The organism is Pseudomonas sp. B6002 (assembly GCF_013385985.1).
Lineage (GTDB): Bacteria > Pseudomonadota > Gammaproteobacteria > Pseudomonadales > Pseudomonadaceae > Aquipseudomonas.
In genome coordinates, this window is record NZ_JACAOY010000010.1 from 297,151 (window position 1) to 353,749 (window position 56,599).

The window sequence follows — 56,599 nt, forward strand, 5'->3', positions numbered from 1 at the left end:
CGCCGGCAACCGTGCGCCTTTGCGCTCCTTGAGGCAGTACAGATACTCCGGAATCTGCGGCGCATTCTCGATGGTCAGCACCCGCAACTGCGGGTCATGGGGCACTTCCTGGCGCGCAATGATGCTGATGCCGATATTGCGCAACACCGCCTCGCGGATCGACTCGCGGCTGCCGATCTCCAGCAGCGGCCCATAACTCACACCGGCGCCCTGCAACATTTCCTCGGTCAACCGCCGCGTGGTGGAGCCGCCTTCGCGCATCAACAAGGTGTGACCGGCCAACGCATTGAGCGGCACATGGTCGAGCTTGGCCAGTGGGTGGTTGCGATGCACCGCCAGCACCAGCGGGTCGGTGCCGAGCACGCGGCGGATCAGACGCGGGTCTTCGAGTAACTGTGACGAGGCGGCGACGTCGACGCGGTAATCATCCAGCGCTTCGAGGACCTGTTGGGAGTTGCCGATTTCCACCGACACCTCCACGTGGGGCAGGCGTTCGCGGAAGGCTTTGACCAGGTCGAGGATGTAATACGGCGCCGTCGCGGCAATCCGCAATGCGCCCTGGACCTGGCCGGTGTTGCGCAGGAAAAACTCGATATCCGCTTCCTGCTGCAACAGCGTCTTGACCATCGGCAGCAAGCGCGCGCCGTCGTCACTGACGGTGAGGCGACGCCCGCCGCGATAGAACAGCTCAACGCCGTAATGGCTTTCCAGGTTGCGGATCTGGGTGGTGACCGTGGGTTGGCTCAAGCCGAGTTTTTTCGCCGCCTGGGTGATGCTGCCCAGGCGGGCGACCATGAAAAAAGCCTTCAGCTCGGCACTCAGCACACCACCCTCTCATCGTTTATTTGCGCAACAGGCGCAGGCCATTGAACACCACCAGCAGGCTGACGCCCATGTCGGCGAACACCGCCATCCACATGGTCGCCATGCCTAGGAAGGTGACGGCCAAGAAGATCGCCTTGATCACCAGCGCCAGGGCAATGTTTTGCTTGAGGATACTCGACGTTTGCCGCGAGAGCCGAATGAAAGCCGGAATCTTGCGCAAATCATCGTCCATCAACGCCACGTCGGCGGTTTCGATGGCCGTGTCGGTGCCGGCTGCGGCCATGGCGAAGCCAATCTCGGCGCGGGCCAAGGCCGGGGCGTCGTTGATGCCGTCGCCGACCATGCCCACGCGGTGGCCTTGGCCGTAGAGGGTTTCGATAGCGTGCAGTTTGTCGGTGGGCAACAGGTCGCCCTGGGCCTGATCGATGCCGACCTGGGCGCCAATTGCCTGGGCAGTGTGGGTATTGTCGCCGGTGAGCATCAGGGTCTTGATGCCCAACGCATGCAGCTGCTGGATGGCTTCTCGGCTACTGTCTTTCACGGTGTCAGCCACGGCAAACAGCGCCAGCGGGCCGGACTTGTCGAGCAGCAACACCACGGACTTGCCTTGTTTCTCCAGAGCGAAGAGTTTTTCTTCCAGCGCCGGCGAGCACAGGCCGAGGTCTTCCACCAGGCGGTGGTTGCCCAGGTGATAGGTCTGGCCATTGATATCGCCGCGCACACCCCGCCCGGCCAGGGCTTCGAAGTTATCCACAACGTGCGTCGGCAGGTTTTTATCCACAGCCGCGTTGGCGATGGCCAGGGACACCGGATGGTCGGAACGCCCGGCCAAACTGGCGGCCAGGGCCGGCGCGCTGTCCTCGACGTTGGGGAACAGTGGCAAGTAGTCGGTTTGCACCGGCTTGCCGTGGGTGATGGTGCCGGTCTTGTCGAGGGCCAGGTAGTCGAGCTTGTAACCGCCCTCCAGGTACACGCCGCCCTTGATCAAGATGCCTTTGCGCGCCGCTGCCGCCAGGCCGCTGACGATGGTCACCGGGGTGGAAATCACCAGTGCACAAGGGCACGCGACCACCAGCAGCACGAGGGCGCGGTAGATCCAGTCAAACCAGGCGCCAGCCATGAACAGCGGCGGGATCACTGCCACGCCCAGGGCAAACAGGAACACGGCCGGGGTGTAGACCTTGGAGAAGCTGTCGACAAAGCGCTGGGTCGGCGCCCGTGCGCCTTGGGCCTGCTCCACGGCGTGGATGATACGCGCCAGGGTGGAGTTGTTGGCCGCAGCCGTCACCTTGTATTCCAGGGAGCCGGCCTGGTTGATGGTGCCGGCGAAGACTTTATCGCCCACGGTCTTTTCAATCGGCAGGCTTTCACCGGTGATCGGCGCCTGGTCGATGGTGGACTGGCCGGCGGTGACTTCACCGTCCAGGCCGATGCGTTCGCCGGGTTTTACCCTCACGATTGCGCCAATCTCAATACTTTTGACCTCCTGTTCAGCCCACGAACCGTCCGCCTGGCGAACCGTGGCCTGTTCGGGCGTCATCTGCATCAAGCCGCTGATGGCGTTGCGTGCACGGTCCAGGGACTTGGCTTCGATCAGCTCGGCCACGGTAAACAGGAACATCACCATGGCGGCTTCCGGCCACTGGCCAATCAGCACGGCGCCGGTGACGGCAATGCTCATCAAGGCATTGATGTTCAGGTTGAGGTTTTTCAGGGCGATCCAGCCCTTTTTGTAGGTGGTAAGGCCGCCGCTGAGGATCGACACCAGCGCCACCACAGCAATCACCCATGTCGGTGCGGCACTGGTGAAGTGAAGCACTTCGGCGCCCAACGCGCCGACGCCAGACACCGCCAACGGCCACCAGTGTTTCTTGGCAGGCGGCTCGGCGGCGGGAGTGCCTTCTTCGATGGGGTCGGCTTGCATGCCGAGGGATTTGATCGCGTCGATGATCGGCGCAGTATTCGGCAGGTCATGGGTGACGCCGAGAATGCGGTTGATCAGGTTGAATTCCAGCTGCTGCACGCCGGCGAGCTTGCCCAGTTTGTTCTGGATCAGCGTTTGTTCGGTGGGGCAGTCCATGGCTTCGATGCGGAAGGTGCTCAGGCGCGAGCCGGCGGTGGGGGCTTCGCTCAGTTGCACCACCGCAGGGGCTGGCGTACCGGAACAGCAGGAACCGCCGTGGCCGTGGTTGTGCACAGGCGTGAGTTTCTTCGGGGCATGATCGTGATCATGGTCATGACCGTGGTCGTGCTTGTGTGGGGTGTGCAGGGAATCGCTCATTCTGTCGCGTCCGTAAAGGTGCCTGTTGCCAAGTAAAGACCCTGTAGCCACTATAGGGTCAAGCACCCATTTGGAGATTGCTGCGATGAAGATCGGCGAACTGGCCAAACTGACCGACTGTCAGGTGGAAACCATCCGGTATTACGAGAAAGAAGGCCTGCTGCCACCCCCGGCCCGCACGGACGCCAACTACCGCGTGTACACCCAGGCACACACCGAGCGGCTGATCTTTATCCGCAATTGCCGCAGCCTCGACATGACCCTGGAAGAAATCCGCAGCCTGCTGGGCCTGCGCGACAGCCCCCAGGACCAGTGCGAAAGCGTGAATGCGTTGATCGACGAACATATCCACCACGTGAAAGCGCGGATTGACGGGCTGTTGGCGTTGCAGGAGCAGTTGCTGGACCTGCGCCAGCGCTGCGGCGGTGGGGAGCAGTGCGGGATTTTGCAGCGGCTGGAAGTCAGCGGAAGCGTGCAGGCCAGTGAGGCTGAGCCTTCACATGTGGGCAGAAGCCACGGGCATTGAGCCCAAGAGCCAAATTTAAAAGCATCAATCTTATTCATACGGCGCCCGAAAAACTGATGCAAGTCATACTTTAAACTGCATTCAAAGTACTCACTTAGCCCCCTCCTTTTATGATTACTGTTTTTATATACAGTGCCGATTTTATTTAAGGTCACCGGCCTCTGTTTAGGAAAAATCTAATATTTCGTAGAAAGCTGCAGCTGATGGTTGCAATTTGCCATCAAAGAGTGGTTAATTTGCCATCAGTGAATTCATATATGTATATCTAGACAACAGCAATTGTTATTCATGGAATAGAATATGGACGCCGCATTAAAAACAAGAGTTGCTAATCAAATATTCAAGTTTGAAACAAACTTCACAACAAAAAAAACAGATGACTCCTCCTTTACTTTAGACTACGAAGGTGGCAGATATCGCCAATCAGAATTAGTCGGATTAATCAGAGATACTGTTCCATTTTTTGCGCTGACCTCAAAAGAAATTTCTTCAATAGATAGATCTGACTGGAACAAACAAAGCTTCACGCGAATTTCAGACGCGAATATTAACTCAAAAGGAGATTATGGAGAGTTATTATTATATTTAGTTCTTTCCGTATTTTATGATGTTCCAAAATTTGTAACAAAGGCTAGACTCAGATCAACCACGAGAGAACAAATAAAGGGTTTCGACTGTGCCCATTTTTCTGTGGAAAATTCGAAAGTAACACTTTGGCTTGGGGAAGCCAAGTTTCACAAAAGTGTTTCGGGGGCCGTGAACTCCGCTCTAAAATCCTTAAACGAACATCTAAATGATGCCGAAAAAATCAAATCAGAATTAAAGCTTTTAGGCGGTGAAATAGAGATCAATAAAAAACTTGAGCCAGAAAAATATGATCTCTTAAAACAATATGTCGCAGGAGGGAAATCACTAGACAAGGTCAATATCGCGGTACCAGTCTTGATAACCTATGATAGTTCCTGCATTAAAAAGCATTGTAATACTGGGATCGGCGACATTGAAGACGATACTCTTAGAAATGAACTTGAGTCGGAACTAGAATCACATTTCAAAAAAATCTATAAAAAATCCTGGCCAGCGCATAAAAATATAAAAATAGTTTTCTTTGCAATCCCACTAGAGTCAGTATCCAATCTAAAAAGCATGATCGGGCAAGTAGAAGCCGCGATGAAGTTTTAAAGGAGCACTATTATGATTTCATCAATCAAGTCAATGCTTGCTGACATCAAGTCTAAGGAAGACATTAGTACAAGCACCATCGAGCAAATGCTCATCAACACTTATCGCCTACTCGATTCTGAAGATGAAGAAAATTACAATCTTTGCCTTTCAAGTATATGCCATGTGGCAAACATTAATCATAGTGACCTTATGGTCCAGCAGTTACTTCACGACTGCATTATCAAATCAAGAATTTTTCTCTATGATGGGCTTCTTCAATCAATAAGACCCGAATATGCTCCTTACATCTCCGCCCAAGACAGCATATTGCAAAATTTTTACACTAGTCGCAAAACCAACACCACCTTGACAAAACCTCAAAAAGAAGTTTTTGACTTATTTCAAAAACATCGTCGACTAATAGTAAGCGCTCCCACATCCTTCGGCAAAACGCGAATAATTCGAGAAATAATATCGTCAAATGACTACAAAAAAATCGCGCTAATAATGCCTACTGTGTCCCTGCTATCAGAGCAATATCAAGACATTAAAAAAAGCATCCCCGGGTATACAATAGTCAAATCCTCTAAAGTTAAAATTGATGAAGATGAAAACTATATACTGGTGCTTACGCCTGAACGAATGAGTGCGTTTATGGATGAAAATCCAAAATTCCAAATTGACTTTTTTGTCATGGATGAAATTTACAAAACTGACTACAAGCTAGATGATGACCGATACAAAGTATTTTCAGACATTCTCTATCGCCTCGCCAAACAAAACACGCACTTTTATCTAATTGGTCCTTATATATCAGATTTCAGTGAAAAATTTCGAGAAAAGTTTAATGCAAAATTTAAGCGATTTGAGTTGGAAATCGTACAAAAAGACTATTACAAGTTAGATAAAATAAAAAACAAAGGTACTCATTTCATTGAAAATAGCCCTTTGAAAATTATTGGCAACCCATATAAAAATCTGTACAGAATAATTTCTCAGAAAAATATCGACGGAAAGTTTTTAATATACCGCTATCAAAAACAATATGTTGAAGATACAGCAAAAAAACTTGCCAACACTTGGCAAGTCAAACCTCACAATGAGGAATTGGTCGATTATTTATCTCAGTCTGTCTCAGCTGATTGGGACCTCATAGACTGTATAAGAAAGGGCGTAGCGTTCCATCATGGAGCAATGCCCAGACATATTCAGGATTTAATCGTAGATGAGTTCAACGACAATTCCCCAACAGGAATAAACTATTTATTTTGCACAACCTCCTTAACCGAAGGCATAAATTCAGCGGCAAAAAATGTTGTTATATATGATAAAAAGATAGGAAAGGGAGATACATTAGGCACACTAGACAGGAAAAACATAGAAGGTAGAGCCGGAAGATTTATGCAACACTTTATTGGGCGAGTTTTTTACCTTGAAACTGACGATAAAAAAGATAAAGAATCTATAGTTGAAATTGAATATTTAGATAAACCAAGACCTGCCATCGAATCACTTCTGCAGTTAGATAAAAATGATATCCCAGAAGACCGAAACAATCTTCATAACGACTTTCTAAGCAAAATCGGCAAGCTAGAAATCCCTGAGTCTTTAATCAAGGCAAACAGATTTGTATCTGTAGATGGTCAAATTGCGCTAATTCAACACTTGCGTCATTTTAGTGCTGAATATTTCTTCGAAGATCATTATCCAGACAAACCAATTCAAACAAAAATTCTTTCATCAATTTATGACTTTTTATTCACGGAAAACGACAAAGGTCGTAACTTTGACAATGAAGCTGGCAAGTCAATCCTTATCCAACTCACAAACTATTATGCTTTTTTAAAGCCTTCATTCAAACAACTCTTAGAGTCGGACACTATAATCAGGCAACGGAAAGAACAAAGCTCACGAATTCGTTACGTTTTCGACTTGACCACAAAATACTTTGAATTCGTATGGCCTAAGTATATTAAGGCATTTGAAAATATTTACAATTTTGTTGCCGTTGAGAAATCAGCAGATATTATCCGACTAGACATGTTAATAGCACAGCTTGAATACGGAACCACCAAACCTCATGAGATTATTCTTAGAGATTCTGGCCTTCCGAATGAAATTATTGGAAAAATCTCGAAGTTCTTCAAAGATTGCAAAACATTTGAAGATATACAGAAAATCACCTCATCACACAGAATAGAAATAAATAGAAAAATTCACTCAATAGAATCAAAAGTTCTTGATAAGTACATTTGAAGTAAAGTTTCGAACTGCATCTCCACCTAGAGAGAGAGGTCAGTTCGGCCTCTCTTTTCTATTGTATGTCACACTGCCATTGACGCTGTCAGCGGCGCACGGCGCTCATATCCTGCTAGCGAGAAATCGCTAGGTTCGGTCAACTTTAACCACTTTGACTGATATATCCCTGTCTTCGCAAACTCCGGCACACGGTCACTGATGACGAGCTTCGGCACAGCAAGCTGCTCGCGCTTGAACTGTTCATTGACCACATCCACCACGTCAAGGCGCGGATCGATGGGCTGTTGGCGTTACAGGAACAACTGCTGGACCTGCGCCAGCGGTGCGGCGGTGGGGAGCAGTGCGGGATTTTGCAGCGGCTGGAAGTCAGCGGAAGCGTGCAGGCCAGTGAGGCTGAGCCTTCACATGTGGGCAGAAGCCATGGCCATTAGCCTTGGGTGAAAACCCAATCAAACTGTGGGAGCTGGCTTGCCTGCGATAGCGGTACATCAGACACCTATCAGGTGCTGACACTCCGCGATCGCAGCGGTGCGACGACTCGACAAGCCAGCTCCCACAGTTTTGATCGAGGCGGGCTTCAGATCGCGACGTCGGCCTTGATGCTCGGGTCGGCGTCATAACCCACAATCTCGAAATCTTCGAACTTGTAATCGTAGATCGACGCAGGCTTACGCTTGATCACCAGCTCCGGCAGCTTCTTCGGCGTACGCGCCAGTTGGGTGCGGATCTGTTCCATGTGGTTGCTGTAGGCGTGGGTGTCGCCGGTGGTGACGATGATCTCGTGGGGGATCAGGTCGCACTGCTGGGCCAGCATGTGGGTAAGCAATGCCAGGGCGGCGGTGTTGTATGGCAGGCCGAGGAAGACGTCGGAGCTGCGGATATACAACTGCATCGACAGGTGGCCGTCGTGCACAAACGCCTGGTACAGCAGGTGGCACGGCGGCAGGGCTTGCTTGCCGTCGAGTGCGTTTTGCTGCGGGCTCTTGGTTTCGTCGGGCAGGTATTCGACGTTCCAGCCGTGGAACAGGATGCGTCGGCTGTTGGGGTTGTTCTTCAACGTATCGACCATGTAGTCGATCTGGTTGATCGTGCCGCCGTCCTTGGTCGGCCAGGCGGTCCACTGCTCGCCGTACACCGGGCCGAGGTCGCCGTCTTCGGTGGCCCATTCGTCCCAGATACGCACGCCGTTTTCGTTGAGCCACTTGATGTTGGTGTTGCCACTCAACATCCAGATCAATTCGTTGGCGATGCTTTTGAAGTGAAGCTTCTTGGTGGTCAGCAGCGGGAAGCCGTCGGCCAAGTTATGCCGATACTGACGGGCAAACACGGCCTTGGTGCCGGTGCCAGTGCGATCGCCCTTGGTCAATCCATTGGTCACGACGTCGTTCAGTAGTTCGAGATATTGCTTCATGTGTGTACCTGTATCAAAGAAGCCGGGGCTCGCAAGCCCCGGCATTCGAATTTAAAGCGCGGCGTTCTTCAACGGCTGCGGGCGATTGTACGCCCACCACAGCAGGCCCAGGCCGCCCAGGATCATCGGCAGGCTGAGGATCTGACCCATGGTCACCCAACCCCACGCCAGGTAGCCCAGCTGTGCATCCGGCACGCGGACGAACTCGACGATGAAGCGGAAGATGCCGTAGAACAGCGCGAACATGCCGGACACGGCCATGGTCGGGCGCGGCTTGCGCGAGAAGATATAGAGGATAAGGAACAGCGCCACGCCTTCCAACGCGAATTGGTAAAGCTGCGACGGGTGGCGCGGCAGCTGCGCCGGGTCGCTGAACGGCGGGAACACCATGGCCCACGGCACGTCGCTTGGCTTGCCCCACAACTCGGCGTTGATGAAGTTACCGATACGCCCGGCGCCCAGGCCGATCGGCACGAACGGCGCGACGAAGTCCATCAACTGGAAGAATGACTTGCCGTTGCGACGGCCGAACCACCAGGCGGCGATCATCACGCCGATAAACCCACCATGGAACGCCATGCCGCCCTTCCACACCTCGAAGATCAGCGTCGGGTTGGCAATGTAGGCCGACAAATCGTAAAACAGCACATACCCCAGGCGTCCGCCGACGATCACCCCCATCGACATCCAGAACACCATGTCGGAGAGTTTCTCCTTGGTCCAGGTCGGGTCGAAGCGGTTCAGGCGCCGGGAGGCCAGCACCCAGGCACCACCGATGCCGATCAGGTACATCAACCCGTACCAGTGGATTTTCAGCGGACCGATGGCCAAGGCCACCGGGTCGATCTGCGGGTAAGGCAGCATTGCGACTCCTCGTTAAATCATTAGTCATGACGCACCGGACCATGCCGGTGTGCGATTAAGCCTGCGTTACAGCCGCTATTTCAAATTAAGAAGTTCACACGCACCGAATCGCTTGGCATGTTAACGGATGGAAGGCACGCGACCCAACTGGATACGATGGATCGCCTCTGCCCGAGTGGGTAGAGTGGCAAGAAACACAAAAGGGATCGCCTGATGTGCCTGATTGTTTTCGCCTGGCGGCCGGGCCACGCCCAGCCGCTGATCGTCGCGGCCAACCGTGATGAATTCTACGCCCGCCCCAGCCTGCCCCTGGCCCAGTGGCCGGATGCGCCCGAAGTCTACGCCGGCCGCGACCAGGAAGCGGGTGGCACCTGGCTGGGGGTGAGCGCCGATGGGCGTTTTGCCGCCCTCACCAACATCCGCAACCCGCACCAGCCGCCGGCACGCAAGTCCCGGGGGGAGCTGGTGGCGCGCTTTCTCAGCGGTTCTTTACCCATTGATGAGTATTTGGCCGACGTTAACGGACGTTCGATTGAATATGCCGGGTTCAACCTGCTGGTGGGCACGCGGGAAGAGCTGTGGCATTACAACGCCAATGACACCGAGCCCACGCGGTTGAAGGCCGGGGTTTATGGGCTGTCGAATGCCGGGCTGGATACGCCGTGGCCCAAGTTGCTCAAGGCCAAGGCGGCGTTGAATGCCGTGCTGGATGATCCGCAGCCGGAGGCCTTGCTGGGGATTCTGAGTGATCCACAGACCGCCCCCTTTGCCGAGCTGCCGGATACCGGGGTGGGGTTGGCGACGGAAAGTCTGTTGTCGAGCGTGTTTATTGCCAGCCCCAGTTATGGGACGCGGGCCAGTACGGCGTTGATTGTGAATGCCGACGGGACGCGGCGGATGGTGGAGCACAGTTTCGGGCCGCATGGCGGGCGGCTTGGCGAGGTAGAACTGCATATTTGACGGCGCTTGGACCGGCCTCATCGCAGGCAAGCCAGCTCCCACAGTTGGAATGCATTTCAACTGTGGGAGCTGGCTTGCCTGCGATGGCCGCGCCTCGGTCTAGAGGGTTTTCGCAGAGGCCGGGTTGATCATGCGCGTCAGCCCCAGGTTCTTCAGCGCCAACTGCAGCGAGCTGTGGATAACTTGCGGGTTGTCGATGGTCATCAACTCCGCCAGCAACTCCTTGGCCATGCCCAGTTCAACCTGGCGCAGCATCCACTTCACCTTCGGCAAGTTGGTGGCGTTCATCGACAGGCTGTCAAAGCCCATCGCCATCAACAGCACCGCGGCCGCCGGGTCACCGGCCATTTCACCGCAGATACTCACTGGCTTGCCTTCGGCATGGGCGTCGCGCACCACATGTTGCAGGGCTTGCAGCACCGCCGGGTGCAGGTAGTCGTAGAGGTCGGCCACCCGTGGGTTGTTGCGGTCCACGGCCAGCAGGTATTGGGTCAGGTCGTTGGAGCCTACCGAGAGGAAGTCCACCTGCCGCGCCAGCTCTTTAGCCTGGTACACCGCTGCCGGGATTTCGATCATCACGCCAATCGGCGGCATCGGTACGTCGGCGCCTTCGTCGCGCACTTCGCCCCAGGCGCGGTGGATCAGGTGCAGCGCCTCTTCCAGCTCATGGGTGCCGGAGATCATCGGCAGCAGGATGCGCAGGTTGTTCAGGCCTTCGCTGGCCTTGAGCATGGCGCGGGTCTGCACGAGGAAAATTTCAGGGTGGTCGAGGGTGACGCGAATGCCGCGCCAGCCGAGGAAGGGGTTGTCTTCCTTGATCGGGAAATACGACAGTGACTTGTCGCCGCCGATGTCCAGGCTGCGCATGGTCACCGGCAACGGGTGGAAGGCGGACAGTTGCTCGCGATAGATCGCCAGCTGCTCCTTCTCACTCGGGAAACGCTGGTTGATCATGAACGGCACTTCGGTGCGGTACAGGCCCACCCCTTCGGCGCCGCGCTGTTGCGCGCGGGCCACATCGGCCAGCAGGCCGGTGTTGACCAGCAGCGGCACACGGTGGCCGTCGAGGGTCACGCACGGCAGTTCGCGCAAGGAATCCAGGCCCAGGGCCAGTTGTTTCTCTTCCTCAACCACTTCGCCGTATTGCTTGCGCAGCACGTCGCTGGGGTTGGTGTAGACCTCGCCGCGATGGCCGTCGACGATCATGTCGATGCCGTCGACCTTGGCATACGGCAGGTCCACCAGGCCCATCACCGTCGGAATGCCCATCGCACGCGCCAGGATGGCAACGTGGGAGTTGCCCGAACCGAGTACCGAGACCAGGCCTACCAGCTTGCCTTCCGGTACTTCGCCGAGTTGGGTGGCCGTCAGTTCTTCACTGACCAGAATGGTGTTGTCAGGGAACACCATGTTGGTGCTCCGGTCTTCCTGCAGGTAGGCCAGCAGGCGGCGACCAAGATCGCGCACGTCCGAAGCCCGCTCGCGCAGGTAGTCGTCGTCCATCATTTCAAAGCGGTTGACGTGATCGGTGACCACCTGGCGCAGCGCGCCCTGGGCCCACTGGCCGGTCTTGATCACGGTCTTGACTTCATTACCCAGGGACGCGTCGTCGAGCATCATCTGGTACACGTCGAACAGCGCGCGCTCTTCGGGGCGCAGCTGGGTGGCCAGCTTGTTCGACAGGTTGCGCATGTCGGCGCGCACGCCTTCCAGGGCCGTCTTGAACAGTTTGATTTCGGCGTCGATGTCCGTGACGGTCTTGTCCGGCACCACGTCCAGGTCTGCCGGCGGCAACATGACCACCGCCGTACCGACCGCAGCGCCCGGCGAGCCCGGTACGCCAACAAACTTGGCTTCCTGGATGCCCTTGCCTTCACGGCCCAGGCCGCGAATCGAGCCGGTGGCTTCGGCGTGGGCAATTACCCCGGCCAATTGCGCGCTCATGGTCACGAGGAAAGCTTCTTCACCTTCATCGAACTGGCGGCGTTCTTTTTGCTGGATGACCAACACGCCAACGACGCGGCGGTGGTGAATGATCGGTGCGCCGAGGAACGAGGCGTAACGCTCTTCGCCGGTTTCGGCAAAGTAGCGGTAACGCGGGTGATCGGCCGCGTTTTCAAGGTTCAGGGGTTCTTCACGCGTCCCCACCAGGCCCACCAGACCTTCATTGGGCGCCATGCTGACCTTGCCGATGGAGCGCTTGTTCAAGCCCTCGGTGGCCATCAGCACAAAACGGTTGGTCTCGGGGTCCAGCAGGTAAACCGAGCAGACCTGGCTGCCCATGGCTTCCTTGACGCGCAACACAATAATCCCCAACGCCGCCTTGAGATCCTTGGCGGAGTTAACTTCCTGGACGATCTTGCGCAGCGTATTGAGCATGGCTCGGGGTCGAACTCCGTCGTCAGTCGCGCGCTAAAAGGCGCGGGGCAAGCTCTTTGAGAGCGCGACGATAAACTTCGCGCTTGAATGTCACCACCTGGCCCAACGGGTACCAATAGCTGACCCAGCGCCAGCCATCGAACTCCGGTTTACCGGTCAAATCCATCCGCACCCGCTGCTCGTTGGAGATCAGGCGCAGGAGAAACCATTTCTGCTTCTGGCCGATGCACAGCGGTTGGCTGTGGGTACGCACCAGGCGTTGCGGCAAACGATAGCGCAACCAGCCACGGGTGCAGGCCAGAATTTGCACATCTTCGCGCTCCAGGCCGACTTCTTCATTCAACTCACGGTACAAGGCGTCTTCAGGGGTTTCGTCGGGGTTGATTCCGCCTTGAGGAAACTGCCAGGCATCTTGGTTGATTCGGCGAGCCCATAGCACCTGTCCGGCATCATTCGTAAGAATAATCCCGACATTAGGACGGAAACCATCGGGGTCGATCACGGCAACAACCTCGCAAACGCATGTCGCCGCATTGTTCCACAAAGGTTGATCAAGCGGCAACGAGGCTTCTTACCTTATGTGCACTCTTGTGAAAAGACCGTATTCTGGACGCCTTTTTACAGACTTTTCAGCGAGTAACTGCAATGCGCCTGGCTTTATTCGACTTGGACAACACCCTCCTCGGCGGTGACAGCGATCACGCCTGGGGCGATTACCTCTGTGAACGCGGGATTCTCGACCCGGTGGCCTACAAGGCCCGCAACGACGAGTTCTATCAGGATTACCTGGCCGGCAAGCTGGACAATGCCGCCTACCTGAACTTCAGCCTGGAAATCCTCGGCCGCACCGAAATGGACCAGCTTGATGAGTGGCACAACGACTTCATGCGCGACTGCATCGATGCGCTGATGCTGCCCCTGGCCGCAGAACTGCTGGCCAAGCACCGCGCCGCCGGCGACAAGCTGGTGATCATCACCGCCACCAACCGTTTCGTCACCGCGCCGATCGCCGCACGCCTGGGCGTGGAAACCCTGATCGCCACCGAGTGCGAGATGGAAAACGGCCGCTACACCGGGCGCAGCACCGACGTGCCGTGCTTCCGCGAAGGCAAGGTGACACGCCTGAACCGTTGGCTGGAAGAGACCGGGTACAGCCTGGAAGACAGCTACTTCTATAGCGATTCGATGAATGACCTGCCGTTGCTGGAGCAAGTGGCCCATGCAGTGGCGGTGGATCCGGACCCGAATCTGCGGGCAGAAGCCGAGAAGCGTGGCTGGCCGGTGATTACCCTGCGTAGCTGAGGGCCCCATCGCCGGCAAGCCGGCTCCTACAGAAGATCGCATAACCCTGTAGGAGCCGGCTTGCCGGCGATGAAGCCACCTCGGTCCCACGCCCTACATCGGCTTGGCCACCATCAGATAGAAAATCCCCACAAACGCCAAAAACGCCGGCCATCCCAGGCCAAACCACCAGCGCATGTAGGTCGCCGCCTTGATCGGCATCGCCGTGCCATCACGCAGCGCCTGCTCCGCCATTTTGTGTACGCGAATCTGCAGCCACACCACCGGCAGCCAGCAGATACCGGCCAGTACATACAGGCCGAACGTCCACTGCAACCAGCTCTGCTGCACCGACCAGCCCGCCAGATGCATCAGGCCGATCCCGCTCAATGGCTGGAACACCGCCGTGGTGGCGGTAAAGGCCCAGTCGGCGAAGATCAGGTGCTTGAAGGTCACGGCGATCACCTCGACCTTGCCGGTGCGCCAGGCACGCAACGCGTAGTAGGCCGAGCCCGCACCCAAGCCGAACAGGATGGTGGAGGACAGGATGTGCAGGGTTTTCAGCAGCAGGTAGGCGCTCATCGACGGGGTTCAGTCCAAAACAGCCATAAAGTGGCCACCATCAACACCAGGTTCTTGGCGACGGCGGCGTAGGGGTCAAACCAGTAGTGAGGCAGGATCAGGCTGATGAACAGGGTGTATCCCGCCATCAGCGCCAACTGCAAGATCAAGGTCTGGCGCCGCCAGCGCTTGATCATCAGCCCCAGGCCCAGCAGGGCATCGCACAATGAGCCACCGATCACGGCCAATGCCGCCCAGACGCCCTGTACACCGGCCTCGGCCATGATGCGCAGGCCCCAGTCGTAACCCGGACCGAGGCACACCGCTGCGGTGCCCAACCAGATCAGCACCATCACCGCCAGCATCAGCGGGCGGATCGTGCGCTGGCTGCTCACGGCCGCCGTGGGCCAGTCCTGCAGGCGCGCTGGCAGCGGCGCGGCGGTGTAGCCGCAGACCGAGGCCAGCACGTCGGGGTCGGCCACGTTGTCTCGTTGCGCCAGGGCAATGCTTTGCCGATTCAACGCACGCCAGCCCAATCGATCCCCCAGCCAGCCGCCCAGCCCCAACAGAGGTACCTGCACGTATCGGCCGGGCCCCCAGCCCTGGGCGGCGCGCAGATGGTCAATGACGTTAGACAGGCGCATCGGCTGCGGCCCCACCAACGGCAACACCAAGGATTCGGTGGGCCAGCGGCGCATCAAGGTCAGCACCGCTCCGACCACATCATCTATATGCACGGGTTGCAGTTGGGCCTTGAGGTCCAGCAAGGGAATCAACGGCCAAGGCGACAGCCCGACCAGCCAGGCGCTGCTGGTTCCGCCCTCGCCTATTACCAATGAAGGCCGCAGCACTACGGAGTTCAGGTTGAGGCCAAGTAGATAATCGTCAGCGGCGCCTTTGCTGGCCAGAAACGGCAGGTCCGATTGAGCGGAGGCTCCCAAGGCCGAAACCTGCAGCACCCGGACACCCCGCTGAGCCGCCAGATCAAACAGCGCACGAGCGCCCTGATCCTGTACACGGCTTAATTGGGCCGCATCCACGCTCAGCAAGCCCGCCGCATTGATCAATAAATCGACAGCATCAGGAAATATGAAGTGCTCGGGATCGGCCGCCAACAGACTCAGGTCCAGCGACCGCCACTCCACCCCAGGCGCGCTCGGCTGCTTAGGTTCGCGACAGGTGGCAATCACGCGGTGCCCGGCTTGCTGCAAGGCACGCAACAGATGGCGGCCCACAAACCCTGTGGCACCGACCAGAAGAACGTTCATGAAGATCCTTTTCGATTAAACCGGCTTGGCACCCATCAGCCCGGCAATCGCCACAAACCCCACCAGGCTGACCACCGCCAGCACCAAGGTGAAGTTCAGGCTACCGCCCTCGCCCTTGCGCAGGCGGTTGAGCCGCGCCACCAGCCAGAACCAGGCCAGCGCGGCCACGGTATAAAGGATGCTGGAGCCCAGGATCCAGGTCTGCCCCAACGGCCAGCCGATCAGGTGCACCAGCCACCAGCCGGTAAACGGCATGCTGACCACGCACACCCCCATCAACAGCCACACGAACGCCCAAGGGCGCTGCACGGTCGCCGCCGGGCCAGCGCTGCGTTTGCGCCAGGCCAGCAGCGCCAGGCCGAGGCCACTGAGCAGCAGCAACGCCGTGGCCGCGATGTGAAAAACTTTCAGGGTGGTCAGGGTTTCCATGTGTCGTCTTCCTTATAGGCCGCCCCAATCAGCGTAGTCGCTCAACCGAGGAACAGTGTGTAGGCCGGGTTATCGCTTTCATCCCAGTACGGGTAGCCGATGGCCTCCAGGGCTGCCGGTACCAGGTGACGCTCGTCCGCCGGCACTTGCAGGCCGGCGACCACACGGCCGTCGGCTGCGCCGTGGTTGCGATAGTGGAACATCGAGATGTTCCAGCGCCCGCCCAATTTGTTAAGAAAGTTGAACAAGGCGCCCGGACGCTCGGGAAACTCGAAGCGCAACACCACTTCATCGCTGACCTTGGCCGCGTGCCCGCCGACCATATGGCGGATGTGCAACTTGGCCAGTTCGTTTTCGGTCAGGTCCAGCACCGGGAAGCCCTGGCTGGTCAGGCTGGCGATCAGCGCGCTGCGCGGGTCGTTTTCCGGGTGGGTCTGCACACCAACAAAGATGTGCGCCTCGCTGCCGGAGTGGTAGCGGTAGTTGAATTCGGTGATCTGGCGCTTGCCCACGGCTTCGCAGAACGCCTTGAAGCTGCCCGGTTTCTCGGGAATGGTCACGGCGATGATGGCTTCACGGCCCTCACCCAGCTCGGCACGCTCGGCCACGTGGCGCAGGCGGTCGAAGTTGACGTTGGCACCCGAGTCGATGGCCACCAGGGTCTGCCCAGTCACGCCACGGGTCTCGACGTACTTCTTGATCCCGGCCACGCCCAGCGCGCCCGCAGGCTCGGTGATGGAGCGGGTGTCGTCGTAGATGTCCTTGATCGCCGCACAGATTTCATCAGTGCTCACGGTGATCACTTCATCCACATAGTCCTTGCAGATGTCGAAGGTGTGCTGGCCGATCTGCGCCACCGCCACGCCGTCGGCGAAAATACCGACGGTCGGCAATACCACGCGCTCACCCGCTGCCAGCGCGGCTTGCAGGCAGTTGGAGTCGTCGGGCTCGACGCCGATGATCTTGATGTCCGGGCGCAGGTATTTCACGTACGCCGCAATACCGGCGATCAGCCCGCCGCCGCCCACCGGTACGAAGATCGCGTCCAGCGGCCCCGGGTGCTGGCGCAGGATCTCCATTGCCACGGTGCCCTGCCCGGCAATGGTGTGCGGATCATCGTAGGGGTGAATGTAGACGTAGCCTTTTTCGTCGACCAGTTTCAGCGAGTAGGCCAGGGCTTCTGGAAAAGAATCGCCGTGCAGCACCACTTTGCCGCCACGGGAACGCACGCCTTCGACCTTGATTTCAGGGGTGGTCTTGGGCATCACGATGGTGGCTTTGACCCCCAGCACCTTGGCCGCCAGGGCCAGGCCCTGGGCATGGTTGCCCGCCGAGGCCGTGACCACACCGCGCGCACGCTCTTCGCTGCTCAGTTGGGTCAGCTTGTTGTAGGCGCCGCGAATCTTGAACGAGAACACCGGCTGCAAGTCTTCGCGCTTGAGCCAGACCGTGTTGCCCAGCCGCTCGGAGAGCTGGCGGGCGGTCTGCAACGGGGTTTCTACGGCAACGTCGTAGACGCGCGAGGTGAGGATCTTTTTGACGTACTGTTCAAGCATCGGCGGGCTTCTACTTTCACGGTTTGGCAGGGCCAAGGAGTCTAACCCGGCTTTTGGCCGGGCGACCACACGAATCCCGAGGTTTTGTTGGGTTATACTCGCCGCCCTCGATAACTCCCCGCCCGTTCCGGAGCCCGCATGACCCAGGATCAACTCAAACAGGCAGTGGCCCAGGCCGCCGTCGATTTAATCCTTCCTAAACTCGACGACAAGAGCATCGTCGGTGTCGGCACCGGCTCCACCGCCAACTGCTTCATCGATGCACTGGCCCAGCACAAGGGCGCCTTCGACGGCGCCGTGGCCAGCTCCGAAGCCACCGCCGCACGCCTCAAGGGCCACGGCATTCCGGTGTATGAGCTCAACACCGTGAGCGACCTGGAGTTCTACGTCGACGGCGCCGATGAAAGCGACGCGCACCTGAACCTGATCAAAGGCGGCGGCGCAGCCCTGACCCGCGAGAAGATCGTCGCAGCCGTGGCCAAGACCTTCATCTGCATCGCCGACGCCAGCAAGCTGGTGCCGGTACTCGGCGCGTTCCCGCTGCCGGTAGAAGTGATCCCAATGGCCCGCAGCCATGTGGCCCGCGAGCTGGTGAAACTGGGCGGCGACCCGGTGTACCGCGAAGGCGTGTTGACCGATAACGGCAACATCATCCTCGACGTGTTCAATATGCAGATCACCAACCCGGTGGAGCTGGAGACCCAGATCAACGCGATCGTGGGCGTGGTGACCAATGGTTTGTTCGCGGCGCGTCCTGCTGACGTGTTGCTGCTGGGGACTTCCGAAGGCGTGAAAACCCTCAAGGCCTAAGCAAATACGCTGTGCTTTATGTGGGAGCTGGCTTGCCTGCGATAGCATCACCCCGGTGCTACTGAAAGACCGAGGTGCTTGCATCGCAGGCAAGCCAGCTCCCACAGTTGGCCGGCGGCGTTTCAGGGGCTGGGTTTCTTGAAGACGTAGAACAGGTTCGGCTCACTGGTCAGGTACAGGTTTCCATCGTCGTCCATCGCGATGCCTTCCGCCTGCGGCACGCGCTTTTTGAGGCCGTGGCGCCCGGCGAGCAAAGACAGGCTGCTCAACGGGCGACCGTCAATATCCAACTCCAGCACCAGGAACGACTCATCCGACAGCGCAAGCAAGTGGCCGCTGCGCTCGTCGTATTGCAGGCTCGACAGGTCCCGTACAAACAGCCCCGCGTCCCGCTTGGGGTTGTTGATCACGTGGACCGAGTAGGTTTTTTCCGGTTTGAAATGGGGAAAACCGTGCACCTCGTAGATCAGCATCGGGTCACGCTCCTTGGCCACGAACAGACGCTTGCCCAGTGAGTCATACGCCAGGCCTTCAAAGCCTTTGTTGCCACCAATATGCACACCCAGGGTCATCTGCTCCGCATCGGCGGCATCGAGAAACTGCGTGTCGTTGTCCACATGCACCTTGATCAGCCGTTGCTGGCGCTCATCGCTGATCACATAGATGTTGTCGCTGATGAACTCCACTGCCTCGGCATCGCCAAAGCCCACCAACGGAATACGCCGCAGGATCTTGCCTTCCAGGGACAGCTCGATCAGCTCGGGCTTTTTGTTGGTGACGGTAAACAGGCTTTTGCGGACCGGGTCGTAGGTGAGGGCCGACACATCGTCGTCGAGGCCGTCGATCACGCTGGCCTCTACCGCGACACGATAATCCGCCAGGCCGATGGAACGCTCATCCATAGGCTGGCGCCACGCCTGCCAGTTGAACCACGCACGCTCGAACAAGCGAAAGTGCTGTGCAGCGGCCCCGGCGCTGACCAAGGCGATCAGCGCAAGTATGAATAGAAGGAATTTGGGGCGGGAAAATCGACGCATCGGACAGGCTCAAAATCAAAAGTGGCGAATAAATATCACGCCCGTCTGAATTTAAACTTAAACGCTGCCGAGTGCCTGGTGAATGCCGCTAATAGAGACTTATCCGACGTAATTGGCGGGTTATTTCTGCTTTTCGAAGCGATAGAACAGGTTGGGTTCACTGACCATATAGAGGGTGCCATTTTCATCCATGGTCACGCCTTCGGCGCGGGGTATGGTGTTCTTCAGGCCGTTGAAACCGCCAAGCAAGGTCATAAAGCTGACTTGCTCGCCCTTTTCATCCAGCTCCAGCAGCAGGTGGGAGTCGGCCGATAGCACCAGTAAATGGCCGGTGCGCGGGTCGACAGCCAGCGCGGAGAGGTTGCGCATGTCCAGCTCAGTGCTGGCGACTTTTTGCTTATCGCCGGTCAGCGTGCTGCCATCGCTTTTCCAGGTGAACAGCGCGGGTGGGCGTTCTTCGCCGAGCACGATGTGTTGGTTTCGCTTGTCCCAGGTGACACCTTCAAAGGCTTTGTTCTGGTCCTTGGAAGGGCCGAGGTCGTAGCTTTTGAAGTCAGCGATGTTCAGTTGTTGGGTGCTGGCGTCGACCTTGACCACCGTCAGGGTGTGCATGCGCTCATCGACAATGGCCATCTGGCCGTTTTCCATCACCGTGACGCCTTCCGGGTTGTTCCAGCCATTGAGCGGCATCTTGCGCAACACATCGCCTTGCAGGCTCAGCTCAACGAGGAAAGGGTTCTTGCCCATGACGGAAAACAGGGTTTTGGTCTGCGGGTTATAGGACACATCCGAGGCCTCATCCTTCTCCATGCCGGGCAGCAACTTGCCATCGATGACCGCGTGGTAATCCGGCAGCCACACGCTTTCCTGGCGTTCTGCCTGGGTTTCGAAGCGCTCCATCACCCACAACGCGCCGCGATCATCCCAATGCATCGCCCACGACACGCCATAGACGATCGCCCCCACCAGGAACAGCCAGGAATACCATCGCAGGGCAAAACGGGAACGGGGCTTGGGTGTGGCGGAAGGCAAAGGCACGGCCATTGAGCGCTTTTCCAGAAAGTCAGCTTTAGGTGATAGCACAGGATCAACGGGCCCGCGTGCTGAAGGCTGAGGATTATCCGGATGGCGTGTGAAAAAAATGCAAAGAACGATGCTTTGGGATGAACACAAACCCCTGTGGGAGCTGGCTTGCCTGCGATGCGGACGACTTGGTGTGTCAGTTACACCGAGGCGATGCTATCGCCGGCAAGCCGGCTCCTACAAAGGGGGAAGGGTTCAGCGAACGTGGCTTTCGAAGCGGCTGACGCCTGGCAGCTCCAGCACCAGCTCGTCGCCGACATTCAGCGGGCCCACGCCCACCGGGGTACCGGTGAGGATCACGTCGCCGGCCTGCAGCGAGAAGCAACCGGCCATGTACTGGATCATCGGGATGATCGGGTTGAGCATGATCGCGCTGTTGCCGTCCTGGCGAACTTCACCGTTGATGGTCAGGCGAATGCCGATATCGGTCACGTCCGGGAAAGTGCTGCCCACCACGAACGGTGCAATCACCGCCGCGCCGTCAAACGACTTGGCGATTTCCCACGGCAGGCCCTTGGCTTTCAGCTCGGCCTGCTTGTCGCGCAGGGTCAGGTCCAGGGCCGGGGCGAAGCCGGAGATGGCGTCCAGCACTTCTTCACGGCTCGGCTTGGTCGACAAGGGCTTGCCGATCAGTACCGCGATTTCCGCCTCGTAGTGCACCGAACCGCGTTCGGTTGGAATGGCAAAGCCACCTTCCAGCGCGACCACACAGCTGCCAGGTTTGATGAACAGCAGCGGCTCGGTCGGTACCGGGTTGTCCAGCTCCTTGGCGTGTTCGGCGTAGTTACGCCCGATGCACACCACTTTGCCCAGGGGAAAGTGGATGTTGGTGCCGTCGACATACTTGTGCTGGTAGCTCATGGAACGACTCCTTCAGGGCGATTAAACAGCGAAGATCTTGCCAGGGTTCATGATCCCGTTCGGGTCGAACACGGCTTTCACGGCTTTCATGTACTCGATTTCCACCGGCGAACGGCTGTAGGTCAGGTAATCGCGCTTGGTCATGCCCACACCGTGTTCGGCGGAGATCGAACCGTTGTACTTCTCGACGGTTTCAAACACCCACTTGTTCACAGTGGCGCACTTGGCGAAGAACTCGTCCTTGCTCAGGTTTTCCGGCTTGAGGATGTTCAGGTGCAGGTTGCCGTCGCCGATGTGGCCGAACCAGACGATTTCGAAGTCTGGGTAGTGTTCGCCGACGATTGCGTCGATTTCCTGCAAGAACGCCGGGACTTTGGAGACAGTGACCGAAATATCGTTCTTGTACGGAGTCCAGTGGGAAATGGTCTCGGAGATGTACTCGCGCAGCTTCCACAGGTTGTGCAGCTGGGTTTCGCTCTGGCTCATCACGCCGTCCAGCACCCAGCCCTGCTCCACGCAGTGCTCGAAGGTTTCCAACGCGTGGTTGGCGACTTCTTCCGTGGTGGCCTCGAATTCCAGCAACGCGTAGAACGGGCATTCGGTCTCGAACGGCGCCGGTACGTCACCACGGCCGAGGACCTTGGCCAGGGCCTTGTCGGAGAAGAATTCAAACGCAGTCAGGTCCAACTTGCTCTGGAACGCGTGCAATACCGGCATGATCGAGTCGAAGTCGGTGGTACCCAGCACCATGGCGGTGAGATTCTTCGGTGCCCGGTCCAGGCGCATGGTGGCTTCCACCACAAAGCCCAGGGTGCCTTCGGCGCCGATGAACAGCTGGCGCATGTCATAGCCGGTGGCGTTCTTGATCAGGTCGCGGTTCAGTTCCAGCACATCACCCTTGCCGGTGACGACCTTCATGCCAGCCACCCAGTTACGGGTCATACCGTAGCGAATAACCTTGATTCCGCCGGCATTGGTGCCGATGTTGCCGCCAATCTGGCTCGAACCGGACGACGCGAAGTCCACCGGGTAGTACAGGCCTTTTTCTTCGGCGACGTTCTGCAACTGCTTGGTGACCACGCCCGGCTGGCACACGGCGGTGCGGTCGGTGAGGTTCACGTCGAGAATCTGGTTCATGTAGTCGAACGACACCACCACTTCGCCATTGGCCGCCACAGCGGCTGCCGACAGGCCCGTACGACCACCGGACGGCACCAGCGCCACCTTGTGTTCATTGGCCCAACGGACGATGGCCTGCACCTGCTCGATGGTCTTGGGGAAGACGATGGCCGTGGGTGCGGGGGCGAAATGCTTGGTCCAATCCTTGCCGTAAGCCTCCAGGGAGTCTGCATCGGTCAGCACTTTGCCAGGCTCAACCAGGGTCTTTAGCTCATCAATCAGGGCAGGATGGGTCATCGACAGAACTCTCGAACAATTCATGGTCATCCTGAGAACGCTTCACGTCGCAGGAATGAGTGTTTAGCGGGGCGCGTATGCTAGCATACCGCCCCCGCAGGACAGAGCCCAAGGGCGTTTCTGCGGTGACGGCTTTCCTGCCGTCCGGGTCAGCTTAAGCGATCCGATTCCCTGCCATTTTTCTCCGGGATACAGGTTTACGCAGATGAGCAAGACTTCTCTCGATAAGAGCAAGATCAAGTTCCTTCTTCTGGAAGGCGTCCACCCATCGGCTGTCGACGTTCTGAAAGCCGCCGGGTACACCAGCATTGAGTACATCACCAGTTCTCTGCCGGAAGCCCAGTTAAAGGAAAAGATCGCCGACGCGCACTTTATCGGCATTCGCTCCCGCACTCAGCTGACCGAAGAGATCTTCGATCACGCCAAGAAACTCGTGGCGGTTGGCTGTTTCTGCATCGGCACCAACCAGGTCGACCTCAACGCAGCGCGCGAGCGCGGCATCGCGGTGTTCAACGCACCGTACTCCAACACCCGCTCCGTTGCGGAGCTGGTGCTGGCCGAGGCCATCCTGCTGTTGCGCGGCATCCCTGAGAAGAACGCTTCCTGCCACCGTGGCGGCTGGATCAAGAGCGCGGCCAACTCCTTCGAAATCCGTGGCAAGAAGCTGGGTATCGTCGGTTACGGCTCGATCGGTACTCAACTGTCGGTCCTGGCTGAGGGCCTGGGCATGCAGGTGTTCTTCTACGACACCCTGACCAAGCTGCCATTGGGCAACGCCACCCAAGTGGCCAGCCTGACCGAACTGCTGGGCATGTCCGACATCGTCACCCTGCACGTTCCGGAAACCGCCGAGACCCAGTGGATGATCGGCGAGAAGGAAATCCGCGCCATCAAGAAAGGCGGCATCCTGATCAACGCAGCACGCGGCACCGTGGTCGAGCTGGACGCCCTGGCCGACGCGATCAAGGACAAGCACCTGATCGGCGCCGCCATCGACGTGTTCCCGGTGGAGCCACGCTCCAACGATGACATCTTCGAAAGCCCGCTGCGTGGCCTGGACAACGTGATCCTGACCCCGCACATCGGCGGTTCCACCGCTGAAGCCCAGGCCAACATCGGCCTGGAAGTGTCGGAGAAGCTGGTCAAGTACAGCGACAACGGTACCTCGGTATCGTCCGTGAACTTCCCGGAAGTGGCCCTGCCGGCTCACCCTGGCAAGCACCGTCTGCTGCACATCCACCAGAACATCCCTGGCGTGATGATGGAGATCAACAAGGTCTTCGCGGAAAACGGCATCAACATCTCCGGTCAGTTCCTGCAGACCAACGAGAAGGTCGGCTACGTGGTGATCGACGTCGACGCCGAGTACTCGGACCTGGCGCAAGAGAAGCTGCAGCACATCAACGGCACGATTCGTAGCCGCGTGTTGTTCTAAGGTTTCAACGCCGCATAAAAAAGGGAGCCCCGAGGGGCTCCCTTTTTTTCATCTGAACAAATCTTACTTTACGTTAACCGTGATCACTTTGGACGCTACAGTCGGGTTGAACTGCATGTGCAGTTTGTCGCCCGCCACCAGTTGCAAGGTGTGCTTGCCTGGGGTGAGGGTCAGTTCGGTTTCAGTCTGGGCCTTGCCGTAGTGGATCACGGTGTCAGTGGCCGGGATCGGCACGCTGGCGTCAGGCAGTTCTTTCTGGTCGACCAGCAGGTGGTGGTGGCCGGTGCCTGGGGTCTGGTCAGTGGCCGGAGCCAGTTTCAGGCCTTCCATGCCGAATTTGACGGTGAAGGTCTTGTCGACGGTGGCGCCGTCTTTTGGCGAAACGATAAACACCTTGGCGCCTTCAGGTGGAGCACTGCGCGGGATACCGTCGGCGGCGGTGGCCAACATTGAAGCACCCAGCAGCAGGCTGGCAATCGTTGCACGGGACAAAAGGGCTTTCATTCGCTTCTCCAGTTTTTCCAGGAAATCTGTTGGGTTATGACAACTTCGCGGCAAATTGCTGTCCAAGGCACTCAACACACCATAGCAAAGCGATGCTGAACGGCGCCTCGCACAGATGAATACTTTAGGAGTGACCATGCGCCTTTCGCCTGGCCTTGTACTTTTGCTTTCCTTCCTGAGCCCTCTGGCTCATGCCGAGTTGATCGACGATGTGTTCGATCGCGGCGAACTGCGTATCGCCCTCGAAGCCAACACCCCACCCTTTAACTTCAAGGACGGCGACAAACTCACCGGCTTTGAAGTGGAGCTGGGCGAACAACTGGCCAAGGAAATGGACGTGCGCCCCTCATTCATCACCACCGACGACAGCGACCTGCTACCCGGCGTGGAAACCGGCAAGTACGACGTGGCCATCAACCATATCGCTATGACTGCCGAGCTGCGGGATCGGTTCGATTTCAGTGAGGCTTATAAGGAAACACCTGAACTGGCGATTCCATTCCATAAAGGCAACCCGGCGTTCAAAAATAGCCTGGACAAGGCGCTGCAGCACATCAAGGCCGATGGCCGCCTGAAGGCGCTGACGCAGAAGTGGTTTGAAAGCGAGCCCGTCGCCAAGACCCAATAACACCCTGTAGGAGCCGGCTTGCCGGCGTTGGCGGCCTCAGGTTGTTCGCAAACCTTAAGGGCCTCATCGCCGGCAAGCCGGCTCCTACAGGTTGTTGAGTGCCTGGGCGGCCTGGGGGAGTTCCAGCTCGCTGAAGACGTGCACGCCATGGCGCTTGAGCAGCGCCGCCGTTACACCTTCGCCGCTCACCTTCACACCCGAGAACGTGCCGTCATAGGTCAGCAGGTTGCCGCACGACGGGCTATTGGCCTTGAGAATGGCGATACGGATGTTGTGCTGCTGCACCAGCGCAAGGGCCTGGCGGGCGCCGTCCAGAAAAGCCTCACTGAAATCCTCGCCGTCGGCGGTCAGCACCCGGGCACGGCCTTCCCATACGTCCACCCCCTGCCCGCCCGGAATTTCAGCCGCAGGCCTGGGGGTGGGCAACCCGCCGGACACTTCCGGACAGATCGCCACCACCCGCCCCTCGGCCTGCCATGCGGCCAACTGATCGAACGGCCCGCTGCCGGCGCCGTCATAACGCACCTTGTGCCCGAGCAGGCAGCGGCTGACGAGGATCTTTTCCATCGCTAAAACGGCTCGTTGCCGCGCCGGCGAAACCAGCCCGTGAGGGACAGCCGCTCACGCGTCGCCGGCAAGACTTCGTGGGGCACTTCGCCCGACAGGAACACCACCAGGCAACCGCCGTTGGGGTCCACGTCGTACTCCGCGCCGTCCTTGAGGTACATGCGCAACTGGCCGCCGTGTTCGGGCAGCCAGGCATCATTCAAATAGACCACCGCTGACACCATGCGCCGGTCATCGTCGCGAAAGCGGTCCACATGCTTCAGGTAGAACGCCCCGGGCGGGTACATTGCGAAGTGGCTTTCGAAATCCTCAAGGCCCAGGAACAGATCGCGATTCATCGCCTGGCGCAGGCCGTCCATCAAGCCCATGTAGGTGCCGCAGACAGCAGCATCACCCTCTTCCAGCCACTGGATGTGGTCACCGCGAATCCCCTCGCGGATCTCCTGGGCCGGGCCGCGCCCGACCGCAGCCGGCGCCAGCTCACCTTCGGCTTTACGTTTACGGCACTCAGCCGCCAATTCCAGGGTCAGAGCCTGGGGCAGGAAGCCGTCCTGCCGGGACCAGCCTTTTTCGGCGAGGTCGTCGACAATACGTTGCAACAGCGAGTGATCGAGGGGAATTTGCATGGCGCGCATAGTATCCATACGCCTGTGAATCCGACAGAGCCGCCGAGCGTCTGAATACACTTTAGTCAGGTGACCGATAGGATTTCTCGACAAATCCTACGCCCGACACGGACAATAGTGGCCGACTGACAGGAGTCCATATGCGTCGTTTGTTTTTTTCCGTGCTGATGTTCTGCGTTTTGCCCGCTTGGGCAGACGGCCATGACCAGTTGTACAAGGTCGCCGGCTGGGCCGAACAACGTGCGCATTTCAATGACGCCCTGAGTGCCGCCCAGCAACGCTACCGCAATAGCCTGCCGCCAGCGGTGTACCAAGCGTTGGTGGACAACAGCAATAAACGCTTCGCCGCCCAGGCCGTGGACCAGCGTGCCGAGGCGCAGCTGCGCAAGAACCTGGCGGACCCCAAGCCCGCCCTGGCGTTTTTCCAGTCGCCCCTGGGCCGCAAGATTGTCGCCGCCGAGCTGCTCGCCACCCGCCGCGACCAACTGGCAAAGAACGCCCAAGGCCTGCCGAAAATCGAAGCCGACGCCACCCGCAGCCTGATCATCGATCACCTGGCCCAGGCACTGCCGGCGCGCGAAGCGGGCGCAGAAGTCAGCCTGGCGATTGCCGGGGTGGCGGCCGACAGCCTGAGCCAGATGATCCCCGGCCTGCTGGGGGGCGGTCAGGCCCAAGGCATGTTGAATGGTCAGCGCGAGCGGTTGATGCAGCAGATCGACAAGGATCTGAACAACACGCTGCTGTACGTCTATCGGGATTTGTCTGACCCGGAGCTGGAAGAATTCGCCACGTTTGCCGAGTCACCGGACGGCAAGGCGTATTACCAGGCGGCGTTGGCGGCCATTCGCGCCGGTCTCGCCGTGGGCCAAAGCACCTCAAGCCTGTCGCAATAACCTCCCTTGTAGGAGCCGGCTTGCCGGCGATGGCGACCTCAGATTATTCGCACATCTTGAGGGCCTCATCGCCGGCAAGCCGGCTCCTACACAGGGGTGGTGTCAGGTCAGATGGGCTGTCAGGTATCGGAAGTACTCTTCGCGAATCTCGGGAATCTCATTGGCCAGGTGGTGCCTGCCACGCGGCAGCATCAGCACCTCAGGCTGGTCAAACTTGCCCCGCAGCACCAACAGGTTGTGCTGCCAGTCCACCGTCATGTCTTCCTCCCCCTGGATAATCACCGGCCGCCGCGAACTGCGCGGTGCGGCTTCGATGCGTTTGATCCAGCGGGCGAGCGCGCCCACCCAGGCGGTGGGCAGTTGGCGCGGCTGCAGCGGGTCGGCTTCCAGGAACGGCTTGAACGCGGGGTCGTTGGTGTTCTCGCTGAACCGCCGCGCAATGCCTTTTACAAACGGGCGCAGCAGGTAGTAGCTAACCTGCGACCAGCCCCACGCACGCGGCCGCACCAGCGGCGACAGCAGGAAGGTCTTGCCCTGGGCTGGGCTGTCGGCGCCGTGGTTGAGCAGGTGATCCACCACCACCGCCCCGCCGGTGCTTTGCCCGAACAGGTGCCAGGGCTGGGGCAATTGCAGTGCTGATGCCTGGGCGAACAGCGCCTGGACCACGTCCTGATACACCGAGAAATCCTCGATGCTGGCCCGCGCGCCACTGGACAGGCCATGGCCCGGCAGGTCGCAGGCGATCACCACGAAGCCCTGGTCCAGCGCCCAGTCCACCACGTTGCGGTACAGCCCCATGTGGTCATAGAAACCGTGGAACAGGAACATCGTCGCCACCGGCGCCTTTGGCCACCAGACCTGCGCCACCACCTCAAAACCGTCGACCTCGAAGCGCCCCAGGCGGCTCACCGCAGGCACCGTGCGCTTGGCCAGGTCCAGCCCGTAGAAACGCTGGTAGACCCGCGCCTCGGCACTCAGCGGTTGCGCATCCACCAGGGGGCGCAAGCTGTCGCGCAGATGATCGGGGTCAAAGGTGACGGGCATAAAGGGTTCCAGACTGACGGCGAAGATGAATATCGAGCTGCGATATTCATCTGTCAGGACAAGCATGGCAAGCTACGCGACCTTCGAGGATTGATCTGAATGCGACAGCCTTACCGTACCGCCTTGTTCGCCAGCCTGATCCTGATCATCTGCGCCGGCGTGCTGTGGGCAGCCTACGACTGGTTCCAGGGCCGCTACCTGCGAGCCTTCAGCGAACACACGGCGGTGTTTTCCGGTGACACCCTGCGCCTGCCCGCCGAGCTGAGCGGCCCGGGCCCGATCCGCCTGGTGCACTTCTGGGACCCGGCCTGCCCGTGCAATGTTGGCAACCAGCAACACCTGGGCGAGCTGATCGAGCAATACGCGCCCCACGGCGTCGAGTTCTACGCCCTGCAAAAAGCCGGCAGCCACGGCAAGCTGCCCGACAACCTGCGCCAGATGAAAACCCTCACCGCCCTGTCCGGCGCCGACCAAGTACCCGCCAGCCCCGCCGTGGGCATTTGGGACCGCAGCGGCAAGCTCGCGTATTTCGGGCCCTACAGCGAAGGGCTGACGTGCAATTCCAGCAACAGTTTTATCGAGCCGATCCTCAAGGCCCTTGAAGCCGGACGCGAGGTGAATGCCACGCACACCCTGGCGGTGGGCTGCTATTGTTCGTGGCCTAAGGATCTGTAGCCCGTTACCCCACTCTTGGTAAGGAATGTTCATGAAGCGCGTCTTGCAGGTTTTCGCGGTTCTGGTGGTGCTGCTCGCCCTCGCGGGCGGCTGGTACGTCTACAGCAAGCAACCCACCCGCCAGGGCACGGTCACGCTGGCCGGCCTGCAAGGCTCGGTCACGGTGCGCTACGACGACCGTGGCGTGCCGCATATCCGCGCCGAGAACGAGACCGACCTGTACCGCGCTTTGGGTTATGTGCACGCCCAGGACCGCCTGTTCCAGATGGAAATCATGCGGCGCCTGGCCCGGGGCGAACTGGCCGAAGTACTCGGCCCCAAGCTGCTCGACACCGACAAACTGTTTCGCAGCCTGCGTATTCGCGAACGCGCCTTGAGTTACGTGGAACAGCTGGACCACGACTCGCCTGCGTGGAAAGCGCTGCAAGCCTACCTGGACGGCATCAACCAGTATCAGGACAGCCACGCCAGCCCCATGGAATTCGACGTGCTGGGCATCCCCAAGCGGCCGTTTACCGCTGAAGACACCATCAGCGTCGCCGGGTACATGGCCTACAGCTTTGCCGCCGCGTTTCGCACCGAACCCCTGCTGACTTACGTGCGCGACCAACTGGGCAGCGACTACCTGAAAGTCTTCGACCTGGACTGGCAACCCAAGGGCGCCCTTAACCTGGCTGCCAGCGATTGGCAAAACCTCGGCGCCCTGGCCTCCCTGAGCGAGCAGGCCCTGGCCGAAAATGGCTTGCCGCAGTTCGAAGGCAGCAACGCCTGGGCCATCAGCGGCAGCCGCACCAAGAGCGGCAAGCCGTTGCTGGCGGGTGACCCGCACATTCGCTTCTCGGTGCCGTCGGTGTGGTACGAGGCGCAACTGTCGGCGCCGGGGTTTGAGTTGTACGGCTATCACAACGCGCTGGTGCCGGTGGCGTTCCTGGGGCACAACCTGGACTTCGGTTGGAGCCTGACCATGTTCCAGAACGATGACCTCGACCTGATCGCCGAGAAGGTCAACCCGGACAACCCCAACCAGGTCTGGTACCACGACCAATGGGTGAACATGACCACCAGCGAGCAGCAGATTGCCGTGAAAGGCCAGGCGCCGGTGACCATCACCCTGCGCCAGTCGCCCCACGGCCCGATCGTCAACGACGCGCTCGGCGAAAACGCCGGCAAGACGCCGATTGCCATGTGGTGGGCCTTCCTCGACACGCAGAACCCGATCCTCGAAGGGTTCTACCAGCTCAACCGCGCCGACACCCTGGCCAAGGCCCGGGCGGCAGCGGCCAAGGTGTCGGCGCCGGGCCTGAACATCATCTGGGCAAACGCCAAGGGCGATATCGGCTGGTGGGCGGCGGCGCAGTTGCCGATTCGCCCGGCGGGCGCCAATGCCGGGTTCATCCTCGACGGCAGCACCGCCCAGGCCGACAAGCTGGGTTTCTATCCCTTCAGCGCAAACCCCCAGGAAGAAAACCCGGCGCGCGGTTATGTGGTGTCGGCCAATGCCCAGCCGGTCTCGCCCACGGGCATGGAGATTCCCGGCTATTACAACCTGCCCGATCGTGGCCAGCAGTTGAATGCGCAGTTGAGCGACAAGAGCGTGAAGTGGGACGTGAACAACAGCCAGGCATTGCAGCTGGGCACCACCACCGCCTACGGCCCTCGCTTGCTGGCGCCGCTGTTGCCGGTATTGCGCGACGTGGTCAAGGACCCGGCACAGCTCAAGCTGGTGGAGCAACTGGCCGCCTGGAAAGGTGACTACCCGCTGGACTCCACCAGTGCCACGCTGTTCAACCAGTTCCTGTTCAACCTCACCGACGCCGCCTTCCATCCCAAACTGGGCGACGCCCTGTTCAAGACCCTGCTCGGCACCCGCGTGATCGACGCCGCCCTGCCGCGCCTGGCGGCCACGCCGGATTCGCCGTGGTGGGATGGCAAGCGCGCCGACACCGTCAAACTCGCCTGGGACAACAGCCTGGCGCACCTCAAGGCCACGTTTGGCGATGATCCAACCCAGTGGCAATGGGGCAAGGTGCACACCCTGACCCACGGCCACCCGCTGGGCATGCAGAAGCCGTTGGACAAGGTGTTCAACGTTGGCCCGTTCCCTGCGCCGGGCACTCACGAAGTGCCCAACAACCAATCCGCGATGATCGGCCCGGCACCGTGGCCCGTGACCTACGGCCCGTCGACCCGCCGCCTGATCGACTTCGCCGACCCGGCCCACGCCCTCACCATCAACCCGGTGGGGCAAAGCGGCGTGCCGTTTGATGCACATTATGGGGATCAGGCGGAGACGTACATCGAAGGGGGGTATGAGCAAGCGCATTTCAGTGATGAGGAAGTGACGGCGAATACGCGCGGCACCCTGAAATTGCTGCCTGCCCGATAACCGTAAACACTGTAGGAGCCGGCTTGCAGGCGATGGCGGTATTTCAGTCACACCGCTATCGCCGGCAAGCCGGCTCCTACAGGTGATCGGCGTTTGAACGTAGTCGCCCCGGCGCCTCGCCGTAGGTCTCCTTGAATTTCTTGCTGAACGCCGCCTGGGACTGGTAACCCACCTGGGCGGCGATATCCAGCAGGCTCAGGCGCGATTGGCGCAGCAGGTTGTACGCCAGCTCCATGCGCAACTGCGTCAACAGCAGCCACGGCGAGACACCCGCGACTTTCACGAAAGCCCGCATGAAGGTCGCCCGCGACATCGTTGCCACGGCCGCCAGATTGTCGATGGTCCATTCATGCCCAGGCTCGGCCAGCATCGCTTGCCAGGCCTTGCTCAGTCGCTTGTCAGCCAACAGCGCAAACGTACCGGCGACCGGCGCCTGGCGGTTCAGCCAGGTGCGCAGGATGAGGGTGAAGAGCGCCGATGACAGCGCATCGATAAAGGTTCGTGCGCCCAGCTGCTGCCCGTCCGCTTCACTGCGCATCAGGGCGATCAGCGCCGCCAGTTGCCCATCGCCCTGCCACTCGCGGCTGGATACCACCAGGTATTCCGGCAACGCACCGAACAGCAACGACTGGCGGTTGTAGTGAAAGGAGCCACACAGCATATCGATATCCGGCTGGTTGCCCCCCAGGCGATGCACCTTGAGCAGCCCGCCGTCGATCACCTGCGGCTGGCTCGGCGCACGCCGCGCGCCCTGGCTGCGCAGCAAGTGAGTGGCGCCACCGGGCATCAGCAGGATATCGCCGGGTTCCAGGGTCACCTGCTGGCCGCCAGACAACTCGGCCCGGCAGGTGCCGCTGAGCACGATGTGGTAAGGCGCCACGCCCAACGCTTCCGGCGCGTGGTCCATGGCCCAGTCGCCCTGGAACTGGCACCGCAGGTCCAGGCTGCCGCGCAGGTTGGCCAGCGCGATGAGGGTGTCGATCGAATTCATTTGCGAACATCGGTCAAAAAGATGAGCGGATTGAACAATAACGCCAACCCCGCACGGCACACACTGGCTTCACACCCAACCCGTTCAGGAGTTACCGCAATGTTCAATAACTGGTCCGACTTGCTGCCTACCGTGAAGAAAGCCTTTGGCGCACTGGGCAAGAGCAACCCGAAGATGGTCAAAGCCTACATGGCGCTGGGCGAAGCTGCCGAGGAAAACAACGTCCTCGACGCCAAGACCCGTGAGCTGATCTCCATCGCCGTGGCCATCACCACCCGCTGCGACGGTTGCATCGGCGTGCATGCCGACGCGGCAATCAAGGCCGGCGCCACCCGTGAAGAAGTCGCTGCGACCCTGGCAACCGCCATCTCGCTGAACGCCGGTGCTGCGTACATCTACTCGCTGCGCGCCCTGGAAGCCTACGACACCCTCAAACCGGCGCCGCAAAGTTGAGCCGAAACTGTTGTGGCGTCACGCCCAGCCGGCGGTTGAACACACTGCGCATGTGCTGGGCGTCGCGAAAGCCGCACTGATAGGCCACGGTCTTGAGCGGTGCGGGGCTGCTTTCGAGCATCACCCGCGCCGCATCCACTCTCGCCCGCTCGACGAACTCGGCGGGCGTTATCCGCGCTTCCCGGGCGAACACCCGGGAGAAGTTGCGCGCACTCATATTGGCCGCCTTGGCCAAGTCCGCAATGGTCAGGTCCCCCGTCAGGTTCGCCAGCACATACAACTGCACCAACGCCACCGCCGAGGTGGTTTCGGCGTGAGGCGTAAGGAACGGGCTGAACTGCGACTGCCCGCCCGAACGCTGGGTGAACACCACCAGGCGCTTGGCCACGCTCAGCGCGACTTCCGGGCCGTGGTCCTGGGCCAGCAAATACAGCGACAAGTCGATGCCCGCGGTGACGCCCGCCGAGGTGTAGAGGTTGCCGTCCTGCACATACAGGCGATCGGCCTCGACCTGAGCCGTGGGGCACAGGCGCGCCAGGTCAGCGGCGTCGTTCCAGTGGGTAGTCACAGTCTTGCCGTCGAGCAACCCGGCGCGAGCGAGCATGAAGGCGCCGTTGCAGATCGAACCAAAACGCTGCGCCCGGGCGGTGGCGCCGCGCAGCCAGTCATCGAACTCGTCACCGAAATCTTCGAACGGCAGTTGCGGGCCGCCCGCCACCAGCAGCAGGTCGTAGGCCTGCTGGGCTTCGCTGTAATGCCGGTGGGCCTGCAACGACAAACCGTTGGACGCCGCCAGGCTGCCGTGGCCGAAGCCGATCACTTCCAGCCGGTAGTGATCCTCGGGCGGCAAAAAGCGGTTGGCTTCGCAGAACACATCCATAGGGCCGGTCACGTCCAGTGACTGGACGCCGGGGAAGATCAGGATGGCGACGGTTCTATGCATGGCGAAACCTTATGACTGGCGGACACGAAACCCTGTGGGAGCTGGCTTGCCTGCGATGCAGACACCTCGGTGTATCAGGTATACCGAGGTGATGCTATCGCAGGCAAGCCAGCTCCCACATTTGATCGTGTACGCCCATGGCGCGATATGAAGGCAGGTTGGCCGGTATCGCGCCCTCGCGGCGATAGCCCCTTCGCGGGCGCGCGACCAGACTGGACTCATCAGCGCCACCCCCGGCGCTTCTTGAGGAGAACGACCATGAGCACCACCATCGCCGGCATCCAGATCCCGGACAGCGCCCTGGCCAGGGCCACCACTGAATACATCCGCGACGTCGAATCCGACCTGCTGTACCACCACTCTCGCCGGGTGTTCCTGTTCGGCGCCTTGAGCGGTGAGCGCAAGCAACTGGCCTACAACCCGGAGCTGCTGTACGTCGGCGCAATGTTCCATGACCTGGGCCTGGTCGAAGGTCATCGCAGTGACAACGAACGCTTCGAAGTGGACGGCGCCAATGCGGCGGCAGCATTCCTCAAGCCTTACGGGCTGAGCGATGACGATATCGAACAGGTGTGGCTGTCCATCGCCCTGCACACCACGCCGGGTGTGCCACAACATTTGCGCCCCACCGTGGCACTGGTGACGGCGGGCGTGGAAATGGACGTGCTGGGCATGGACTACGCCGCGTTTTCCAGCGTGCAGCGCGAAGCGGTGGTGCATGCGCATCCACGGGGTGAAGGGTTCAAGGAGTGCATCATCTGCGCGTTCGCCGACGGCTTGCGCCATCGCCCGCAGACCACGTTTGGCAACGTGAAGACGGATGTGCTGGTGGATCAGGAGCCAGGGTTCAAGCCGATGAATTTTGTGGAGGTGATTCGCAAGTCGCCGTGGATTGCCTGAAACACAACCCCATAAACACCACAAAACCACTGTGGGAGCTGGCTTGCCTGCGATGAGGCCGTGCCAGTCGACTCATCTGTCGACTGATACGCCGCTATCGCAGGCAAGCCAGCTCCCACATTTTTTTACCGCGTTGCGCCAGTTAGACCGGTGCAGGCGCACGTCGCTTGTCGGGCTGTTGCCAGCCGTCCGCCGCCGCTTCTTCGATGGCTTGCTGGATCGCCTTCTTACGCATCTCTTCGGCACGGCGGCTGAAGAACCACACCAGGAAAGTCACCAGCGACACCGCCAGCAGGATCAGGCTGGCCACGGCGTTGATCTCGGGTTTAACCCCCAGGCGCACCGCCGAGAACACTTCCATCGGCAAGGTGGTCGAGCCTGGGCCCGACACGAAGCTGGCCAGTACCAGGTCATCGAGGGACAGTGCGAACGACATCATGCCGCCCGCCGCCAACGATGGCGCGATCATCGGGATGGTGATCAGGAAGAACACCTTCCACGGCCGCGCACCCAGGTCCATGGCTGCTTCTTCGATCGACAGGTCCAGCTCACGCAAGCGTGCCGACACCACCACCGCCACATACGCCGCACAGAAGGTGGTGTGGGCGATCCAGATGGTGACGATGCCACGTTCCTGGGGCCAACCGATCATTTGCGCCATGGCCACGAACAGCAGCAGCAGCGACAGACCGGTGATCACTTCGGGCATGACCAGCGGCGCCGTCACCAGGCCGCCGAACAGCGTGCGGCCCTTGAAGTGGCTGATACGCGTCAGCACGAAGGCCGCCAACGTACCCAGCGCCACCGCAGCCACCGCCGTGTAGCAGGCGATTTCCAGGGAGCGGGCCACCGAGCCCATCAACTGGGTGTTGTCCAGCAGGCCCACGTACCACTTCACCGACCAACCGCCCCACACGGTCACCAGCTTGGATTCGTTGAACGAGTAGATCACGAGGATCAGCATCGGCAGGTAGATGAACAACAACCCCGCCACCAGCATGAAGCTTGAGAAACTGACGCGCTTCATATCTTGCCCTCCATCTCTTTGGCTTGGCTGCGGTTGAACAGGATGATCGGCACGATCAGGATCGCCAGCATCACCACCGCCAGGGCAGACGCCACCGGCCAGTCACGGTTGTTGAAGAATTCTTGCCACAACACTTTACCGATCATCAGGGTTTCCGGGCCGCCGAGCAGCTCAGGAATCACGAACTCACCCACCACCGGGATAAACACCAGCATGCAGCCGGCGATGATGCCGTTCTTGGACAGCGGCACGGTGATTTTCCAGAAGCTGTTGAAGGTGCTCGAACCCAGGTCGGACGCGGCTTCCAGCAGGCTCTGGTCGTGTTTCACCAGGTTGGCGTACAGCGGCAGGATCATGAACGGCAGGTACGAGTAGACCACGCCGATATACACCGCGATGTTGGTGTTGAGGATCTGCAGCGGCTCGTTGATCAGCCCCATGGACATCAGGAAGCCATTGAGCAAGCCGTTGTTGCTGAGGATACCCATCCACGCATACACGCGGATCAGGATCGCGGTCCAGGTCGGCATCATGATCAGCAGCACCAGCACGGTCTGCATCTCTTTGCGCGCACTGGCAATCGCGTAGGCCATCGGATAGCCGATCAGCAGGCACAGCAGCGTGCTGAAAAACGCCATCTTCAGCGAGCCCAGGTAGGCGGCGATGTACAACTCGTCGTCGCCCAGCATCGCGTAGTTGGCCAGGTTGAGCACCAGCTGCAGTTTCTGCTCAACGAAGGTGTAGATCTCGGTGTAAGGCGGGATCGCGACGTCGGCTTCGGCAAAGCTGATCTTCAAGACGATGAAGAACGGCAGCATGAAGAACAGGAACAGCCAGAGGAAAGGGATCCCGATGACCACATGCCGGCCACCGGGTGTTATTCGTTGCAGCTGGCGCTTGAGCTTCTTCATGTTCATGAGCGAAGTACCACGCCGCTGTCGTCTTCCCACCACACGTACACCTGGTCACCCCAGGTTGGGCGTTGGCCACGGCGCTCGGCGTTGGCCACGAACGACTGCACCAGCTTGCCGCTGGGCAGTTCCACGTAGAACACCGAGTGCCCGCCCAGGTAGGCGATGTCGTGCACCTTGCCGCTGGACCAGTTGTGCTCGCAGGTCGGCATTTCGGTGGTCACCAGCAGCTTTTCAGGGCGGATGGCGTAGGTCACCGACTTGTCTTCCACGGCGGTGGCGATGCCGTAGCCCACGTAGATATCACGGTCCAGGTCCGGGCACTTGAGTACCGCGTGGCCTTCGGCGTCGTCCACCACCTGGGTGTCGAAGATGTTGACGTTGCCGATGAACTCGCACACCAGGCGGCTGGTGGGGGTTTCGTAGATGTCGATCGGGCTGCCGATCTGGGCGATCCAGCCCAGGTGCATGATCGCGATGCGCTCGGCCATGGTCATGGCCTCTTCCTGGTCGTGGGTCACCATCACGCAGGTCACGCCCACGCGCTCGATGATCTCGACCAGCTCCAGCTGCATCTGCGAACGCAGCTTCTTGTCGAGGGCGCCCATGGGCTCATCGAGCAGCAGCAGTTTCGGGCGCTTGGCCAGGGAGCGCGCCAGGGCCACACGCTGGCGCTGGCCACCGGACAACTGGTGCGGCTTGCGCTTGGCGAACTGGCTCATCTGCACCAGCTTGAGCATCTCGGCCACACGGGCATCGATCTCGGCCTTGGGGATCTTGTCCTGTTGCAGGCCGAAGGCGATGTTCTGCGCCACGGTCATGTGCGGGAACAGGGCGTAGGACTGGAACATCATGTTGATCGGCCGCTCGTAGGGCGGCATGTCGGTGATGTCCACACCGTCGAGGTAGATGCGACCTTCCGTTGGGCGCTCGAAGCCTGCGAGCATGCGCAGCAAGGTGGATTTGCCCGAACCCGAACCGCCGAGCAAGGCGAAGATCTCGCCTTTCTTGATTTCCAGGGACACATCGTCCACGGCAATCGTCTCGTCGAACTTCTTCGTGACCCGGTCGATTTTGACCAACACCTTTTTCGGTGTCTGGTCGCCCTCGAGGGCTTTCTTATAGGCGCCGGAGGCAACTGCCATTTACGAAACTCCCAACAAAAAATTCTGTGCGCCCGAGGCGGGCGAACCTTGGATAGTTTGAGCCTTACTTGCCCGTCTTGACCTTGGTCCAGCTACGGGTCATTAAACGTTGCACTTTCGGGGGTAACTCGAAGTTGACGAATGTCCGGTCGAGAACCGCCTGCGGTGGGTAAACCGCTGCGTCGGTGCGTATCGATTGCTCCATCAGTTTGTCCGCCCCAGGGTTAGGGTTGGCGTAACCGACTTGATCACTGACCTGAGCGATCACCTCAGGTTTCAGCAAATAGTTGATGAAGGCGTGGGCCTCTTTGACGTTGGCTGCGTCCGCCGGGATCGCCAGCACGTCAAACCACAGATTGCCGCCCTCTTTCGGAATCACGTAGGCGATGTTCACGCCTTTGCCCGCCTCAGCCGCACGGGCCTTGGCCTGGAACACATCACCGGAGAACCCTGCCGCCACGCAAATGTTGCCGTTGGCCAGGTCCGAGATGTATTTGGACGAATGGAAGTAGGTCACGTAGGGCCGCACTTTGAGCAGCTTCTCTTCGGCCTTCTTGTAGTCTTCAGGGTTGGTGCTGTTGGGGTTCAGGCCCATGTAGTTGAGCACCGCCGGCAGCATTTCATCGGCCGAGTCCATGAACGATACGCCGCAACTGGCCAGCTTCTTCATGTTCTCCGGTTCGAACAGCACGGCCCAGGAGTCGATATGGTCGACGCCCAGCACTTCCTTCACTTTATCGACGTTGTAACCAATGCCATTGGTGCCCCACAGGTACGGCACGGCGTATTGATTACCCGGGTCGTTTTTTTCCAGGCGCTTGAGCAGCACCGGGTCCAGGTTGGAATAGTTGGTCAGTAATGAACGGTCGAGCTTCTGGAACGCCCCGGCCTTGATCTGCTTGCCGAGGAAGTGGTTGGACGGCACGACCACGTCGTAACCGGTGCGACCGGCCAGCAACTTGCCTTCCAGGGTTTCGTTGGAATCAAACACGTCATACACAGGCTTGATACCGGTGGCCTTTTCGAAGTTGGCCAGGGTGTCGGGGCCAATGTAGTCCGACCAGTTATAAATATGCACAGTCGGTGCGGCCTGCACGCTCAACGCCAGCGTGATACCTGCGCCCACCAGCAAGGCTTTGCGAAATAAAGAAATTGGCAAGTGGAGGTCCTCTTAAATAGTTGGGCCCAAAGTTGTTGCCCGGCAACAAAACCGGCGCGCAACTTACCCTCGATAAACCGATCCGGCAAAACTTTCTGTCATTTAATGTGTAAGAAGGGCAGTCAACCTGCCCCTCCTACTGTTTTAAGGCTTACTTGCCCGATTTGATCTTGGTCCAGCTGCGTGTCATTTCACGCTGGGTTGCAGCCGGCAAGTCAGCAATGGCGTAGAGCTTGGCCTGCACGTCCGCTGGCGGGTAGATGCCCGGGTCGCTGGTGATGTCCTTGTCCACCAGTGCAGTGGCTTTTTCGTTACCGTTCGGGAAACGTACGCTGTTGGTGATCCCGGCCATCACTTTAGGCTCGAGCAGGTAGTTCATGAACTTGTAGGCGGCGTCGACGTTTTCGGCATCTTTAGGGATGGCGACCATGTCATAGAAGCTGCCAGCACCTTCTTTCGGAATGTCGTAGGCCACCTTGACCTTGCCACCGGCCTCAGCCGCGCGGGACTTGGCCTGTTGCACGTCACCCGAGTAACCCACGGCCACGCAGATGTTGCCGTTGGCCAGGTCCGAGATGTACTTGGACGAGTGGAAGTAGCCGATCGATGGGCGCAGCTTGAGGAACAGGTCCTCGGCTTGCTTGAGGTCAGCCTTCTTCTGGGTGTCGGTCGGCAGGCCCAGGTAATGCAGCGCGACTGGCAGCATTTCGGTTGGCGAGTCGAGGAAGCTCACGCCGCAGCTTTTGAGCTTGGCGAGGTTTTCCGGCTTGAGGATCACGTCCCACGAATCGATCTTGTCGATACCCAGTGCGGCCTTGACCTTCTCCGGGTTGTAGCCGATGCCGATCGAGCCCCACATGTACGGGAAGGCGTGCTTGTTGTCCGGGTCGCTGACCGACACGGCTTTGAGCAGGGATTTGTTCAGGTTGTCGTAGTTGGACAGTTTGGACTTGTCCAGCTCCTGGTAGACACCGGCCTTGATCTGCTTGGCGAGGAAGTTGTTCGACGGTACGACGATGTCATAACCGGACTTGCCTGCCAGCAACTTGGCTTCCAGGGTTTCGTTGCTGTCGAAAACGTCGTACACCACCTTGATGCCCGACTCTTTTTCAAAGTTGGCGATGGTGTCCGGTGCAATGTAGTCGGACCAGTTGTACACGTGCAGCACTTTATTGTCTGCCTGGGCCGCGCCCGCCATTGCGCCCATCAGGGACAAGGCGAGGAGGGTCTTGCCAGCGTTCTTCAAACCTAATGCCTTCATTTGGTGATGCTCCAATTTTTTCTTTTTTGGGCCACGTTCTTCATCGTTAAGCGGCCCGTCTAAGGGCAACAAAACAGGGCGACAGTCTGGCAAGTTCCGAGGCCGGCTTTCAACCAAAGCCTCATTTATCACTGCTCAGCACGCAGCGCCCGAAAGCCGCTGCGCACTGAGCCTAGCACTTAGCCCTGCAATGCCGCCAAAGTCAGGTCCAGGCAGTGGCGAGCCTTGGTCACCAGCTCGTCGATTTCAGCCTTGCTGATCACCAGCGACGGCGAAATGATCATGGTGTCGCCCACGGCGCGCATGATCAGGCCATTCTCGAAGCAGAACGTGCGGCAGATCATGCCCACACCTTTGCCCTCGTAGCGTTTGCGCGTGGCTTTGTCCTGCACCAGCTCAATCGCACCGAGCATGCCCACACCGCGCACTTCACCCACCAACGGGTGATCAGCCAGTTCCCTCAGACGTTTCTGCAAATACGGTGCCGTTTCTTCGTGGACACGGCTGACGATTTTTTCATCGCGCATGATGCGGATGTTTTCCAGGGCGACCGCTGCCGCCACCGGGTGACCGGAGTAGGTAAAGCCGTGGTTGAAATCACCGCCTTCGTTGAGCACGGCAACCACTTCGTCGCGCACGATCAGGCCACCCATGGGGATGTAGCCCGAGGTCAGGCCTTTGGCGATGGTCATCATGTGGGGCTTGAGGTCGTAGAAGTCGCTACCGAACCACTCACCGGTACGGCCGAAACCGCAGATCACTTCGTCGGCGACAAACAGGATGTCGTACTTGGCGAGGATCTCCTTGATGCGCGGCCAGTAGGTGTCTGGCGGCACGATCACGCCACCGGCGCCTTGGATCGGCTCAGCAATGAAGGCACCGACGTTGTCCACGCCGACTTCCAGAATCTTCTCTTCGAGCTGATTGGCGGCCCAGATCCCGAACTCTTCCGGGCTCATGTCACCGCCTTCGCCATACCAGTACGGCTGGGCGATGTGGGTGATGCCCGGGATCGGCAAGTCGCCCTGTTCATGCATATAGGTCATGCCGCCCAGGCTGGCGCCGGCCACGGTGGAGCCGTGGTAGCCATTCTTGCGGCTGATGATGGTTTTCTTGTTCGGCTGGCCCTTGATCGCCCAATAGTGGCGGACCATACGCAGCATGGTGTCGTTGCCTTCCGAGCCGGAACCGGTAAAGAACACGTGGTTCATGCCGGCCGGTGCGACGTCGGAAATGACCTTGGCCAGTTCCAGTACAGGCGGGTGGGCGGTCTGGAAGAACAGGTTGTAGTACGGCAGTTCTTTCATTTGCTTGGCGGCAGCGTCAGCCAATTCGTCACGACCGTAACCGATCGCCACGCACCACAAGCCAGCCATGCCATCGAGGATCTTGTTGCCTTCGCTGTCCCACAGGTAAACGCCGTGGGCTTTGGTGATGATCCGTGGGCCCTTCTCTTTCAATTGCTTGAAATCGCTGAACGGCGCCAAGTGATGATCGCTGCTCAAGGCTTGCCATTCACGGGTTTGCGGGTTGTTGCTGGACATACCAATCTCCTAGATGTTTCAGGTGAGGGCGAGCCGTTCCCACGGCCCGCCCGGCGCATCAGACGGCGAAGAGCAGGAATTCCCGCTCCCATGAACTGATCACGCGCTTGAAGTTTTCATGCTCGGCCCGCTTGACCGCGACGTAGCCGGTGATGAATTTCTGACCCAGGTATTTCTCGATGGTCTTGCTGTTTTCCATGCGTTCCAGGGCGTCTTCGATGGTCAGCGGCAGGCGCAGGTTGCGGCGCTCGTAGCCACGGCCGACCACCGGCGCGCTCGGGTTATGGCCTTCGACCATGCCGATGTAGCCGCACAGCAAACTGGCGGCAATCGCCAGGTACGGGTTGGCGTCGGCGCCCGGCAAGCGGTTTTCCACTCGGCGGTTCTGAGGGCCGGCATCCGGTACGCGCAGGCCCACGGTGCGGTTTTCTTCGCCCCATTCCACGTTCACCGGCGCCGAGGTGTCCGGCAGGAAGCGGCGGAACGAGTTCACGTTGGGGGCAAACAACGGCAGCAATTCAGGGATGAATTTCTGCAGGCCACCAATGTGGTTGAGGAACAGCTGGCTCATGGTCCCGTCTTCATTGGAGAAGACGTTTTTGCCGGTAGCGATGTCGATGATGCTCTGGTGCAGGTGCATCGCGCTGCCGGGCTCGCCGGTCATCGGCTTGGCCATGAAGGTGGCGGCCACGTCGTGCTTGAGCGCGGCTTCACGCATGGTGCGCTTGAACACCAGGATCTGGTCGGCCAGGGACAGGGCATCGCCGTGACGGAAGTTAATTTCCATCTGCGCCGTGCCGTCCTCGTGGATCAGGGTGTCGAGGTCCAGTTCCTGCAGTTCGCACCAGTCGTAGACGTCTTCGAACAGCGGGTCGAATTCGTTGGCCGCTTCTATAGAGAAGGACTGGCGACCAGTCTCCGGGCGCCCGGAACGGCCAATCGGCGGTTGCAGCGGGAAGTCCGGGTCTTCGCAGCGCTTGGTCAGGTAGAACTCCATCTCCGGCGCCACGATGGGCTGCCAGCCTTTGTCGGCGTAGAGCTTGAGGACTTTCTTGAGCACGTTGCGCGGCGACAGCTCGATCGGGTTGCCTTGTTTGTCGTAGGTGTCGTGGATCACCTGGGCGGTCGGCTCGATGGCCCAAGGCACCAGGTACACGGCGTTCTGGTCGGGGCGGCAGATCATGTCGATGTCGGCCGGGTCGAGCAGTTCGTAATAGATGTCGTCTTCGACATAGTCGCCGGTCACGGTCTGCAACAGAACGCTCTCGGGCAGGCGCATGCCTTTCTCGGCGATGAACTTGTTGGTCGGCGAGATCTTGCCCCGGGTGATGCCCGTGAGGTCGCCAATCATGCATTCGACTTCTGTGATCTTGTGGTCTTTCAACCAATCGGTGAGCTGGTCGAGGTTGTTACTCATAAATGCCTCTGGGCTGGGTTTCCTGACATCCATTAAAGGTCAGGCGTTGGTTGACGCAGCATCCGCGTCGCGTTGCATCGCCCGCTTTCGACAGGCGGTGCCAAATGCCTGGAAGATCGCTAGGTAGTGCGGGTTAGAGCTTACCTGCCATTCGGGGTGCCATTGCACTCCTAAAGCAAAAGCCTTGCCCTGTTTCACCGAAAAAGCTTCGATCAGGCCGTCCGGCGCCGTCGCTTCGACCAGAAGCCCAGGCGCCAGGCGGTCGACGCCCTGCCCGTGGATCGAGTTGACCTCAATCGTCTGTGGCAACCCCAGGCTTGCCAATACCCCATTCGGGGAGATCGCCACGGCGTGCGCCGGGCCGTACTGGACTTCCAGCGGCTGGGTGTCGTCTTCGCGGTGATCCATCATGCCCGGCACTTCATGAACCTTCTGGTGCAGGCTGCCGCCAAACGCCACGTTCATCTCCTGGAAGCCCCGGCAGATGCCCAGCACGGGAACGCCTGCCGCCATCGCGGCGCGCAGCAACGGCAATGTGGTCTGGTCGCGTGCAGAATCATGAGCAGTCCCGGGCGCGCTGGCCGGACCGTCGTAGTGAAAGGGTTCGATATTGGAGGGAGAACCGGTAAACAGGATGCCGTCCAGACCGTCAAGAATATTGGCCGGGTCGAGCAGATGCCCAAGGGACGGAATGATCAATGGCAAGCCCTTGGCAGCGGTGGCCACTGCACGGACGTATTTGTCGCCACTGATGTGATAAGCATGCAGACCGACCTGTTTGGAGCAGGCGGTGACGCCGATTAACGGCAGGCGAGACATGAAGCACCCCGGTATTATTGCTGTTATGGGTTTGAATCGAGCTTAGCCTTGTTCATTTTTTTACACAACACCCCCGTAAAAAATACAACACGGCCCGCTCAAGCCTGCTAGTCCCAAGCCGTCCAAACCCAAAAAACCGCCCCAAAAAGCCCCAAAAAAGCCTTCGAGGCGCTTTTTTAGGGCAAAAAAGGCCTCGCTTGACTTCGGCATGCCGTTCGGGTTGACTGAAACCAGAAAAGATCAATGATTGATATTTTTAACAACAAAGGTGTTGCATCATGTCGGTACCCCCGCGTGCCGTTCAGCTTAACGAAGCGAACGCGTTCCTTAAGGATCATCCTGAGGTTCTGTACGTAGACCTTCTAATTGCGGATATGAATGGTGTGGTGCGCGGCAAGCGCATCGAACGCACCAGCCTCCACAAGGTTTACGAGAAGGGCATTAACCTGCCTGCCTCTTTATTTGCCCTGGATATCAACGGCTCGACGGTGGAAAGCACCGGCCTGGGTCTGGACATCGGTGATGCTGACCGAATCTGTTATCCGATCCCCGACACCCTGTGCAATGAACCCTGGCAAAAGCGCCCTACCGCGCAACTGCTGATGACCATGCACGAACTTGAAGGTGAACCTTTCTTCGCCGATCCGCGCGAAGTGCTCCGCCAAGTTGTAAGCAAATTTGACGACCTCGGTCTGACCATCTGCGCCGCTTTCGAACTTGAGTTCTACCTGATCGACCAGGAGAACGTGAACGGCCGCCCACAACCGCCCCGCTCGCCGATTTCCGGCAAACGCCCGCACTCGACACAGGTCTACCTGATCGACGACCTCGACGAATACGTCGACTGCCTCCAGGACATCCTGGAAGGTGCCAAAGAGCAAGGCATCCCGGCCGACGCCATCGTCAAGGAAAGTGCCCCGGCGCAGTTCGAAGTGAACCTGCACCACGTGGCCGACCCGATCAAGGCCTGCGACTACGCCGTACTGCTCAAGCGCCTGATCAAGAACATCGCCTACGACCATGAGATGGACACCACCTTCATGGCCAAGCCTTACCCAGGCCAGGCAGGCAACGGTTTGCACGTGCACATTTCGATCCTGGACAAGGAAGGCAAGAACATCTTTGCCAGCGAGGATCCCGAGCAGAACGCCGCATTGCGTCACGCGATCGGCGGTGTGCTCGAGACCCTACCCGCCCAAATGGCGTTCCTGTGCCCCAACGTCAACTCCTACCGTCGTTTCGGCGCACAGTTCTACGTGCCGAACTCGCCGTGCTGGGGCCTGGACAACCGCACCGTGGCGATTCGCGTACCCACCGGCTCGTCCGACGCGGTGCGTATCGAGCACCGTGTGGCCGGTGCCGACGCCAACCCTTACCTGCTGATGGCTTCGGTCCTGGCAGGCGTGCACCACGGCCTGACCAACAAGATCGAGCCCAACGCACCGGTGGAAGGCAACAGCTACGAGCAGAACGAGCAGAGCCTGCCGAACAACCTGCGCGATGCATTGCGCGAGTTGGACGACAGCGAGGTGATGGCCAAGTACATCGATCCTAAATACATCGATATCTTCGTCGCCTGTAAGGAAAGTGAGCTGGAAGAGTTTGAACACTCCATCTCCGACCTTGAGTACAACTGGTACCTGCACACCGTGTAAGGGTTGGTTGTATTGAAAGAACGCCGCAGGCTTTTGGCCTGCGGCGTTTTTTTATGGGTTTTTCCAGGTAGGCCGAGGTGACTTCATCGCAGGCAAGCCAGCTCCCACAGTTGACCGAGTTCCAACTTTGAAATGCAGTCCACTGTGGGAGCTGGCTTGCCTGCGATGGCGGCCTTGAAGACAACACCCATTCCTGCTCATACAATGCCCGCTGCCTTGTAGGAGACTTCCATGACCACCCGCCCCGCCGCTCCTCGCAAACCCCGCGCCCGCAGCCAGGCCCGGATCGACGCGATTCTCGACGCCGCCCGCACCTTGCTGGCCGCCGAAGGCGTGGCCGGTTTGTCGATCTACAGCGTGGCCGAGCGGGCGCAGATTCCGCCGTCGTCGGTGTACCACTTCTTCGCCAGCGTGCCGGCCCTTCTCGAAGCACTGACCGCCGATGTGCACGCGGCATTCCGGGCCGCCATCCAGGCACCCATCGACCATGAATCACTCAAGCACTGGCGGGACCTGTCCTATATCGTCGAACACCGCATGCTCACCATCTACGAGCAGGACGCCGCCGCCCGCCAGTTGATCCTGGCGCAGCACGGCCTGACGGAAGTGACCCAGGCGGACCGCCAGCATGATCTGGAATTGGGCGACTTGATGTTTGCTGTGTTCAACCGCCATTTCAACGTGCCGACACTGCCAACCGATGTGGATGTGTTTGCACTGGCGCTGGAACTGAGCGACCGCGTGTACGCGCGCTCGGTGCATCAGCATGGGCTGATCACACCGCGCATGGCGGAGGAAGGGATGCGGGTGTTTGATGCGTATGTGGGGCTGTATTTGCCAGCCTACTTGCCCAAGCGCTGAGCCTGGACTGGCCTCATCGCAGGCAAGCCAGCTCCCACATTTGACCGAGTTCCAAATTTGGAATGCCTTTAAATGTGGGAGCGGGCTTGCCCGCGATGAGGGCCTGAGGAACGCCGCCAATCACAACTTGGCGATCGATACCTCGGTGGATTTAACGAAGGCAATCACTTCGCTGCCAATCACCAGTTCCAGCTCTTTGACCGAGCGAGTCGTGATCACCGACGTGACGATGCCGGACGCCGTCTGCACGTCGATTTCCGACAGCACGTCGCCTTCGACGATTTCCTTGATGGTGCCTTTGAACTGGTTACGCACGTTGATGGCTTTAATAGTCATGGTGTTCTTCCTTCAGGGACGAGTGAGTTATTGAGCCCAACGCAATTGCGTAGGCAGCGGTGAAACAGGTTCGGGTTCCGGCGGCGAGCCCGGCAACGACAGCACGCGGTTGAGCACTTCGGCTTCCAGCGCAGCCAGGCGGTGTGAGCCCCGGGCGCGTGGACGCGGCAGGTCGACGACCAGGTCGAGGCCGATCTCGCCGTCTTCGATCAGGATCACGCGGTCGGCAATCGCCACGGCTTCGCTGACGTCGTGGGTCACCAGCAACACGGTGAATCCATGCTTCTGCCAGAGGTTTTCAATCAGTTGCTGCATCTCGATGCGGGTCAGGGCATCCAGCGCACCCAGCGGCTCATCAAGCAGCAACAGACGCGGCTGGTGGATCAGGGCGCGGGCCAGAGCCACGCGCTGCTTTTGGCCACCGGACAAGGCCGCTGGCCATTCATTCGCACGTTCGGCCAGGCCCACAGCTTCCAAGGCTTCCAACGCCTGGGGACGCCAGTTGCCCTTGAGGCCGAGGCCCACGTTGTCGATGATCTTTTTCCACGGCAGCAAGCGCGCTTCCTGGAACATCAACCGCGTGTCTTCAATCGCTTCGCTCAAGGGCGCGGAGCCGGCCAGCAGCTCGCCGCCGGTGGCTTTGTCCAAACCGGCCAGCAGGCGCAGCAAGGTACTTTTGCCGCAACCACTGCGGCCGACCACGGCCACGAACTGGCCAGCGGGGATGTGCAGGTCGATCTCTTTGAGCACTTCCCGCGTGCCAAACGCCTTGCGCAACTTGCGCACCGCCAGCGGGATGCCTTTCAACAGGCGTGGAGGTTGTTGAGCCGTCATGCCGCACCTCCTTTATTCACTTGATAAGCCGGGTGCCAGCGCAGCCACACACGCTCCAGGCCGCGTGCCGCCAGGTCGGCCAGCTTGCCGAGGATGGCGTACATCACGATGGCGAGTACCACCACGTCGGTCTGCAGGAATTCACGGGCGTTCATCGCCAGGTAACCGATGCCGGAGCTGGCCGAGATGGTTTCCGCCACGATCAGCGTCAGCCACATGAAGCCCAGGGCAAAGCGCACACCCACCAGGATCGACGGCAACGCGCCCGGCAGGATCACCTGGCGAAACAAGCTGAAACCGGACAAGCCGTAGCTGCGCGACATTTCCACCAGCGCCGGGTCGACGTTGCGGATGCCGTGGTAGGTATTGAGGTAGATCGGGAACAGCGTGCCGAGGGCGACCAGGAAAATCTTCGCGGTCTCGTCAATGCCGAACCACAGGATCACCAGCGGGATCAGCGCCAGGTGCGGCACGTTGCGGATCATCTGCACCGAGCTGTCCAGCAGGCGTTCGCCCCACTTCGACAAGCCGGTGATAAAGCCCAGGGCCAGACCGATGCTGCCACCGATCACAAACCCCAGGCCCGCACGCCAGCCGCTGATCGCCAGGTGCGTCCAGATTTCGCCGCTGCGTACCAGGTTAATCCCGGCTTCGATCACCGCGCTGGGGGCCGGCAGAATGCGCGTCGACAACCAACCGGCTGACACCGACAACTGCCAGATCGCCAACAACAGGATCGGCAGCACCCAAGGGGCCACGCGATGGCTTAATTTTTCAAAGTTCATGGCGGCGCCTCAACTCTGTGACGCAGCTTTGGGAAGGATGTCGTTGGCGACCATCTCGCCGAACGGGCTGACGTAACCGGCGCTTTTCGGCAGCTCGGAACGCTCGATGTCCAGATGCGGGAACAGCAGTTCGGCCACCCGATACGATTCTTCCAAGTGGGGATAACCGGAGAAGATAAAGGTGTCGATGCCCAGGGCTGCGTATTCCTTGACCCGCGCCGCAACGGTTGGGCCATCGCCCACCAGCGCGGTGCCGGCACCACCGCGCACCAGGCCAACGCCTGCCCACAGGTTGGGGCTGACTTCGAGGTTGTCGCGATTGCCGCCATGCAAGGCCGCCATGCGCTGCTGGCCGACGGAATCGAAGCGCGCCAGGGAGGCCTGGGCACGGGCGATGGTGTCGTCGTCCAGGTGGGAGATCAGTTTGTCAGCGGCTTTCCACGCCTCGTCGTTGGTTTCACGCACGATCACGTGCAGGCGAATGCCGAAGCGCACGGTACGTCCCAGCTTGGCGGCCTTGGCGCGTACCTGTTCGATTTTTTCCGCGACGGCAGCGGGCGGCTCGCCCCAGGTCAGCACCATTTCCACTTGCTCGGCCGCCAGGTCCTGGGCGGCTTCGGAAGAACCGCCGAAGTACAGCGGCGGACGCGGTTGCTGGATCGGTGGGTAGAGCAATTTCGCGCCTTTTACGCTGATGTGCTGGCCGTCGTAATCCACAGTTTCGCCTTCCAGCACACGGCGCCAGATACGGGTGAACTCCACCGAGGCCTGGTAACGCTCTTCGTGGCTGAGGAACAAGCCATCGCCGGCCAATTCTTCCGGATCACCGCCGGTCACCAGGTTGAACAGCGCACGGCCACCGGACAGGCGGTCCAGGGTTGCGGCCTGACGCGCCGCTACCGTCGGGGAAATGATCCCGGGGCGCAGGGCAACGAGGAATTTCAGACGCTGGGTCACCGGAATCAGCGAGGCGGCCACCAGCCACGAGTCCTCGCAGGAGCGGCCGGTAGGGATCAGCACCCCGCCGAAGCCCAGGCGATCAGCGGCCTGGGCCACTTGCTGCAGGTAACCGTGGTCGACGGCGCGAGCGCCTTCGGCGGTGCCAAGGTAATGGCCGTCGCCGTGGGTAGGCAGGAACCAGAAAATATTGAGGCTCATGGAGTTGTCTCCTGAAGAAGTCGGATTACGGCGCTTTGGCAACGGCGGCGGGTGGCGTCCAGATGACGTCCTTGATATTCAAGGGCTTGGGGATCAGTTTGAGTTGGTAGAAGCTGTCGGCGATTTTTTGCTGGGCGGCGACCACTTCCGGGGTCAGGAACAGCGCGCCGTAGCCCTGGCGTTTCACCGAGGTCAAGGTGATGTCAGCCGGCAGGCCGAGCAGCGGGGCAACTTGTTCGGTGACTTCCTGTGGATTGGCCTTGGACCATTCGCCCACCGCGCGCACTTCTTCCACCAGTGCCTTGATCACTTCCGGGTGTTTTTCGGCGTAGGGTTTGGTTGCCAGGTAAAACTGGTGGTTGTCGGCAATGCCGGTGCCGTCACGCAGGGTGCGGGCTTGCAGCTGCTTCTCGGCAGCGGCCTGGTACGGGTCCCAGATCACCCAGGCGTCCACGCTGCCACGCTCGAACGCGGCACGGGCATCGGCGGGCGGCAGGAATACGGTCTGCACGTCGGAGTATTTGAGGCCGGCGTCTTCCAGCGCACGTACCAGCAGGTAGTGCACGTTGGAGCCTTTGTTGAGTACGACTTTCTTGCCCTTGAGCTCGGCCACCGATTTGATCGGCGAGTCTTTGGGCACCAGGATCGCTTCGCTGGTCGGCGCTGGCGGTTCGTAGGCGACGTAGAGCAGGTCCGCACCGGCGGCCTGGGCGAATACCGGTGGGGTCTCGCCGGTGACGCCGAAGTCGATGGAGCCGACGTTCAGGCCTTCGAGCAATTGCGGGCCACCAGGGAACTCAGTCCACTGCACGTTCACGCCCTGGGCAGCCAGGCGCTTCTCGAGCGTGCCCTTGGCCTTGAGCAGCACCAGGGTGCCGTATTTCTGATAACCGATCCGCAGGGTTTCGGCAGCGTGGGCTTGAACAATGGCGCCGAAGGACACAGCCGCAGCAAACAGTGCGACCAGACCACGACGCAAGATGACAGTGCGCATGGCGCTCTCTCCAAATAGTGCGTTTAGGGGGTTGGCTGCACCTGCTTGGCCGTTGGCGGCTGAGTAAGGTGAGTACTACAAAATCCGGTAAGGCTTAGATGCTCCAGCGAGCACTCAACAAACGTTCATTCAACACATGGGGGTCCAGCGGTTTCGGGCGACGGGCCATGGCGCTGTAGAAGGTTTCCAGGGCCTCGTGCAAACGGTGCTCAAGCACCGGCACCAATTGCGCCTGGGCACTGCCTTCGCCATAGGCGATCTGGCTGTCTTCGGCAAAGATGCCGTGGAGCAATTCCTGGGCTTTGAGCGCGGACAACACCGGCTTCAGGGCGTAGTCCACCGCCAGCATGTGGGCGATGCTGCCGCCTGTGGCCATCGGCAAGACGATCTTGTGGGCCAGGGCGCGTTCGGGCAGCAGGTCCAGCACGGTTTTCAGCGCCCCGGAGAACGAGGCCTTGTACACCGGCGTGGCGATCACCAGGCCATCGGCGTTGGCGACTTGCTGCAACAGGTCGATGACTTTGGGGCTGTCGAAGCGTGCGTGCAGCAAGTCTTCGGCCGGGAAGTCCCGTATCTGATAACTCACCACTTCCACGCCTTTTTGCTGTAGCCACTGACGGGTTTTATCCAGCAAGACCCCGGAGCGGGAACGCTGGCTGGGACTGCCTCCAAGTGTTACGACCAGCATGCAGGTATTCCTTGAGCAAGTGTCGGCGGTTCGCTGTGTGGCGATGTCGCCAAGATGGAACAGACCTTATCAGCACATTTATATATCTATAAATCTTATTTTTTCATTTGTTTATTCTTAAAGTGCATATGAGATTCAAGCATCTACAGGCGAAAAAAAAGGCCGTCGAAACGGCCTGAAAACCCCTGCTATGTGATTCGTCAGAAATATTGCTATCGCCGGCAAGCCGGCTCCTACAGGTGATCGCATTGTAGGAGCCGGCTTGCCGGCGATAGCGATCTCAGCGATTAGGCTGAGGGGTGAGCCGCAGGTACGGCTTCACAGCGCGGTAACCCTTTGGAAAGCGTTTCTTGATCTCTTCCTCGTCCTTGAGCGACGGCACGATCACCACCTCATCACCGTCCTGCCAGTTGGCGGGCGTGGCGACCTTGTGGTTGTCGGTCAGCTGCAGCGAGTCGATGACCCGCAGGATTTCGTGGAAGTTGCGGCCGGTGCTGGCCGGGTAGGTGATGGTCAGGCGGATCTTCTTGTTCGGGTCGATCACGAACAAGGAACGTACGGTAAGGGTGTCGCTGGCATTCGGGTGGATCAGGTCGTACAGGTCCGACACTTTGCGATCGGCATCGGCCAGGATCGGGAAGTTGACGACGGTGTGTTGGGTTTCGTTGATGTCTTCGATCCACTTGTGGTGCGAGTCCACCGGGTCGACCGACAGGGCGATGGCCTTGACGCCACGCTTGGCAAATTCATCCTTGAGCTTGGCGGTAAAGCCCAGCTCCGTGGTGCACACCGGAGTGAAGTCCGCCGGGTGGGAGAACAGCACGCCCCAGCTATCGCCCAGCCACTCGTAGAAACGAATCTTGCCGGCGCTGGAATCCTGTTCAAAGTCGGGGGCGATGTCGCCCAGTCTTAGGCTCATGGTGTGGCTCCTGGTGAGTGCTTATGGAGCCCACTGTGCATGCATTGCGGATTATTTAAAAAGAATAAATATCGATTTATCTAGACGATAAAGGAATATTAAAAATCTGTTCACTGGACGCGGGAAAGGCCGAGGATCAACATCCATCACAAGGTTCGAGAAGGCCTTGAGACGCTGTACTAGAGGGGATTCGGGAAGGGCTTGCGGGGGTTGAGCCCGACTTGAAAGCAAGACACCTTGCCCGGCATTGCGCCGGGCAAGGTTTTACGCTCTTACAACAGCGGGATCGAGTAGCTGACGATCAAGCGGTTTTCGTCCTGGGAACGGGTGTTCGCCAGGTCGGTACGCCACATAGCGTTTTTCCACGCTACGCCGAGGTTTTTCAGCGGACCTTCTGGCACAACGTAAGCCAGAGTCAGGTCGCGTTCCCACTCGGTTTTATCACCGATGGTGGTGTTGATGTTGTCGCCACGCAGGTAGACCACACCAGCCGTCAGGCCAGGTACGCCAACCTTGGCGAAGTCATAGGCGTAACGCGCTTGCCAGGTACGCTCGCCGGCACGGGCGAACTTCTGGATTTGCATGTCGGTGGTGGTGCTGTTCGACGAGCCATCGCCTTGGTTCAGCCAAGGGAAGTCGCTGTCGCCCTTGGTGTACTGATAACCGCCACCGAAGGTGTGGCCGTTAACCGAGTACAGCGCCAGGTAGCTGTACAGATCGTTGTCAACCTTGCCGCGAGTCTTGGTGGCAGTGGTCGGGTGATCCGAGTAGTAACCAGTGGTGTAGTAGCCAGCGGTGTCACCGTTAGCACCGTTGTCGCGGCTGCGGTAGTAACGCAGGTCGCTTTTCAGGACGCCAGGGCCGATAGCCCAGTTGTGCACCAGACCCAAGAAGTTCTGCGAGTAAAATTCTTTCAGCTCGCCGTGGTAGAACGAGGCGGTCAGATCCTTGGTGATCTTGTAGTCGGCACCAGCGTAGTAGAATTTGTTGCTGAACTTGCCGGTATCGTAGTTGGAGCTGTTGTTCGCACCCGCAATCGAGAGGTTCTCGTTGTTGCTGGAGTTACGGCCTTTGACGCTGTCGATTTGACCAGCAGTCAGGGTCAGGTCCTTGATATCGTTGGAAACGATCTCGCCGCCCTGGAAAGTTTGTGGCAGCAGACGACCATCGTTGAACTTGATGACCGGGTTGTTCGGCTGCAGGGTGCCCAATTTCAGCACGGTCTGGGAGATCTTGACCTTACCGGTCACACCCAGGCTGGCGAAATCATTGACGGCAGTGTTGCCATCGCTTGGGAACACAGTACCGCCCGAAGCGGTGCCGCTGTAGTTACCGTGGTTGGCACGGCTGGAGTCCAGACGCACGCCGTACAGGCCAATAGCGTCAACACCGAACTGAACGGTACCTTGGGTGAAACCCGAGATGAAACGCAGATCGAAGCCTTGGCCCCACTCAGCGTTCTTGCTGCGAGTGGTGGTGCCTGGGGCGCCATCACGGTTGTCAGTGTTGATGTAGAAGTTACGCAGCCCCAGTGTGGCCTTGCTGTCTTCGACGAAACCGGCGGAGTGTGCCTGTTGGGCAATTGCAGCCACAGCCACGGCCAACGCCAATGTTGACTTCTTCATGTACCGCTCCTCTCATTTCTAATTTTTGTATTTCTAAGGTCTCGGGTCTGACGCCCTTGATCCACAGATGCGCGATTAGCGCCAGATAGTGACTACCAAGTCAATCGTAACCTTGTGTGTCTACTACCTTCGTCTAACCGCAGTTAATTTGGTCCCTGCAGGGTAATGAGTTTTTCATACACCCAAAAAGAATTGTTTCATTCTTTTTCATACGATCCAGGAATAAGGCTTTCCATGAAGCGAGCGAGTCAGCATAGACAAACCGCTCCATAAGCTAATTCCTAAAGGGTATTTACCAGCCTTTTTTTAGATCGATTAGTGTGGCCGTACTGTTGCATACGTCACCCACGATCAAAAAGGCGACGCCATCATGGCCAAACGCACATCCTCCCGTCAATTTGTTACAGTTTTTGTGTCACTAATACTTTCTTTTGGTGTCAAAGCGGCCGATTTAACCATCGGTTACCAAACCGGTATTGACCCCAGCAAAGTCCCCCAGGCCGACGGCCTCTATGAGAAGGCCATAGGCGAGAAGATCGCCTGGCGCCGATTCAACAGTGGGCCTGAAGTCGTGACGGCCATCGCCTCCGGCGATGTACAGATCGGCAACCTGGGTTCCAGCCCGCTCGCAGCGGCGGCTTCACGCAATCTGCCGATCGTGGCGTTTATCGTATCGGCGCAGATCAATGCTTCTGAAGCCTTGGTGGTGCGCAACGGCAGCGGCATCGACGCGCCGCAGGACCTGGTCGGCAAGACCATCGCCACGCCCTTTGTCTCAACCTCTCATTACAGCCTGCTCGGCGCCCTGAAGCACTGGGGCCTGGACACTAAAAAAGTCAAAGTGGTGAACCTGCAACCGGCCGAAATCGCCGCCGCGTGGAAACGTGGCGATATTGACGGCGCGTTCGTGTGGTCGCCCGCCTTGGGCGAGATCCGCAAGACCGGAAAAACCCTGACAGACGCGGCCCAGGTGGGTCAGTGGGGTGCGCCCACCTTTGAAGTGTGGGTGGCTCGCAAGGATTTCGCCGAAAAACATCCTGACGTAGTGGCCAAGTTTGCCAAGGTCACCCTCGACTCATTCGCCGACTACGCCGCCCATAAAGAGAGCTGGACAGTCGACTCCGAGCCCGTGCAAAAAATCGCTAAATTGACAGGCTCAAACGCCGCCGACATTCCTGAGTTGTTGGCCGGCACCACATTCCCCGACGCCAAGGCGCAGCAAACCGACGCACTGCTTAATGGCGGCACGGCGAAGGCGATTGGGGAAACAGCGAAGTTCTTGAAGGAACAGGGGAAGGTCGAGACGGTACTGCCGGACTATTCGGCGTACGTAACTGACAAATTCATCAAGCCCTGACACAACACTTTGTAGGAGCCGGCTTGCCGGCGATGGCGTCCTTGAAAATGCCATCGCCGGCAAGCCGGCTCCTACACAATTGTGGGTTACAAAGCCTTTTCGAAAATCTTCGAGTTACGCTGGTAGTTGTACAGCGACGCCCGCGCCGACGGCAGGCGGTCCACGCTGCTCGGCTCAAAACCACGCTCACGGAACCAGTGGGCGGTACGGGTGGTAAGGACGAACAAGGTTTTCAAACCCTGCGCCCGCGCCCGCGTCTCGATGCGCTCCAGCAACACATCACCTCGCGCACCATGGCGGTACTCCGGGTTGACCGCCAGGCACGCCAGCTCGCCCGCGTCCGAATCCGCGATCTGATACAACGCCGCACAGGCGATGATCATGCCTTCGCGTTCCACCACGCTAAATTGCTCGATCTCACGCTCCAGCACTTCCCGCGAGCGACGCACCAGGATGCCCTGCTCTTCCAGCGGGCTGATCAGATCGAGCAAACCACCGACATCTTCAATCGCCGCTTCGCGTACCTGCTCGAATTGTTCCTGGGCCACCAGCGTACCGCCGCCGTCCCGGGTAAACAGCTCGGTGAGCAAAGCACCGTCTTCGGCGTAGCTCACGATGTGGCTGCGCCCTACCCCGCCCCGGCACGCCTCGGCTGCCGCGTCCAACAGTTCGGCTTGATAGTTGCTGCCCAGGCGCTGCAGGTGCGCCGGCACTTGTTGCGGGCGCAACTCGCGCACCAGACGACCATGTTCATCAATCAGGCCTAAATCGGCGCCGAACAGCAGCAGTTTGTCGGCGCCCAGGTCGATGGCGGCGCGCGTGGCGACGTCTTCGCAGGCCAAGTTGAAAATCTCACCGGTAGGCGAATAACCCAGAGGCGACAACAGCACGATGGAGCGTTCATCCAGCAGGCGATTGATGCCCTTGCGGTCGACCCGACGCACTTCGCCGGTGTGGTGGTAGTCCACCCCCTCAAGCACGCCGATCGGCCGCGCCGTCACCAGGTTGCCGCTGGCCACCCGCAGGCGCGAGCCCTGCATCGGCGAGGAGGCCATGTCCATGGACAGGCGCGCTTCAATGGCAATCCG

General features: G+C 59.4%; 53 protein-coding genes and 2 pseudogenes (1 of these 55 cut by a window edge). 17 read left to right on the plus strand and 38 right to left on the minus strand.

The features are described from left to right. Together HX792_RS14895 and HX792_RS14900 are read right to left on the minus strand one after the other, a co-directional pair. Positions 1–825, minus strand: an 825-nt coding sequence (locus HX792_RS14895; RefSeq protein WP_176996803.1) for a LysR family transcriptional regulator, incomplete at its 3' end; no start/stop codon positions are given. A gap of 16 nt (positions 826–841) precedes the next feature. After that, a complete protein-coding gene (locus tag HX792_RS14900; protein ID WP_176996804.1) occupies positions 842–3,106 on the minus strand; it encodes a heavy metal translocating P-type ATPase in 2,265 nt (754 codons plus the stop codon). 85 nt (positions 3,107–3,191) lie between these two features. Between HX792_RS14900 and cadR the strand changes: the two genes are divergently transcribed. The 3 genes from cadR to HX792_RS14915 all read left to right on the plus strand — a co-directional run bounded on the left by cadR (position 3,192) and on the right by HX792_RS14915 (position 7,052). Further along, a complete protein-coding gene (gene cadR / locus HX792_RS14905) occupies positions 3,192–3,632 on the plus strand; it encodes a Cd(II)/Pb(II)-responsive transcriptional regulator (protein ID WP_176996805.1) in 441 nt (146 codons plus the stop codon). Between the two features lie 300 nt (positions 3,633–3,932). Then, positions 3,933–4,814, plus strand: a complete 882-nt coding sequence (locus HX792_RS14910) for a DUF1837 domain-containing protein (RefSeq protein ID WP_176996806.1) — start codon at positions 3,933–3,935, stop codon at positions 4,812–4,814. A 12-nt stretch (positions 4,815–4,826) separates the two neighbouring features. Beyond that, on the plus strand, positions 4,827–7,052 hold the full coding sequence (locus HX792_RS14915; protein ID WP_176996807.1) for a DEAD/DEAH box helicase: 2,226 nt from the start codon (positions 4,827–4,829) through the stop codon (positions 7,050–7,052). Between the two features lie 68 nt (positions 7,053–7,120). Here the strand turns inward: HX792_RS14915 and thyA are convergent. Next, positions 7,121–7,312, minus strand: a pseudogene (gene thyA, locus HX792_RS30380) (thymidylate synthase); the annotation flags it as partial. Between thyA and HX792_RS14920 the strand changes: the two are divergent. After that, positions 7,292–7,486 (plus strand): annotated as a pseudogene (locus HX792_RS14920) (Cd(II)/Pb(II)-responsive transcriptional regulator); the annotation flags it as partial. The pseudogenes thyA and HX792_RS14920 overlap by 21 nt on opposite strands. Positions 7,487–7,632: 146 nt before the next feature. Here the strand turns inward: HX792_RS14920 and HX792_RS14925 are convergent. Both HX792_RS14925 and lgt read right to left on the minus strand, forming a co-directional pair. Further along, entirely contained in the window at positions 7,633–8,466 is an 834-nt protein-coding gene (locus tag HX792_RS14925) for a thymidylate synthase (protein ID WP_176996808.1), read from the minus strand. A 51-nt stretch (positions 8,467–8,517) separates the two neighbouring features. Next, entirely contained in the window at positions 8,518–9,330 is an 813-nt protein-coding gene (lgt, locus tag HX792_RS14930) for a prolipoprotein diacylglyceryl transferase (protein ID WP_176996809.1), read from the minus strand. Positions 9,331–9,543: 213 nt separating this feature from the next. Here lgt and HX792_RS14935 point away from each other — a divergent pair, with 213 nt between their 5' ends. Then, positions 9,544–10,290 carry an NRDE family protein gene (locus HX792_RS14935; RefSeq protein WP_176996810.1) on the plus strand — a complete coding sequence of 249 codons (747 nt, stop codon included), beginning with the start codon at positions 9,544–9,546 and terminating at the stop codon, positions 10,288–10,290. A 99-nt stretch (positions 10,291–10,389) separates the two neighbouring features. Here the strand turns inward: HX792_RS14935 and ptsP are convergent, their stop codons facing one another. Further along, positions 10,390–12,669, minus strand: a complete 2,280-nt coding sequence (gene ptsP / locus HX792_RS14940; RefSeq protein ID WP_176996811.1) for a phosphoenolpyruvate--protein phosphotransferase — start codon at positions 12,667–12,669, stop codon at positions 10,390–10,392. A gap of 22 nt (positions 12,670–12,691) precedes the next feature. Next, positions 12,692–13,171, minus strand: a complete 480-nt coding sequence (locus HX792_RS14945; protein ID WP_003176750.1) for an RNA pyrophosphohydrolase — start codon at positions 13,169–13,171, stop codon at positions 12,692–12,694. Between the two features lie 143 nt (positions 13,172–13,314). Between HX792_RS14945 and HX792_RS14950 the strand changes: the two genes are divergently transcribed. Then, a complete protein-coding gene (locus tag HX792_RS14950; protein ID WP_176996812.1) occupies positions 13,315–13,971 on the plus strand; it encodes an HAD family phosphatase in 657 nt (218 codons plus the stop codon). A gap of 93 nt (positions 13,972–14,064) precedes the next feature. On the opposite strand, the gene HX792_RS14955 is transcribed toward HX792_RS14950, so the two are convergent. The 4 genes from HX792_RS14955 to ilvA are packed head-to-tail and all read right to left on the minus strand — an operon-like array spanning position 14,065 to position 17,794. Further along, on the minus strand, positions 14,065–14,532 hold the full coding sequence (locus HX792_RS14955; protein WP_176996813.1) for a DUF2269 domain-containing protein: 468 nt from the start codon (positions 14,530–14,532) through the stop codon (positions 14,065–14,067). Continuing rightward, positions 14,529–15,779 carry an SDR family oxidoreductase gene (locus HX792_RS14960; protein WP_176996814.1) on the minus strand — a complete coding sequence of 417 codons (1,251 nt, stop codon included), beginning with the start codon at positions 15,777–15,779 and terminating at the stop codon, positions 14,529–14,531. Before HX792_RS14960 ends, HX792_RS14955 begins: the two co-directional genes overlap by 4 nt. Before the next feature lie 15 nt (positions 15,780–15,794). Further along, entirely contained in the window at positions 15,795–16,208 is a 414-nt protein-coding gene (locus HX792_RS14965; RefSeq protein WP_176996815.1) for a DUF2269 family protein, read from the minus strand. A gap of 41 nt (positions 16,209–16,249) precedes the next feature. Then, the gene (gene ilvA, locus HX792_RS14970) at positions 16,250–17,794 is read right to left on the minus strand and encodes a threonine ammonia-lyase, biosynthetic (protein ID WP_256349850.1); all 1,545 of its coding nucleotides are present in this window, start codon (positions 17,792–17,794) and stop codon (positions 16,250–16,252) included. A 108-nt stretch (positions 17,795–17,902) separates the two neighbouring features. Between ilvA and rpiA the strand changes: the two genes are divergently transcribed. Then, positions 17,903–18,574 (plus strand): ribose-5-phosphate isomerase RpiA, encoded by a 672-nt coding sequence (gene rpiA / locus HX792_RS14975; protein ID WP_017253881.1) that lies wholly within the window; start codon positions 17,903–17,905, stop codon positions 18,572–18,574. Positions 18,575–18,696: 122 nt separating this feature from the next. Here the strand turns inward: rpiA and HX792_RS14980 are convergent, their stop codons facing one another. The 4 genes from HX792_RS14980 to HX792_RS14995 all read right to left on the minus strand — a co-directional run bounded on the left by HX792_RS14980 (position 18,697) and on the right by HX792_RS14995 (position 22,971). Further along, complete coding sequence (locus HX792_RS14980) at positions 18,697–19,611, minus strand: SdiA-regulated domain-containing protein (protein ID WP_176996817.1); 915 nt, start codon at positions 19,609–19,611, stop codon at positions 18,697–18,699. 120 nt (positions 19,612–19,731) lie between these two features. After that, positions 19,732–20,655, minus strand: coding sequence for an SdiA-regulated domain-containing protein (locus tag HX792_RS14985; protein ID WP_176996818.1), 924 nt, complete (start codon positions 20,653–20,655; stop codon positions 19,732–19,734). Between the two features lie 234 nt (positions 20,656–20,889). Next, entirely contained in the window at positions 20,890–21,555 is a 666-nt protein-coding gene (locus HX792_RS14990; RefSeq protein ID WP_176996819.1) for a fumarylacetoacetate hydrolase family protein, read from the minus strand. Between the two features lie 21 nt (positions 21,556–21,576). Further along, positions 21,577–22,971 (minus strand): FAD-binding oxidoreductase, encoded by a 1,395-nt coding sequence (locus HX792_RS14995; protein WP_176996820.1) that lies wholly within the window; start codon positions 22,969–22,971, stop codon positions 21,577–21,579. Positions 22,972–23,176: 205 nt separating this feature from the next. On the opposite strand from HX792_RS14995, the gene serA reads away from it, so the two are divergent. Beyond that, a complete protein-coding gene (gene serA, locus HX792_RS15000) occupies positions 23,177–24,406 on the plus strand; it encodes a phosphoglycerate dehydrogenase (RefSeq protein WP_003195214.1) in 1,230 nt (409 codons plus the stop codon). Between the two features lie 63 nt (positions 24,407–24,469). Here serA and HX792_RS15005 read toward each other — a convergent pair whose 3' ends face one another. After that, a complete protein-coding gene (locus HX792_RS15005; RefSeq protein WP_176996821.1) occupies positions 24,470–24,910 on the minus strand; it encodes a DUF4399 domain-containing protein in 441 nt (146 codons plus the stop codon). A gap of 136 nt (positions 24,911–25,046) precedes the next feature. Between HX792_RS15005 and HX792_RS15010 the strand changes: the two genes are divergently transcribed. Continuing rightward, a complete protein-coding gene (locus tag HX792_RS15010) occupies positions 25,047–25,538 on the plus strand; it encodes a transporter substrate-binding domain-containing protein (protein ID WP_176996822.1) in 492 nt (163 codons plus the stop codon). Positions 25,539–25,622: 84 nt separating this feature from the next. Here HX792_RS15010 and HX792_RS15015 read toward each other — a convergent pair whose 3' ends face one another. Together HX792_RS15015 and HX792_RS15020 are read right to left on the minus strand one after the other, a co-directional pair. Beyond that, positions 25,623–26,105 carry a DUF523 domain-containing protein gene (locus HX792_RS15015; protein ID WP_176996823.1) on the minus strand — a complete coding sequence of 161 codons (483 nt, stop codon included), beginning with the start codon at positions 26,103–26,105 and terminating at the stop codon, positions 25,623–25,625. Between the two features lie 2 nt (positions 26,106–26,107). After that, positions 26,108–26,740: a 2OG-Fe(II) oxygenase gene (locus HX792_RS15020; protein ID WP_176996903.1), complete on the minus strand. Its 633-nt coding sequence runs from the start codon at positions 26,738–26,740 to the stop codon at positions 26,108–26,110. Positions 26,741–26,871: 131 nt separating this feature from the next. On the opposite strand from HX792_RS15020, the gene HX792_RS15025 reads away from it, so the two are divergent. Next, entirely contained in the window at positions 26,872–27,624 is a 753-nt protein-coding gene (locus HX792_RS15025) for a DUF2059 domain-containing protein (RefSeq protein WP_176996824.1), read from the plus strand. Positions 27,625–27,726: 102 nt separating this feature from the next. On the opposite strand, the gene HX792_RS15030 is transcribed toward HX792_RS15025, so the two are convergent. Further along, complete coding sequence (locus tag HX792_RS15030; RefSeq protein ID WP_176996825.1) at positions 27,727–28,668, minus strand: alpha/beta hydrolase; 942 nt, start codon at positions 28,666–28,668, stop codon at positions 27,727–27,729. Positions 28,669–28,767: 99 nt separating this feature from the next. Between HX792_RS15030 and HX792_RS15035 the strand changes: the two genes are divergently transcribed. Both HX792_RS15035 and HX792_RS15040 read left to right on the plus strand, forming a co-directional pair. Next, positions 28,768–29,343, plus strand: coding sequence for a DUF6436 domain-containing protein (locus HX792_RS15035; RefSeq protein WP_176996826.1), 576 nt, complete (start codon positions 28,768–28,770; stop codon positions 29,341–29,343). Positions 29,344–29,374: 31 nt separating this feature from the next. Beyond that, positions 29,375–31,729, plus strand: a complete 2,355-nt coding sequence (locus HX792_RS15040) for a penicillin acylase family protein (protein WP_176996827.1) — start codon at positions 29,375–29,377, stop codon at positions 31,727–31,729. A 76-nt stretch (positions 31,730–31,805) separates the two neighbouring features. On the opposite strand, the gene HX792_RS15045 is transcribed toward HX792_RS15040, so the two are convergent. Then, positions 31,806–32,720, minus strand: coding sequence for an AraC family transcriptional regulator (locus tag HX792_RS15045; protein ID WP_176996828.1), 915 nt, complete (start codon positions 32,718–32,720; stop codon positions 31,806–31,808). A 99-nt stretch (positions 32,721–32,819) separates the two neighbouring features. Between HX792_RS15045 and HX792_RS15050 the strand changes: the two genes are divergently transcribed. Further along, positions 32,820–33,173 carry a carboxymuconolactone decarboxylase family protein gene (locus tag HX792_RS15050; protein ID WP_016973032.1) on the plus strand — a complete coding sequence of 118 codons (354 nt, stop codon included), beginning with the start codon at positions 32,820–32,822 and terminating at the stop codon, positions 33,171–33,173. On the opposite strand, the gene HX792_RS15055 is transcribed toward HX792_RS15050, so the two are convergent. Then, positions 33,151–34,116, minus strand: coding sequence for a GlxA family transcriptional regulator (locus HX792_RS15055; protein WP_176996829.1), 966 nt, complete (start codon positions 34,114–34,116; stop codon positions 33,151–33,153). The genes HX792_RS15050 and HX792_RS15055 overlap by 23 nt on opposite strands. A gap of 258 nt (positions 34,117–34,374) precedes the next feature. Here HX792_RS15055 and HX792_RS15060 point away from each other — a divergent pair, with 258 nt between their 5' ends. Continuing rightward, the gene (locus HX792_RS15060; protein WP_176996830.1) at positions 34,375–35,016 is read left to right on the plus strand and encodes an HD domain-containing protein; all 642 of its coding nucleotides are present in this window, start codon (positions 34,375–34,377) and stop codon (positions 35,014–35,016) included. 142 nt (positions 35,017–35,158) lie between these two features. Here the strand turns inward: HX792_RS15060 and HX792_RS15065 are convergent, their stop codons facing one another. From HX792_RS15065 to HX792_RS15100, 8 genes are all read right to left on the minus strand, one after another. Continuing rightward, positions 35,159–36,043, minus strand: a complete 885-nt coding sequence (locus HX792_RS15065) for an ABC transporter permease subunit (protein ID WP_176996831.1) — start codon at positions 36,041–36,043, stop codon at positions 35,159–35,161. After that, positions 36,040–36,960, minus strand: a complete 921-nt coding sequence (locus HX792_RS15070) for an ABC transporter permease subunit (protein ID WP_176996832.1) — start codon at positions 36,958–36,960, stop codon at positions 36,040–36,042. Before HX792_RS15070 ends, HX792_RS15065 begins: the two co-directional genes overlap by 4 nt. Then, positions 36,957–38,099 (minus strand): ABC transporter ATP-binding protein, encoded by a 1,143-nt coding sequence (locus HX792_RS15075; RefSeq protein WP_176996833.1) that lies wholly within the window; start codon positions 38,097–38,099, stop codon positions 36,957–36,959. Before HX792_RS15075 ends, HX792_RS15070 begins: the two co-directional genes overlap by 4 nt. A gap of 64 nt (positions 38,100–38,163) precedes the next feature. Then, a complete protein-coding gene (locus HX792_RS15080; RefSeq protein WP_176996834.1) occupies positions 38,164–39,258 on the minus strand; it encodes a polyamine ABC transporter substrate-binding protein in 1,095 nt (364 codons plus the stop codon). Between the two features lie 151 nt (positions 39,259–39,409). Then, positions 39,410–40,504 carry a polyamine ABC transporter substrate-binding protein gene (locus tag HX792_RS15085; RefSeq protein ID WP_176996904.1) on the minus strand — a complete coding sequence of 365 codons (1,095 nt, stop codon included), beginning with the start codon at positions 40,502–40,504 and terminating at the stop codon, positions 39,410–39,412. A gap of 194 nt (positions 40,505–40,698) precedes the next feature. Beyond that, a complete protein-coding gene (locus HX792_RS15090; RefSeq protein WP_176996835.1) occupies positions 40,699–42,063 on the minus strand; it encodes an aspartate aminotransferase family protein in 1,365 nt (454 codons plus the stop codon). A 58-nt stretch (positions 42,064–42,121) separates the two neighbouring features. After that, positions 42,122–43,480, minus strand: a complete 1,359-nt coding sequence (locus HX792_RS15095; RefSeq protein WP_016978997.1) for a glutamine synthetase family protein — start codon at positions 43,478–43,480, stop codon at positions 42,122–42,124. 39 nt (positions 43,481–43,519) lie between these two features. Then, the gene (locus HX792_RS15100) at positions 43,520–44,299 is read right to left on the minus strand and encodes a gamma-glutamyl-gamma-aminobutyrate hydrolase family protein (RefSeq protein ID WP_176996836.1); all 780 of its coding nucleotides are present in this window, start codon (positions 44,297–44,299) and stop codon (positions 43,520–43,522) included. Between the two features lie 278 nt (positions 44,300–44,577). On the opposite strand from HX792_RS15100, the gene HX792_RS15105 reads away from it, so the two are divergent. Continuing rightward, positions 44,578–45,954, plus strand: coding sequence for a glutamine synthetase family protein (locus HX792_RS15105; RefSeq protein WP_176996837.1), 1,377 nt, complete (start codon positions 44,578–44,580; stop codon positions 45,952–45,954). 231 nt (positions 45,955–46,185) lie between these two features. Continuing rightward, positions 46,186–46,815, plus strand: a complete 630-nt coding sequence (locus tag HX792_RS15110; protein WP_176996838.1) for a TetR/AcrR family transcriptional regulator — start codon at positions 46,186–46,188, stop codon at positions 46,813–46,815. A 120-nt stretch (positions 46,816–46,935) separates the two neighbouring features. On the opposite strand, the gene HX792_RS15115 is transcribed toward HX792_RS15110, so the two are convergent. From HX792_RS15115 to HX792_RS15150, 8 genes are all read right to left on the minus strand, one after another. After that, positions 46,936–47,151, minus strand: a complete 216-nt coding sequence (locus HX792_RS15115; protein WP_003213899.1) for a molybdopterin-binding protein — start codon at positions 47,149–47,151, stop codon at positions 46,936–46,938. A gap of 27 nt (positions 47,152–47,178) precedes the next feature. Continuing rightward, positions 47,179–47,985, minus strand: a complete 807-nt coding sequence (gene ssuB, locus HX792_RS15120) for an aliphatic sulfonates ABC transporter ATP-binding protein (protein ID WP_176996839.1) — start codon at positions 47,983–47,985, stop codon at positions 47,179–47,181. Continuing rightward, complete coding sequence (gene ssuC, locus HX792_RS15125; protein ID WP_176996840.1) at positions 47,982–48,770, minus strand: aliphatic sulfonate ABC transporter permease SsuC; 789 nt, start codon at positions 48,768–48,770, stop codon at positions 47,982–47,984. Before ssuC ends, ssuB begins: the two co-directional genes overlap by 4 nt. 9 nt (positions 48,771–48,779) lie before the next feature. Beyond that, positions 48,780–49,928, minus strand: a complete 1,149-nt coding sequence (gene ssuD, locus HX792_RS15130; RefSeq protein ID WP_176996841.1) for an FMNH2-dependent alkanesulfonate monooxygenase — start codon at positions 49,926–49,928, stop codon at positions 48,780–48,782. A 25-nt stretch (positions 49,929–49,953) separates the two neighbouring features. Continuing rightward, a complete protein-coding gene (locus HX792_RS15135) occupies positions 49,954–50,922 on the minus strand; it encodes a sulfonate ABC transporter substrate-binding protein (protein ID WP_176996842.1) in 969 nt (322 codons plus the stop codon). A gap of 94 nt (positions 50,923–51,016) precedes the next feature. Further along, positions 51,017–51,610: an NADPH-dependent FMN reductase gene (gene ssuE / locus HX792_RS15140; protein ID WP_176996843.1), complete on the minus strand. Its 594-nt coding sequence runs from the start codon at positions 51,608–51,610 to the stop codon at positions 51,017–51,019. Positions 51,611–51,890: 280 nt separating this feature from the next. Then, positions 51,891–52,529 (minus strand): peroxiredoxin, encoded by a 639-nt coding sequence (locus HX792_RS15145; protein ID WP_176996844.1) that lies wholly within the window; start codon positions 52,527–52,529, stop codon positions 51,891–51,893. Positions 52,530–52,801: 272 nt separating this feature from the next. Further along, positions 52,802–54,154, minus strand: coding sequence for an OprD family porin (locus HX792_RS15150; protein WP_176996845.1), 1,353 nt, complete (start codon positions 54,152–54,154; stop codon positions 52,802–52,804). A 370-nt stretch (positions 54,155–54,524) separates the two neighbouring features. On the opposite strand from HX792_RS15150, the gene tauA reads away from it, so the two are divergent. Beyond that, positions 54,525–55,511 carry a taurine ABC transporter substrate-binding protein gene (tauA, locus tag HX792_RS15155; RefSeq protein WP_176996846.1) on the plus strand — a complete coding sequence of 329 codons (987 nt, stop codon included), beginning with the start codon at positions 54,525–54,527 and terminating at the stop codon, positions 55,509–55,511. An 86-nt stretch (positions 55,512–55,597) separates the two neighbouring features. Here the strand turns inward: tauA and argA are convergent, their stop codons facing one another. Then, positions 55,598–56,599, minus strand: partial view of an amino-acid N-acetyltransferase gene (gene argA, locus HX792_RS15160; protein WP_176996847.1) — the 3' portion only. It continues 297 nt past the right edge of the window; 1,002 of the gene's 1,299 nt are visible here — the last part of the coding sequence; the start codon falls outside the window, past its right edge; it ends in the stop codon at positions 55,598–55,600.

Excerpts from the sequence above, each read along its gene's own strand:
- HX792_RS15025 (WP_176996824.1), top strand. The coding sequence starts at position 26,872 with ATGCGTCGTTTGTTTTTTTCCGTGCTGATGTTCTGCGTTTTGCCCGCT.
- HX792_RS15070 (WP_176996832.1), bottom strand. The coding sequence starts at position 36,960 with ATGAACATGAAGAAGCTCAAGCGCCAGCTGCAACGAATAACACCCGGT.
- ssuC (WP_176996840.1), bottom strand. The coding sequence starts at position 48,770 with ATGAACTTTGAAAAATTAAGCCATCGCGTGGCCCCTTGGGTGCTGCCG.
- HX792_RS15110 (WP_176996838.1), top strand. The coding sequence starts at position 46,186 with ATGACCACCCGCCCCGCCGCTCCTCGCAAACCCCGCGCCCGCAGCCAG.
- HX792_RS15040 (WP_176996827.1), top strand. The coding sequence starts at position 29,375 with ATGAAGCGCGTCTTGCAGGTTTTCGCGGTTCTGGTGGTGCTGCTCGCC.
- HX792_RS15090 (WP_176996835.1), bottom strand. The coding sequence starts at position 42,063 with ATGTCCAGCAACAACCCGCAAACCCGTGAATGGCAAGCCTTGAGCAGC.
- ssuB (WP_176996839.1), bottom strand. The coding sequence starts at position 47,985 with ATGACGGCTCAACAACCTCCACGCCTGTTGAAAGGCATCCCGCTGGCG.
- tauA (WP_176996846.1), top strand. The coding sequence starts at position 54,525 with ATGGCCAAACGCACATCCTCCCGTCAATTTGTTACAGTTTTTGTGTCA.
- HX792_RS15150 (WP_176996845.1), bottom strand. The coding sequence starts at position 54,154 with ATGAAGAAGTCAACATTGGCGTTGGCCGTGGCTGTGGCTGCAATTGCC.
- HX792_RS15045 (WP_176996828.1), bottom strand. The coding sequence starts at position 32,720 with ATGAATTCGATCGACACCCTCATCGCGCTGGCCAACCTGCGCGGCAGC.
- ssuD (WP_176996841.1), bottom strand. The coding sequence starts at position 49,928 with ATGAGCCTCAATATTTTCTGGTTCCTGCCTACCCACGGCGACGGCCAT.
- HX792_RS15095 (WP_016978997.1), bottom strand. The coding sequence starts at position 43,480 with ATGAGTAACAACCTCGACCAGCTCACCGATTGGTTGAAAGACCACAAG.
- HX792_RS14950 (WP_176996812.1), top strand. The coding sequence starts at position 13,315 with ATGCGCCTGGCTTTATTCGACTTGGACAACACCCTCCTCGGCGGTGAC.
- HX792_RS14965 (WP_176996815.1), bottom strand. The coding sequence starts at position 16,208 with ATGGAAACCCTGACCACCCTGAAAGTTTTTCACATCGCGGCCACGGCG.
- ptsP (WP_176996811.1), bottom strand. The coding sequence starts at position 12,669 with ATGCTCAATACGCTGCGCAAGATCGTCCAGGAAGTTAACTCCGCCAAG.
- HX792_RS15050 (WP_016973032.1), top strand. The coding sequence starts at position 32,820 with ATGTTCAATAACTGGTCCGACTTGCTGCCTACCGTGAAGAAAGCCTTT.
- HX792_RS14990 (WP_176996819.1), bottom strand. The coding sequence starts at position 21,555 with ATGAGCTACCAGCACAAGTATGTCGACGGCACCAACATCCACTTTCCC.
- HX792_RS15105 (WP_176996837.1), top strand. The coding sequence starts at position 44,578 with ATGTCGGTACCCCCGCGTGCCGTTCAGCTTAACGAAGCGAACGCGTTC.
- rpiA (WP_017253881.1), top strand. The coding sequence starts at position 17,903 with ATGACCCAGGATCAACTCAAACAGGCAGTGGCCCAGGCCGCCGTCGAT.
- HX792_RS14910 (WP_176996806.1), top strand. The coding sequence starts at position 3,933 with ATGGACGCCGCATTAAAAACAAGAGTTGCTAATCAAATATTCAAGTTT.
- HX792_RS14985 (WP_176996818.1), bottom strand. The coding sequence starts at position 20,655 with ATGGCCGTGCCTTTGCCTTCCGCCACACCCAAGCCCCGTTCCCGTTTT.
- HX792_RS14980 (WP_176996817.1), bottom strand. The coding sequence starts at position 19,611 with ATGCGTCGATTTTCCCGCCCCAAATTCCTTCTATTCATACTTGCGCTG.
- HX792_RS14955 (WP_176996813.1), bottom strand. The coding sequence starts at position 14,532 with ATGAGCGCCTACCTGCTGCTGAAAACCCTGCACATCCTGTCCTCCACC.
- HX792_RS14915 (WP_176996807.1), top strand. The coding sequence starts at position 4,827 with ATGATTTCATCAATCAAGTCAATGCTTGCTGACATCAAGTCTAAGGAA.
- HX792_RS15065 (WP_176996831.1), bottom strand. The coding sequence starts at position 36,043 with ATGAAGCGCGTCAGTTTCTCAAGCTTCATGCTGGTGGCGGGGTTGTTG.
- HX792_RS15100 (WP_176996836.1), bottom strand. The coding sequence starts at position 44,299 with ATGTCTCGCCTGCCGTTAATCGGCGTCACCGCCTGCTCCAAACAGGTC.
- HX792_RS14925 (WP_176996808.1), bottom strand. The coding sequence starts at position 8,466 with ATGAAGCAATATCTCGAACTACTGAACGACGTCGTGACCAATGGATTG.
- HX792_RS15055 (WP_176996829.1), bottom strand. The coding sequence starts at position 34,116 with ATGCATAGAACCGTCGCCATCCTGATCTTCCCCGGCGTCCAGTCACTG.
- cadR (WP_176996805.1), top strand. The coding sequence starts at position 3,192 with ATGAAGATCGGCGAACTGGCCAAACTGACCGACTGTCAGGTGGAAACC.
- serA (WP_003195214.1), top strand. The coding sequence starts at position 23,177 with ATGAGCAAGACTTCTCTCGATAAGAGCAAGATCAAGTTCCTTCTTCTG.
- HX792_RS15030 (WP_176996825.1), bottom strand. The coding sequence starts at position 28,668 with ATGCCCGTCACCTTTGACCCCGATCATCTGCGCGACAGCTTGCGCCCC.
- HX792_RS15015 (WP_176996823.1), bottom strand. The coding sequence starts at position 26,105 with ATGGAAAAGATCCTCGTCAGCCGCTGCCTGCTCGGGCACAAGGTGCGT.
- HX792_RS15135 (WP_176996842.1), bottom strand. The coding sequence starts at position 50,922 with ATGCGCACTGTCATCTTGCGTCGTGGTCTGGTCGCACTGTTTGCTGCG.
- HX792_RS15145 (WP_176996844.1), bottom strand. The coding sequence starts at position 52,529 with ATGAGCCTAAGACTGGGCGACATCGCCCCCGACTTTGAACAGGATTCC.
- HX792_RS14960 (WP_176996814.1), bottom strand. The coding sequence starts at position 15,779 with ATGAACGTTCTTCTGGTCGGTGCCACAGGGTTTGTGGGCCGCCATCTG.
- HX792_RS14900 (WP_176996804.1), bottom strand. The coding sequence starts at position 3,106 with ATGAGCGATTCCCTGCACACCCCACACAAGCACGACCACGGTCATGAC.
- HX792_RS15010 (WP_176996822.1), top strand. The coding sequence starts at position 25,047 with ATGCGCCTTTCGCCTGGCCTTGTACTTTTGCTTTCCTTCCTGAGCCCT.
- lgt (WP_176996809.1), bottom strand. The coding sequence starts at position 9,330 with ATGCTGCCTTACCCGCAGATCGACCCGGTGGCCTTGGCCATCGGTCCG.
- HX792_RS14935 (WP_176996810.1), top strand. The coding sequence starts at position 9,544 with ATGTGCCTGATTGTTTTCGCCTGGCGGCCGGGCCACGCCCAGCCGCTG.
- HX792_RS15075 (WP_176996833.1), bottom strand. The coding sequence starts at position 38,099 with ATGGCAGTTGCCTCCGGCGCCTATAAGAAAGCCCTCGAGGGCGACCAG.
- HX792_RS15115 (WP_003213899.1), bottom strand. The coding sequence starts at position 47,151 with ATGACTATTAAAGCCATCAACGTGCGTAACCAGTTCAAAGGCACCATC.
- HX792_RS15060 (WP_176996830.1), top strand. The coding sequence starts at position 34,375 with ATGAGCACCACCATCGCCGGCATCCAGATCCCGGACAGCGCCCTGGCC.
- ssuE (WP_176996843.1), bottom strand. The coding sequence starts at position 51,610 with ATGCTGGTCGTAACACTTGGAGGCAGTCCCAGCCAGCGTTCCCGCTCC.
- HX792_RS15020 (WP_176996903.1), bottom strand. The coding sequence starts at position 26,740 with ATGCGCGCCATGCAAATTCCCCTCGATCACTCGCTGTTGCAACGTATT.
- HX792_RS14995 (WP_176996820.1), bottom strand. The coding sequence starts at position 22,971 with ATGACCCATCCTGCCCTGATTGATGAGCTAAAGACCCTGGTTGAGCCT.
- HX792_RS15005 (WP_176996821.1), bottom strand. The coding sequence starts at position 24,910 with ATGAAAGCCCTTTTGTCCCGTGCAACGATTGCCAGCCTGCTGCTGGGT.
- HX792_RS15035 (WP_176996826.1), top strand. The coding sequence starts at position 28,768 with ATGCGACAGCCTTACCGTACCGCCTTGTTCGCCAGCCTGATCCTGATC.